We start from the raw sequence: 41,735 nt of genomic DNA, 5'->3' as shown, positions 1-41,735 counted from the left end.
GTGCTCCTCCGCTCCTCCACGCGCTCCGCGCCCTTGGCACCGGTGGCCAGCTCGGCCCCCTCGACGACAGTCGTGATCAGCTTCGATCCGATCTCGTCGCCGTCGGACAGGTACCTCTCCTCGGCGTCCTCCGCAGATATCGCCGGCAGCGAGTAGAGAATCCCCTCGGTCCTCGAAACGGTCACGTAGTAGATTTCCAATTGTCGAATTTCCTTTCTGAATCCACTGACGGCCACCGTCAGCAGGATGGGCGGGTGCCGCAGTCGACCTGCTGCGGCTCACGCCGCTGTTCGGGGTCCATCAAGCAGGAGCTTGGACATGGGCACTGCCCTGCCCTGCGATGCGTGGTCGAAGGTGGGCGGCCCAGCGCGCGTCCGCCTGAGGGGCCGCACAGGGGCCGTGTCTAGCCCGACACGGGCCCGGCCAGCGCGCCGATCGCGGTGACTGCAGCCCCTGTTAGCCCCGCCGGCCGGCCACTGCGGGTCGGACGTCGGAACAAGACACACCGTAGAAGTGGCAGACGGTCGGTCAACCCCAGCACCCGGCAGAGAGACCCCGCGCGGACACGCCGAAGCCAAGGTCGGTCGGACCTCGCACAGCCGCGCCCGCTCCCCGAACAGGCAGGACCGACGGCAACACGGGTCGGAACGCCGGGACTCGACACAGCTGGCGAGCGTGTCAGGAACGGAAGCCGATAGAAGTACCCGAAGCGTGCACAGGACGGCGTACTCACGGCCCCGGGATTTCACAGTGGCAGGGGCAGGTGCAACGGCAGCAGGCGGTGGGGTCTGAACAGGCACCAGGGCAGTGGTGGGCCCCTGAAGCGGCACATGCGCGGAAAAGGGAACGGTGCTGTCCGTATCGGCACTGACGTCCGGTAGTGGCGGGCCACGGCCCGCTACCCAGGGCGGCGGGCCGTGCTGGCAGCGGGCACGGCGACCGGGCTCGCGGCGCGGAGCCCCCTGCGACGGGAAGAAGGCGGCGCAGGGCTGCGCCCCGACCAGCAACAGCGGCAGGGCAGGGCGCAGCACTGTTCGGGCGGTCAGGCCCTGACGGCAATGTCTCAGGCTTCCGGGGGGGTAGAGATCCGGAAAGATCTGTAGGGCTTGGCCGATGAGCCACAGAACTAGACTCAGGTCATCGCGCCGGATTGCTATGTTGTGACTGAATCGGCGAGGAATCGGCTCACCATGGGTCCGGACGATGCCGAAGACGGTGCCGTCAGCAAGGACAGCGACTTGGGCGCGCTGACGGCGTGCGCCGTCGGTCTGCAACTTCCACCATCCGAGCGTGATGGACACGCCTACCGTCAGGCCTTCAGGACCGCCGAGAACATCCAGGCGAGTGGTCCGGGTGTCTGTGGCGAGAGAGCGGGCCCAGACAGTCAGGCTGTCAGGGAAGTCGACACCACCGGGAGGGAAGGGCCCTGGCAGGGGCAGGCTGGTGAGCACAGTGAGGGTGTCATCCGGTTCATTGCCTGACAGGTAGGGCTTCTCCGGGCGGCAGATTCGCATCAGGGCGATCGGGTTCTCGTCCTCCTTCTCGGACTTCTCCAACGGATCGATCAACTGGAGTGCTTCTTCATGCCTGAGGAGGGTAACGCCGATGGAGAAGACTGCGCCCTCGTTGAGCAGGGCGCGGGCGTGGTCGTCGAAAGACCTCATTTTCGGAATTTCTCCTGAGTGGACGGGTCCGTCTTCGCCCTGGTCATGGCAATGGCATTGGCATGACCAGGGGGATTCAAGGCGGACGATTACTCGAGAAGTGCGGGCAGCGTCCGCCCATCCGCCCGCCCGGACGGCAGATCACGCAGTGGATGGTCCGTGGGAGCCTGCGGTGTCCGGATGGGAGACCTCGACCTCCACGGTGGTACCGCTTGTGGCCTGCCGAACCTCCCAGCTTTGGCGATCGAACGCGTTCCGGAGGACTGAAGCAACGAATCGGCGGTCCTGGGGTGCCACCCGCGCCATAGAAAAAACCAGCCCCCTGTCGCTGACATGAAGGTCGACCCGAGCTATCAGGCCGGAGGGCAACGAATCAAACGCAGATGCGATCGGGGCCGCTGCATCCTCTATCACGCGTAGGAGATCCACACTCCCGGCCCCTCGTGCACGGCCTATCTGGGGAGCCATCTTAGTTGGAACGAATTGTTGGCCAGATTCGGACATGTTGATCCCGTCGACAGGTTGGATACGCCAGAAGGAAAGCGTTAGGAATACACGTTCATTGCGCCCCGTCGGACGTCAAAAAAGGAGTCCGCACCCGAACGCAGGCATGTTGGGTCGAAGCAGTCGACCTCAGGTTCGAAGCGGCGGCCCGCGCCGCAATCCCGTTCGCTCAGGCACGCACAATAGTTCGGGCCGGTGGCCGGTCAAGGCCCCATCGCCCAGGGCCTGCTGACACGCCGTACAACTGCGAGCAGCGCGCCAACTCGGCTGCTGCGCCAGAACTCGAACGCCAGTGAGCCGCCGGCTGGTGTGATCGTGGTGACGCGGATGCGGGTTGCATCGTGCCCTCGGCATGCCTTGTCCTCGTAGCACAGTCCCCAGTCGCTGTTCGGCCTCCGGCGGACCGCGCCTGGAAACACCGGACAAGACGGCGAACGCCGGACGGAGGGGCGGCGCCAGTACTCAGGTCGGGGAACGCGCCACGGCCGTACCTGCGCCCCGCCCTAAGGGCTGTCCCGTATAGCGGCTGGACAAGGAGGGACGTCGACTGGTGGTCAGCCGAAGAGCAGGTCCACGTCCTTCTCGATGCAGACCTGCAAGACGACTACGAGTTGGCGGACGTCCTCGATACGACGCTGCCAGATGGGATCGCCCGGGTCGTGCGCCATCGCTGCGATCTCGTTGAGACGGGGGAGGATCGCAGCGCACTGCGCCGGCGTGAGATCGGGGCCGTCACAGTCCGAGTGGTCGAGAAGCGGTGCCAGCGTCGTGGACACGTCACGCCAGGCACGTGTCCCTCCGAAGCCGTGCATCCCGTCGAGGGTGATGCCCTCGATGTCCGCCAGCCACTTCCGGAACATCCCGAAGCCCGTGTAGGACCAGCAAATGTCCGGACTGTCCGTGTTGTCGTCTCCGGGAAACAGAACAAGCCCCACCACGTACTCCTCGTCGGTCGAACGCACAGGATCGGCCACGGGCGGGGAAGGCTGCAACTGAGATGATCAACGCGTGGCTGGTGTGATCACGGCGTCGGAGCCGTCATGGATAGGCCCGTTCACCGGGCTGGGCCCGCACGACTTCCGCAGGCTGATCACGATGCTCCGCCGCGAGGGCGTCGACACGGTGCGCCGGGGCCGCCCGTGGAGCCTTCCGTTGGAGGACCGGGTCCTGCTGGTCGCCGCCTACTGGCGTACGAACCTGACACTGAGGCAGCTCGCGCCGCTGTTCGGGGTGTCGAAGTCGGCGGCCGGCCGGATCATCGACCACGTCGGGCCATTGCTCGCACTCAAGCCCCGGCGCCGGTTCCGCAAGGGCACAGTACTGATTGTCGACGGCACTCTGGTCCCCACCCGGGGAGGAATCCGGCGCGAAGGCCGCCGTCGGCAGGACCACGATCATCGCCGACGGCGTCTTCCCGACGTCATGATGTGGGGCAGGCCTGCGATTCTTGGAGCCAGGAGGGCGTCCGGGGCCGGGATTTGCGGGTTTCGGCGCTCTGGCGGGTAGTGCAGTGGTCGGGCGGATGTTCCTGAACCCCAGCCGGACGCGGGCGGGGGTGAGCCGACCGGGCTCAGCGGGCTTCTCCCAGGGCCGGCGAAGATCTGCGGCGAGAGGACGGGCGAGTCGGAGCTGACTGTGGGCGGCGATGACGATCCAGGTCCAGCGGTCCGCCGCCTCGGGGGTGCGGATCTTGGGCCGGGTCCAACCCAAGGTCTGCTTGAACAGCCGGAAGGTGTGTTCCAGGTCGAATCTGCGCAGGTAGGACCGCCACCAGCGGTCGACGTCGTCGGCGGTGCCGCCGGTGGTCGAAGACCACAACCACACGGGGTCGGGGTTGCGGTCGCCGGGCAGGTGGTCGACCTCCAGACGGAGCAATGTGCCTTCGATGACCGGTAGTTCGCCTTCGTGGTCGAGCCAGCACGTGCGGTGCGTGAGCCGCGGGTGGAGCCGGTCCCAGCTGCGGGCCGTCGCGGTGCCGTAGCGGGTCGTTTCAGTGGTCGTGGTGTGCTCGGGCTCCGGCCAGGTGGCGGGCTTGGCCAAGGCGAACTCGGGACCGTGCTTGGGCGGCCGGCCGTTGGTGCCCGGCAGTCTGGGCGGTGTGGGCAGCCGCAGCACCCGGTCGGAGCGGATCCGGCCGAGCACCTCGACAGGCAGGTCTGCCAGCACAAACGCGAGCCGGGTGACGTCGTAGCCGGCGTCCATCACCACCAGGATGTCCGGATCACCCTCGATCCAGTGCCTGGCCGCGATCAGCCGTTGGACCACGCCGCGGAGCTGGCCGGCGGTCACTGCGGTGGCATCGTCCTCGGGCCCGAGCCGGACCGCGTCCAGCATCCCGGTCCACGACGTGCGCCCGGACTCCAAGGCGGCCACGAAGGAGTACGGCCAGCCTGGAATGAACTGCGAGACGCTCCTCGCCCGCCCGTACACGTGGCAGAACAGCCTGTCCGCACTGGTCGGCGCGTCGGAACGCAGCCACGGGCTGACGTCCACCGCCAGCACGATCCGGCCGTCATCCGTCCGGGGCAGGGGCAGCCCAGCCAGTTCGAAACGCAGCCTACCCGCCTCAATCCGGCCGCTGTTGAGCCCGTCGTAGAGCGCGCCGTGACCACGTCGATGCTCAGCGGTCAGCGTCAGGTCGACCAGCGACTTGACCGGTCCATCGGCGCACAGCAGCGCGTCGGTGAGCTCAAACAGGGCATCCGCCCGGGCGGTCAGGCAGTCATAGAAGTCCGCCCTGAAGCAGGACAACACGGACAGGGAGTCGACGCGGTCGGCATCGTCCAGCAGACTCATCCACACGGCCTTGGTCGGTGATCATGGGTGCTTCGCAACGCACATGATCACGCCAGGGCCGTACCGCTGTCTGGCGAATGTCCGATTCTGTACTCTACCGATACGGTCGGTAGTCCACGCGTCTGCCCCAGCGAGGCCAGAAGGGCAGCGGCAGGCATCCGACCGGCACCTGCCCGTTGTGCTGCTTCTCGCGTGTACCGTTGGCCAAAGTGACGGTCACCTCGGCGCGGCCTGGGGCGAAGACAGCATGGACGCGGCCAGCCGCCAGGCTCTGGACGACCGCTTCCATGAAGTCCAGGTCCTCGGCGGTCGCTTGCAGTTCCCAGCGAACGCCATTCGTGTCCAGCCCGAAAATGACGTCTCCTCGGTAGATCCAGCTGAACCCCAACGCCTCCCGCCGGACGGGAGCGATGGAGACAACCCACCAACCGTCCTCGTCCGATTCCTCGATGGTGAAGCTGCCCTCAAAGGCCTCGGCCAGTCTGTCGAGGATGGCCCACAGCCTTCGAACTGCCTCGGCCTCTGAGAGATCAGTGCTGGTCATGGCAGGACGTTAGCCCATCCGAGCAGCGGTAGCGGCTCCAGACCCGCTCCTACCATCGCCAGACCGCGAGGCCGCCGAGCGTCCTATCGCGAGATCTCGTCAGGGCCCGGCAGGTTAAAGAACAAGTTAAGCCTGCACCACCGGAGCACAGCAGCACCCGACAGCAGCCGATCAGAATCGGAGCATGCCGTCGGACTGCGCGGGTCGGTCTACCCCGGGCAGGAAGGGCGCCCGGGGAAAGGCCGTCCGGTCAGAGTGCTTCTCAGAGCGTGCGGGGTATGTGCTCGCTGCCGAGTGTCCGGCGCGGGCGCGACGGCCGGTCCCAGCCCGAGTGGGGTGTGTGCTGGGCGATGACGCGCCACCCGGCGGCGCGCAGCGAGGCTCCCGTCTCGTCGGCCCGCGTGTAGGTGACCAGGCGGGTGTAGCCGAGTGCCGAGGTCGCACGCCATGCGGCGGCGTACAGCTTGGAGCAGGCGTTGCTGGTTCCGTCAGTGGCCACGCGGGTGACTTCCAGGGCGTGATGTGTGAGGCCTCAGGACATGCTTTACGGTTTGTCATCACGACGTGCTTGACGCGGAGTCCGTGACTCCCGGCTTGGCCATGCCTTGATTCGTGTGACCGGTTTGTCGCTGGTGCGGGCGTGGACGGCAAGCTCCGCTCCGTCGTGAACGATCCGGAAATGGGTGTCCTCGACCACGACGGTCACAATCTCGCCGATGTAGGTGGGGCCGACGCGCATCCGTTGGCGAGCGACCATGACGTGCCCGTCTGGGTTGACATGCCGCTGGACCGTAAGTGGCCCGGTGGCTGCGGACGGAGGCAGAGGGCCTTCGGCGGCCCGGACCCCCTGGAGCCGTGACAGCCGTCCGGGCAGGATCGGCAGCGGCATGGTTTTCACCACGCGGCCGTCGCTGATCACGTGAAGAAGGTGCTCGTCCATGCGCAGGGTGACACGCCCGCCGGCGAGCGTGCGGGACAGCTTCACGTCACGGTCCGCGAGGACGATGATGCCGTCGCGGTTGACCGTGCGTTCGACCTCCACCGCCATCCCGGGCGGCAGCTGGATTCGGCCGCGGTGACGGGGCAGCGCGGGCGCCGCGGGTGGTGGCCCTGCCAGCCGACCTTGGTATTTGACCCACAACCGGTCCAGTTCGTCCAGGGAGGCTCGTGAGGCGATGGTCTTCAGGAGGTAGCCCTCCGAGGTGATGTGGATGCTTCGGTCGTCGGCCCACAAGGTGATGGTCCGGCCGGCGAACGCCGGACCGATCCAGATGTCCTGGCCTCCCGGGAAAAGGGGGAAGTGGCCGCAGGGCGGAACTTCCCGGTCGAACTCGATGGCTCCGGCGGACACCGGGCGCTGGACCGGCTCAGGCAGCGATTCGACCGGCGGTGGGGCGGGCTGCATCGGGAGCTGGGACCTTCAAGGAGGCTGCCGCGTCGGCGCGGGAGGGCCGGAAACGGCTCGCGGGGGTGGCCATGTCGAGCGCCTGGTGCGGACGCGCGTGGTTGTAGCTGTGGACCCAGGCGTCGATCGCCTCCTGGGCCGCCATGACGGAGGGGAACGGGGCGACCTGGTCCAGGAACTCCCGGCGAAGTGTGCCGTGGAAGCGTTCGATCTTCCCGGTGGTGGTCGGAGACCGGGTCTTGGTGAGCCGCTGGACGATGCCGTTCTCCCGGCAGATGCGCTCGAACAGCACCTCCGCGGGGCGCGGTTTGGTGAAGCGGCCGGTGAACTGCTTGCCGTTGTCGGTGAGCATCTCCGTCGGAACCCCGTACCTCTGCATCGCGGCAACGAACGCCGCCGCGACGTGCCGGCCGGTCGGCCGGACCACCACCTCCGCGATCACCAGGAAGCGGGAGTGGTCATCGATGCCGGTGACCAGCTTGCATTCCCTTCCGTCGGCCAGCGGGACGCCGGACACGATGTCCATCTGCCACAGCTGCATCGGGGCATCCCGTTGCCACCTCCGGTACTTGCGCTTGTGCTCCTGCTGCTGGTGGTCGACCAGACCGTTGCGGGAGAGCACCCGGTGCACCGTCGCCCGTGACGGCACGGGCTCGACGTTGCGTCGCCCCAGCTCGAAGACGACCCGCCGGGCACCCCACCGCGGGTGCTGTCGCCGGAGCTCACAGATCAGGGCCTCCACGTCCGCCGGCAGCCTTGCCGGACTGTGGCGGGGACGACGCGACCGGTCCTTCAACCCTTCGACGCCGAGCTCTTGGTACCGCTTCCGCCAGGTGTGCACCGACTGCCGCGACACCCCGTACCTCAACGCGACCTCGACCAACGGCGCCCCGTCGACCACCTCCAGCACGGCACGGTACCTGTGCTCCACCAACTCCTGCGGCTCCATCCCGCCCCTTCTTTTAGGCGGAACAACGAACTGACGACGTCAAGGATGTGGTGAGAACAGAACGTCAAGGATCTCCTGAGCCCTCACACATCAACCGTTGTCGAGGTGGCGTGCGACGGGCCGCCCGACGATCGCGATACCGCGAAGGGCGCTGTCGTGGTCGGCGACGCCTACGGCAAAGATCTGGCCCTGGGGTGGCGGCAGGTGCCGGTGCGATATCACGACAAAGGCACGGACGGCGCGTGAGTGGACCGGTGTGATGTGGAGTATCGCGGTTCCTGTTGGGTGTCGGCGGTCGCCGTGACGGTTGGGGGCGCGACGGTGGTCGCAGTAAACGCTCAGCTGTCGGACGTCCCCGCGCTCCAGCCGTGGGCAGGGGGCGCGGGGCGCGGTAGCCGTGCAGGGGTAGTTTCTCCCCGGTCAGAGCGGCTCGGCCGGGCGGCGGGCGGCTGGGGGCGGGCGCGGCGGCGAGGTCTCGCGGCGTTGTACCGGGTGGGTGGCGCTGCGGATTCGCGGTCAGCGTCACAGAGGTTGCCGGCGCAGGGACCCGCGGTGGGCGATGGCGGGAGGGAATCGCATTGGGGTGTAGACAGTTTCGATCAGGGTGCTCGCCCCTCGTCTCGGTCGGGAGGGGGGCCGACTGGGCCCGTTCGAAGGTGAGGTGTGTGCCGGCTCTGCTGGGCTGTCAGACGCGGGAGGTCGCCGAGCTTCCTGCCAGCGCAACGATGGAGTCCCTGCGCGGTGGATCAATGTGGGTGAAGCCCCTGGGTGCTACGGCGAGGTAGCACTGATGCCCGGAGGGGCTGACGGTGTGCAGGACATCGCCAACGGACACGGAGCGCAGGTCGGCGGGCCACTCCACGCCCTTGTCATCGGTGTCCTGGCGGTTCCCGATGACGAAGGCTCGATCGGCAGCGGACGGAAGGTCCTGGGCGGTGATCGTGAGGATCAGCAGCGGGCTTCCCTCGGTGGGGCTGGCCACCGCCAGTTCGTGGCGGTCCTGGAAACCGTCGAAGTTGACCTGCACGCCACCCGGACCGGCGGCGACGTTCAGAAGGACCGCGACCTGGTACTGGCCGGGCTCGGAAAGGGTGGGGGCGAGGCTGGACGTGGCGGTGAACACTTCCGCGCCGGGTCGGCGGGGCGCTGCCAGGCGCAGCGCCGCCAGGTGGTGCCGGCTGGGGTGGGCCGGCAGGACTGCGCGCAGTCGGCGGGCGAGGTCGTCGAGGAAGGGGGGCATGGAACTCCACTTCGGAGAAGGTGATGCTGCGCCTTGGCGTGGTGTGGCTGCCGGTGTTCCGGGGAGTGGGACGGGCTTCGCACCCGGGCGCGCGGGTCACACCGGTGTCGGCCCCGCGAGGTCGGACGCAGCAGGTCGGTGCGCGCGGTAGGACGGCTCTGGGTTGGACCTCAGGGCCACGGTGCGCACCGTGGGGGTGGTTGAAGGCGGGTCAAGGGCTGCCTGTGGCGGGTTTGACCGGCTACAGGCTGCCGCTACCCGCTCCCCCGGTTGTGCCGGTAGGGAGAGCGGGCAGCGGCTGATCAATCGGTTTCGGCCGTCGGGTGGACGGCCCAGGGGCCGGTGGTGGCGAGGTCCAGGCGAACGCGCAGCGGGTCTTCGCCGGGTTCGGGGTTGCGCAGGGCTAGCTCGACGGCTGCGGGCGGCAGGATCTGTTCCACGGCGAGCACGGGTGCGTTCCGTACGTAGTACCCCGGGTGGCCCGTGTGGCTGGCGCCGATGGGGTCGGCGAACCCGGTGTAGGTGTTCTGGGGTTTGCGCTCGTCCGGTGCGTCGGTGTCCGGGATGAGTTGCTCGGCAGTGGCAGGGGGGTGGTTCTGCAGAACTGTGACGATCCCGGCCACGAGGGGGGCGGGGTCCGTGTCTCCGGTGGTGCGGCTGTCATAAGCGACGGTCAGAACTGTGCCTGCGCGGTCGTGGAGCAGGGCCTGGTAGCCGGTGAGGTGGGCGTCGGATTCGGTCGGCGCCTCGGAGCAGCGGACGGTGAAGTAGGTGCTGCCCGGTGCGGGAACGACGACTTGGTCGTCGGCGGGATTGCCGCTGGAGCACTTGAGTGCGGCTTTGAGGCCGGCTGCGCCGAGGGCGGCAAGCACGGCCGTCAGCTGTGAGTGCGGACGCTTGATATTCATGGATGGTGGTGTCCTTCAATGGCTGAGTGGGTGCGGGCGCACGTACTGTGCGAGGCCGCCTGGGTTCTGGACAGACGGGGTACCGCCAAACCTCGGTGGATGGAGGCTGAGACCTGTTGCCTCTGGCGTCTCGATGCTCGAGCTGTGGTGCGGGGCGTACCGTAGTGGTGTGGAGGAGCCGGTCAAGTCCGGCTGCTGCCCGGTGGTCGAGGGCCGCCGTCGCCACGTTTCGCCTGGGCCTTGGCAGGCCGGTCGGTGGTCTGTGGGGCAGCGCGGTAGGTGGTGGAGGGTGGAACGGCTCGCGCGGCCCGTCTGACGCGGGGCCCAATCCATGTCGTCGTAGTGGCCCGGCGGCCTTACCGGCGCAGTCCGTGTCCGATCGAGGTCGGGTAGGCGGCGAGTGCCTGACGGGCTTCGACCGCACCGGTGTGGTTCGAGATCTTCGCGCCGCCGTAGTGGATGAGTTGGGCTCGTAGGATTCGTCCGCTGCGGGCGCCAACCGTAATCGAGCCGCGCAGGGACTGGGGCCCGGCTTTGGCGTCCAGGCAGACGCGTCACGCACCGCGGTAGGACTGGGAACGTGTCGGGTGCAGGTCAGCTTCGGCGGCCAGGGCGATGACTCGCTCGGTGAAGCGGGTCGCGTGACAGCGGTTGGCAGATGCCCGGCCCGTGCCGTTGCAGTGGCCGCACAGCCCGCGCTGGTCGGGGTGCGTGGCGCGGGCGGTGCTGGCTTCGGCTTCGGCGAGCTGACGCAGCCAGTCGGTCTGTGCAGCTCGATGCAGTGCCGCTCTGCGCTCGCAGTGTTGGTGATTGTCAGCAGTAAGGCACCGGTCGTTGAGTCGGCGTCGGTCGGGCATTCCCGGAACAGCTCGCTCAGGGCGTTGGAGGCCAGGCGTACCCGTTCGGCGGTCGCGTTCATCTGTCTCTCCTTGTGGTGGGCTCATCGCCGTCGGCTTGGTGGGCTTGTCGCATCGGGGCGAGCTCCTCCGGTCCGGGCGCCTGTGGCTCTGAGCGCGGCGGCGGTTGGCACGGTAGGCCGTTCGAGCGGGCGTTCAGGGGGTCGGCGGTCCGGCGGGCGTGGGCCCCTGTGTCGGTGAGTCCCATCGGAATCGGCGGACTGTCGGTGTGAACGGGCCCGGGGCCCGACTCCTGTTGGCATGGCCTGCGGTGGCCGGCGCCCCGCGGTGAACCTGCCCAGGTTGTCAGGGGTTGGTGAGCGTGGTACCGACTTCCTGACAGCTCTTGCATCTTTGATCCTGTTGCCTTGGGTGGCGGCTCGGCGTTCGCATTCGGGGCGTAATGGCGGCTGCCGTGACCGGCTGGTTGCTGTTGCGGGGGCGGCCGCTGCCGCGGGTTCGGGCGTGACGAATGCCTTTGGTCGTCCTGGGTCAGGCGCCGGAACGGGCCAGTTCGGGGATCAGGGCGACGGCAAGATCGAGGCCGGTGGTCACGGTGAGGTGGAGGCGGGCTTCGGGGGTCGCGCGCTGGGGTGCGGGAAGGTGGAGGCGCACGATGGGGGTGTTGTCGGCCAGGTGGCCGAGCTCGGTGGTGTCGTAGAGGTCGGTGTCGTCGGCGGTTCCGCCACGGACTTGGTTTGTGAGGATTTGCAGGCCGGGGTGGGGGTGATGAGGCTCTCTGAATCTGGTTCTGACCGTAATTCCGTGAAAGCCCAGGTCAGAGCGTGAATGCAGGAACGTTCACTCGGGGCAGTCCTCGACTATGGGGGCCTCCTCGATCGAAGACGTGCTGTTTCCCGGGATCGAAGTGCGGTTGGAGGGCATCAGTGTCGCCTCGGCGGTGCTGTTCGTTGATGCCGCGGCGTGCGGACGACCACCGTGTTGCCCAAACTGTCGACGGCGGGGACGCAGAGTGCACTCGACCTACCGCCGAAACCTGTCCGAACGCCCGTTGGCCGGCCAGAAGTTGGTCGTTCGTCTGCGGGTGCGGCGCTTCTTCTGCGACCGGAGGTCGTGCGCCCACAGAACCTTCGTCGAGCAGGTAGACCGGCTGACAGAACGCCACCGCCGCTCCAGCCTCGGGCTGAAGGAGTGGCTGACGACGGTGGCCGTCGAGCTCGGCGGCCGGCCCGGCGAGCGGCTGTGCCGCCAGCTGAACCTGGCTGCGGGCCGGACCCGCCTGGTGGGGCTGCTGGAGGAGCCGCCAGAGCCGGAGCGGGCACCACGGGTCCTCGGGGTCGACGAGTTCGCCTTCCGCCGCGGGCGCCGATACGGCACCATCCTGGTCGATGTCGAGGCAGGTCGGGTGGTCGACGTCCTGCCCGACCGCACCTCGGAGACCTTCGCCGCCTGGCTGACCGCCCACCCCGGAGCGGAGATCATCTGCCGCGACCGAGCCAGCGCCTACACGAAAGCGATCAAGGAAGCCGCGCCGGACACCCTCGAGATCGCGGACCGCTGGCACCTGCTCCAGAACCTCTCCGACGCGGTCGAGAAGACCTGTCATCAGCACCGACCGTGCCTGAAAAAGCACGCGGAACGGGGAGGCGACCGCCTCATCCAGATGCCGCTCGTTGACGCCCTGCCGCCCACGCGAATCGTGCAGCGAGTTCTCCATCACCACGCCGAGGTCACGCGCATGGTCGCGGCCGGCCACCCGCTCAGTGACATCGCACGCCGCCTTGGTCTCGACCGCAAGACGGTCCGCCGCTACCGCGACACCAGCCTCGACCACCTCCTCGACAGCGCCCGCGACCGCCGCCCCGAGAAGTTGGACGCCTTCAAGCCCTTCCTGCAGCAGCAGTACGCCGCAGGCATCACCAACGGCCGCACGCTGTTCCAGCAGATCCGCGAACGCGGATTCCGCGGCGGCTACTCGACACTCACGCCCTACCTGCGAACCCTGAAAGCCGGCACGGCCCCGGCCGCACCAGCGGAAATCCCGAGCCCGCGCCGGATCACCTCCTGGATCATGCGCAACCGTGGGCGCCTCAGTACCCAGGAGGTCGAGCACCTCGACCAGGCCCGCCTCGCCTGCCCGGACATCGCGCGAGCCTGCGACCTTGCCCGAGCCTTCACGGACCTCGTCCGCAACCGCCGAGGCCAACTGCTGCCCGCCTGGATCCGCCAGGCCGAACAGTCCGATGTTGCCCCGGTCGCCAAGTTCGCCGCATTCCTCCGCCAGGACTTCGACGCCGTCACCGCCGGACTCACCCACGAATGGAGCTCCGGCAAGGTCGAGGGGCATGTCAATCGAGTGAAAACGATCAAGAGAGCCATGTATGGACGAGCCGGTTTCCGACTACTGCGAACCCGGATCCTCGCCGGTTCATAGCCGGTCGGTCACGGAGTCCAACCGGCAACCACCCGCTCCGCCACCGAGAAGTCCGTCCCGCAGTCCGGGCAGGCGGCCCGCCCGAACAGGTACGGAATGCCGAGAGCCAGGCTCTCCTGTCCGTCTGCCATCGCTCGCGCGAACAGCCTCCCGGACAGCCCGTCCAAGTCTTGGGTTCGCACCGGTTGGAGGGGCGACTTCTCCACCTCTCGCAACGCGTAGTCATCGCTGCAGCAGAAGTAGTCGTCTGGTCCGATCACGACGAAAATATTGACGCCGCAGTACGGGCAGACGACCTCGTACTCCTCGGTTTGCAGACCGTCCAGGCAGCGATCCCAGATCTCGACGCCCTCGAAGGAGAGCAGGGTCTGCAGCAGGTTCACGTACTCCTCGGCCTCGACCGCCCGGCTCAGGTGGTGATCGGTGAGGCGGCGCAGAACCCCGAGCGGGGCCGAGTAAACCGTCAGAGGGCTGTCGGGATCCGACAGCCCAGGCGAACAGGCAGCTATCGCTCCGGCTGCCAGCAGCACCCAGGTCAGATCCTCCGGGCTGCGGGCGCTCGCGATCTCGGCCAGCCGTGGAAGAGCTGCGTAGCTGGCCGGGAAGGCTGTGTCCAGCTGCGGACATAGATGGTCCATCAGCTCGGACCACACACCGCTCGGATCGGCCTCGAACCGGTCCAGAAGGCCAGGCACGTGTTCCGCAGAACCGCATGCGTCGGTGAGCGTCGACCAATCCGTCATGCGTTCATCCAACCAGGTGGCTCCGGACGGACCGGACCGGGTCGACCGACTCCAAGATCCTTCACGGAATCGCGGTCAGAACCAATTTTGCAGAGCGTCATCAGCCCGACGGGACTGTATACCGACCGGATCTGGCGCCAGGGGCGCCGCCTTGGCGGGCTTAGGAGCAGTGGGAGGATGCGTTCGACCGCTGCCAGGGTCAGCGGCGCGGCGATGCTTACCGCGTGTCCGTCTTCGTTCACGGTGGCCGATGCGACGGCGTGGCGGGAGTGCCGCCAGCGGGCCTGGTCGCCCTGCCAGGTGAAGTCTTCGACGGCGGAATCGGGCACGGCCATGGCGATGGCCTGTTGTGCTCGGATGCGGCGGGTGGTGCGCTCAGCGTCGTTCTCGGAGCGGCCTGTCCGCTTGTCCTGGTCTGGCAGGATGGTGCGCAGGGCTTCGGCCGTGAACCGGCCGGCGGTGGCTTGGCAGTTGGGTATGTAGACGTGGGCCCCGATGGGGAACGGTCCGCCGTGGTGGCCTGCCAGGATGATTGAGTCGCCGTCCTTGCCGACGAGGATTCGTCGGGCGCCGTCAGTCAGGGCAGCGGCGGGCTCGTTGTTGTAGATCTGGTAGGACTCCTTCTCGTGTGTCCATGCTCGAGTTGCGATCGTAGGGAGCTGGGTCGCCATCTGTCGGGCGAGGGAGTCGAGCATGCGGCGTTGTCTCCTCGGTTCGGCAGGTGTTGGGTTCGCTGGTTCGTGTGGCTTGTGGTGATGCCGGGCCGGGAACGGCAGGTCAATGGCGCGTAGGTGCTCCGGGACCGGTGTGCCGCTGGACCATGGCGGCTCGGCTTGCGACAACGGGCACAGTCGGCCGGGGGTGGGCGGCCTGCAGCTGTGGGGCGCTGCTCGTACGGGGCCGTTCGGTGGGCCTTGGCGGTGGGGACGCTAGCCGGGTGGCGCTGGGAGTCCATCCGCTCCGGTGGTGGGTTTCGGCGGTGCCGCCGGGCCTCGTGGTGGGCCCGGCGGCACCGCTCAGGGTCAGCGCAGCCGTTGCGCCTCCGCGTGCAGCAGAGCGAGAACCGGCTGGAGCCAGGCGCCCTCGGCGTCGTAAGGGGTCTGTCCGTCGGCCATGGCGCGGAACAGGGGGATCTGTTCGGCGTAGACGCCCCCCGCTCGGTCCAGGTCCGCAAGCGCCCTGGCCAGGGGCTCCTGGAGGACGAGCGACCACGGTCGGGTCTGGTTCTCCGGCCCGCGACGGTTGTACGTGGGTGCTTCGGGGGTCATGTGGGCGAGCCACACGACGCCAGGGTTCAGCCCGACGAGTCCGGCGATGGCGGTGATCTTGTCGTAGTCGATCACACAGCTCACTCCCTGGGCCCTGCGCCATCCGACGGGGTGGGGGCTGTCGAGGACATTCCAGTAGCTCGACTTGAGGGCGATGCCCGCCATCAGGCGGGTCACGGACAGTCCGGTCTTCGCCTGGTGCTGGTCCATGCGCGTGTGGAGGAGTTCGGCGAGCAGGCGCCGGGGTTCGGGGGCTGCCTGCAGGAGCTTGGAGCGCTCGATGGCCTTGCGGTTCGGTTTGACGACCGGGGTGCGGTCCTTCGGGGCAATGAGCCGCGCTCCTGGGGGGAGGGCGGCTCCTTCCCACGCGGTCGGGTCGGTGAGTTCGAGCACGAGCTTGCCGTTCGCCAGGGTCATGCACAGGCACAGCAGTTTCGCGCCGATCTCCTCGAGCGCCCTCTCGAATCCTGTGCTGCGGTCGGAGTATGTGCTCTGCTCGAAGTATGCCTTGCGGTGCGCGGCCTCGTGAACGAGCGTCGCGATGGTCGCCTGGCGGTCGGTCAGGGTCGCGTGGTGGAGTCCGATGACATCGGTGCCGGAGTCGTAGGTTCCTTCGGTTCGGCAGCCGATGTCTCCACTTTCGCTGTAGACTCGGACCTTTCCTATGCTCTCGCGTCCGAGGGCGGCGCGGTATAGAGCCACGGCGTAGTCGAGATTCTGCAGCTGTGCGGCGGCGAGGGAACGAACAGGAACCCACGCGGTCTTGCTGGCCTGCCTGCGGATTTCCGTCTTGACTGCTGTGCGCCGACGCTCCACGCCAAGCAGCTCCATCAGCGAGCGATGCTGGTACGGCGGCAATTCGGTTTCGACCATGTGAACGCCCTGGTCCATCAGCCAGGCTCCTTCCTCCATTCCGTCGGATCCTTCGACGTTCGCGTTTTCATCGGTGTAGTAAAGGCGGACCCCGGCGGGGAAGGCGCGCCGGGCTGCATCGAGAAATGCGAGCTTGACGTTGTAGTCGCTGACCCTGCCGAAGTACTGTTCCTGCGGTGTGATCGACTTCCGGGCGATTGCCAGGGTGACGAAGTGGTCGATCACCTGGGGGTCGGAGCATCCGGCGAGCGCCTGGGACAGGTAGAGGTCGAGCGCGCGGCCGTCGACGATGGTGCGGTCGCGGTTCTGGTCGCCCTTTGCGAGGCCGAGCGGGAGGTCGTAACTGGCCGAGAGCCGGGGGTCGGTGCTGACCAGGATGCCTCCGATGAAGATCCTTCCGGGAGGACCGCCGAGCATGACTCGGGCCTGCTCCAGGGGCGGGACGTAGCCGGGCTGCGTCAAGTGCAGGACCCGGGCGATAGCGTCGTCGGCGACTCGCTTGGGGCACTGAATGGTGATCTTGGTTCCGATGGTGCGCTCTCCGGGGTACAGCGTGTAGACGAGGGTCGCGGCGGCTTTGTCGCCCCGCATCGGAACAAGCCCGTCCAGAGGGCTGCGGTTCTCGATGCTCGGGGTGAACGTGTATCCCACGGTCTCGAACCAGATCTCCCCGATCTCGAGGTCGCGGGCCAGCACGAGGGCGGCGAGCTTCTTTCCCTCGCCGAACTGGCCGATCTGCTTGCTTGTCTTGCTGGACGCTCCGAGCACGAATGCGTCCTGGGCGATTCCCGGCCCTCGGTCTTCGATGGTCAGGACTCCTTCGACCCAGGAGACAGCGGCCTCCGAATCCTCGTCGAGGGCGTTGGCAATCAGCTCAACGATCGCCCTGGAAGTGGTCCATTTCTTCACATAGTCGGGCGAGATGGGGAAGGGCATCGAGATACCTTCACCACGCGGAGCGGACTTCTGAGTTGCGCTCATGAATTCTGCCTCGTCTTTCACGGCCATTTCCTTTGGCCGTTTCGATGACGCAGAAGATAGGCATTCTCAAGGCGCAGTCAAGTCCCGATTCCCGGCGAACATGTGATTGATTTCGCACACAGACGTATTGGTTGCGAGTGGACTTCTGCTCCAACCGTGGCTGAGCACACATGTCGGCGAAGCGAAGTGGAGGTCGTGGGTCTCCACTCGGGCTTGCGCCAGCAGGATCACGGACAGGGACTCAACGCCACGCCCGGTGCCTCGAGCACGACAGCAGACAGCACGACGGGACGGATACTCAGCGCCGGATTCTTGCCCAGCATGGCCGGCCTCCGGTCGGGTGCGGTCGCGGTGACGTGCTGCCGGTCGGCGCGGTGTCAGGTGGGCGACAGGCCGGTAGTGGGCGGCTCGGGACGTCGGCCGGCGCGCGGACGGCGTTCGGCAGGACGCCCGGTTCGCGCGGGTGCGCCGCGCCCCTGCTGCTGGTGCTGCGTCGCGCGTTCCAGGTCTTCTGCGATCCGCTGGCGCGGGGCGAGGTCAGAGCGGGTGGTCGCCTCGGCGGCGAGCTGTTCCAGGAGCTCCTGGTACTTGGTTGCCCTCGTCCGCAGCCGGACTGCCGCCGATCGGAGGTCGGCTGCCGGGCCTTCGACATCGTGGATGTCGCGTTCGATGGCCCTCTGGCGCAGTTGGCCGGCGGCCGTGGGGTGCCAGAGCCAGCGGGACGGTTGCGGGCCAAGGGTGCGGGCGCGGGTCAGCGCGGCGGTGGCGGCCGTGATCTCGTCGTCGGCGGTGCTCTTTGCGAGCTCGGCCCGGGCCCGTAGCTCGCGGGCGTCGCGGCGCTGCGCCGCCGGAGTCATGCCACGTAGGAGGAGGCGAACGGGACCGGCGTGGGCTCGGCGTTCGGCTTCGTCGGCGGCCTGGTGGAGCGCGAGGGACTGGCGAATGTGGGCGTTGGCGCTCTTGAAGCCGGTGGCGGCTTCTCGTGCCGCCTCGGCATCCGCGTGGTTGGCCCGGGTGCCCTGGCTGAGGGTACGCGCTGTCGGGCCGCGGCCGTGCTCGGCGTCGGCTGTCAGTGCGGCGGCTTCGGCCTCGGCGCTCTCCGCCTGGTCTATGAGGTTCGGTAGGGCCTGCTTCAGCCAGGCGAGCTGCCGCGCTAGTGTCGCGGCGGGCAGATGGCCGTGGGGCCGGGCGGTCCATGGTGGCGTTGTCTGGGCTGCCGGCCGCCGGGACGCGCCGTGCCACACGGCTTCGAGGCCGATGAGAACAGCGTCGGCGGCACCGGGCGATCGTTCGATGCTCGGTGAGTCGAGGATCGGGCCGACTCTGCCGATCTGCAGGTCCTGTTCGAGCCTGGCGAGGATCCGGTGGTCGTCGAGTCGGTCCTGGATCGAGGGCAACGGTGTCGCACGTCGGGCGGCCTTGTCTGCCAGGCCGCGGACGTAGGTTTCCGGGGTGATCGCGCCGGCGTCCAGGGCCTGCTGAAGTTCTCGGTGCTCGGTCTCGTTCCGGGCCTGATCCTGCCGTGCCGCTTCCTCCAGTCGTGCCTGCTCGAGGATGCGCCGCTCCTGGCGCAGCTGCTCGAGTGGCTCGTTGGTGCCGCGCTGCGTCAGGGTGGCGAAGACCCGTTGCACCTGGGGGCCGACGAGGAGCCGCTCGCGCCAGCCGGAGGCCCTGGTCGCGTAAAGGATGTCGCCGATGGCCGTGGAGAGCCAGCTGTAGGTGGTGTCACCGACGTTGGCGCTTCCGGAGGTGGTGGGATCGCTCATACCTGGCCTCCGGCGATCGGGCCCGTCCTGGCGGCACGTGGGCGGTCAGCTGGCAAGCGGTCGCGGGCGCCGTGGGGCGACGGCACCTCCTACAGTCGAACTCCGGGCCCCCGGCCATCAAGGGCCGGCCTGCCGACCTCCCGCACTGCGGAATGCGCCGGACCCGGTTGCCGCCTCACGGGATCGTCAGCTGGTCCGCCAGCTCAGCGGCGCCGCCGGGGCCTGCCCCGCGGAGGAAGCACGAAGGCGAGGATCGCACCCACCACGATCACGGCGATCGGCGCGAAGAGGTTCGGGAAGCTGGCTGCGGGATCGTCGATGTTCACCATCGGCCCGGCCGTGAGGAACCCCACGATGACGAGCAGGTGCGGGAAGTACCGAATGAACCTGAGCGTGAGCAATGCCAACGCACCCATGCACCCCCCTCTCGGTCCGAAGGGCCACGGTAGCGCGAATCACGCCGGCGCGAGGAGGCTTATGCGGCGGCGAACCGCCAGAACGGTGGCGTTGGTCTCGGGGCTTGGGGCGATGGCGGTGAGCATCGCAAGCAGCGACTTCCCGCTGACAAGGGCCTCGTTGTCGGGGACGTCCTTCCATGACGCGGCGGCCTGGCGGGCGCTGGAGCGTGCGGGTCTGCTCGTGGGTCCTGCGGCCTGTGCCCAGCCCTGGGCGATGTAGGTCCACAGGTCGGTGGCGTAACGGTAGTCGCCCGACATCCACGCGAGGTCGGCTCGTACCGCGGCGGTCGTGAGAGTGGCCGGGTCGCGGTCACCGTGAGTGACTGTCAGTTCTGCGAGCAGGCGGTCCGCCTGTGCGGCGGCCCTGGTGAATTCGTGGGCACGGCCGGCCTCGTGCACCGCGTGCAGCTCCTGGTCGTGCTCGGAGGAGCGGCTGCCGTTCTCAGTTTGGGCCGGGGTGGCGACCAGTGGGGTGAGCGGCTCGCCCGGGGCCAGCGGTCGGGTGCTTCCGTCCGGGTTGATCTGCAGTCTGAGGCGCTGCTCGGTTCGGGCGTCGTGGATGGCGGCTGCGATCGGTCCGCCGGAGCCCGCTGAGTCGAGGGCGAGCTGTTGCAGGACGACGTGTGCCGGGTCGACGCCGGGAGGCACGTCAATGGGGTCGCCGTCGATGACTGCGGCGCCGTCGGCGCCGATGCGCACCTGGGTGTCGGTCACATCGTTCCTCCGGGGACGGGAAGGGTGCTGGTTCCGCCGGCTGACGGGAAGGCGGGGGCGGCCCAGCCGCGGTAACGCATGTGCCAGATGCCGTTGGTGACATCCGACCGGGGCCTGATGCCGATGGTGCCGTAGCCGTTGATGTCGGTGCTGGCGATCATGTCTGCCCCGAGGTAGAGGACGACGTGGCCGTAGATGCTGCTTGAGTCGTAGAACAGCAGTGCACCCGGGGGAGGCGAGTTGTCTCCGGGGCGGGCGTCCCCGTTTGCAACCAGGCGTTGCCAGTGCACGGTCGCCGACTCGGATCCGGACGATCCCCAACCGTAGGCCTGCGCGACGAAGTTGTCACAGTGGTTGTGGAAGTCCGAGCGTCCGCTTGCTGCGGCCGCTCGCGCGGCCGCGATGGCCTGGGCGGTGGTTCGCGGGTTCTGGGCGGTGAAGTCCGGGGACGGGTCCGTTCTCGGGCCCGCACCGGGGGCGGGGTCGCAGCCGGCGAAGACGGAGGTGACGGCGGCGGTCCCCCAGGTCGTACTGACGAGGCCGCCGGCGCTCTGCTCCCACTTGGCGTAGGCGTCAGGGATTCCCGAGCGCTGCACGGACTGGGCAACCTGGGTCAGTGGCAGGGTCTGCCAGTCCTTGCTCCGGACGAGGCTGTCGTAGAACTCGTTCGAGGCGTACACCGGGTCTGTGATCTGCGCGGCGGTGCCCCAGCCCTGGCTCGGTCGTTGCTGGAAGAGCCCGAGGCTGTCCCGGTCACCGTGGTCGAGGTTCTCCAGTGTCGACTCCTGCATCGCGGTGGCGACGGCGATGACTGCGGCCCGGGGGCTGAGACCACGGGTGCGCGCGACATTCGTGATCGTGGATGCGTTGCGGACCTGCTGTTCGCTCCAATGGGGGTTCTGCTGGGGGCCCTGGGGGCTGATCGGCACGACGACCGCTGCGCCGTCCTGGGCGGCGGGCGGCTCCCAGCCTGCAGCGGGTGCCGCCGCCCCTGCTCCCTGAGCACCGTTGCCGACGGGGGCGAGGGCGGTGGTGCAGGTGGCGGTGTTGGCGTTGGCTGCTCCGCCACCCCCCAGGATGAGCATCGACAGAACGGTCACGGCGACGATGAGCACGGCAACGAGAATCGGGGCGCTCTTCTTCACCGCTCCACTCTGGCCTGCAAATCCGTGCCAGTCGTAGGCGCTTCTGAGCAGGTTCCCGGGGGCCGGGATTTCCCCCGCACAGTTCCCGCCCTGCGGATTCTGGCGGGCATCTCACGGAGTCTCACTGCCGTCCTGGTTGCCCGGGTGCGTGTAATGGCGGGGCCAGGTGGAGGCTGCGAGCTCCAGGGCCTCAGCCTGGGGCTGGCAGATGGCTAGGTGAATTCTGATCCCGTCGGACCATGGGCGAGTGCTCTCCCTTCCTGGCAGTCGTTCGAGCTTCCGAAGCATGGGACCTAAATGGGATTTCCCGGCACGCGGGAAATAGGGAACAGGGTGGGCACATGGCACTGAAGTACTTCATCCTCGCGGCTGACCCGTCACCGAAGCCGTCGGGTGGAACAGTAGATGGACTGGTCACCGGGCTCGCGCCGGACTGGGGTCCGTTCGCATCCGTCGGCGGGACCGCACGCACCGTCATCCAGGCCATCATGGCGGCGGTTATCCTGATATTGCTGGGCAGGGCTCTGATCGGCGTGATCCACCTGAAGGTCGGGAATTCTCAGCACGACACGGTCCAGGTCAAGCAGGGCCAGAAGGAGCTCGCGGGAAGCCTCGTCGCCGCATTCATCGTGGCGTCCATCGGAACGCTTTTCACTATTGTCTACGGGATGGGCATCTGATGCCCCGGAGGAAGAATTGGACCGGCACACGAGTCCTTCGGGACGATGAGCCGAACAGGAAGCCGTCGAGTCAGCACCGTGGTCCTTTTCTGGTTATCGGCATGGTTCTTCTGGCTCTGATCATCGGTGGAATTTTGATCAGCCGAGGCCCAGATCCAGGCATCGCACCGGACAGTCCGGCGCCTTCTGCGAAGGCGAGCAATGTGGCAGGCGGTTCGAGCCTGACCGGCGCTGCCGCGCCCGGCCAGACGGCCACCTCGAGGCTGGTCGAAGGTGTTCCGGTCGGCTACAGCAAGTCGCGGGAGGGGGCGATCGCCGCTGCGGTCAACTACGAGGTCGCCCGGTCGAGCGCGCGCTACCTCACCGACTCCAATACGCGTGAGCGCATCCTCAAGACGATCATGGCGTCCGATGCCGCAGCTGGCCAGATCAAGGACGACAACGCCGCAGGGGCGCGATTCTACTCAGCACTGGGCCTCACGGCCGACACGGCGGACAAGCTGATCGCGCGGGCATCTCCACTCGGCTCCAAGGTCGTGAGCTACTCCCCCGAGGTTGCGACGGTCAGCGTGTGGATGAGCGGCATCGTCGGCCTGCCGTCACCCAGCGCCCCTGTCCCGGTCTCGGCGTCCTGGACGACCTACACGTTCGTCCTCGTTTGGCGCGACGGCGACTGGAGGACCTCGTCGATCTCGGTCACCCCTGGCCCGACCCCGCTGCAGGCGACGGGCCAACAACCCACCTCCACGGACGTCTTCACCTCGATGGACAAGGAATTCGATGCGCCTCCTTATGTCGGCTGACACCCCGCTGCGCCGGATCATTCTCGCAGTGGTCTGTTGCTGGATCGCGACAATGGCGGTCATCATCCCCCCTCCCTCCCGCGCCAACGGAATCTCCGACGCCCTGTGCGCGGTCCCGTACGCCGACCTGGTGTGCAGCGCCGTCGAGACAGTTAAGGGTGCGAACGAGTTTGTCGATTTCACCAAGGATCCCCTCGGCTACATGGCGCGGTCGATCTCTAATTCCGTCGTCAGTTCCTTGACTTCCCTGACCGAGGAACTCGCACGCTGATGGGAATCACCCAGATCGACTGGAGCAACGCCGGCTTCATCCGGACCTACACCATGGCCTTCGGCGCCTCGGTCGTCCTGACCGTCGTGCTGTGGCTCGTGGCCGTAGCAAAGCGAGCCATCCAGGGCGTCAATCCTGTTCAGGCACTGGGCGAGTCCATCGGCTACCTCCTGCTGTCCGTCATGACGTCCGCCTTCGCTCCCCTGGCCATCGCCTACATCACCCAAGCCTTCGACGGCATCGCGGACGCCATGCTGGCGCCCGCCACTCAGGATCTGCCGAAAATCGGCGCGGTACTCGGAAGCATGCTGGCCCTCCTCATGGTCATACCCGGTGGGCAACCGATTGTCCTGGCCATCGGCTTCTTCCTGCTGATGGCGATTCTCGGTGTCTGGCTCGAGCTCATCGCCCGCAACGCATTGATCTACACAGGCCTCGTCTTCGGCCCCACGGTCTTCGCCGGCCTGGTCGACAAGGACCTCTGGCGTCACACGAAGCACTGGTTCGGAATCATCGCCGGGGTCATCGCTTCAAAATACGTCACCTTCACGACTCTGGCCCTTGCCTCCGCTTTATTGGCTGGGAAGAGCAGCGAGAACGCCAGCGTGGCCCAGGCATTCGGGACCTCTCTGACCGCAGCCGCACTGCTGTTCCTGGCCCTGTACCTCCCGTTCCAGGTCGCCAAGTTCATTCCGATCCTTGGCGACCAGGTCCAGGACGTCTTCAGCTCGCGCAAACAGATGGAGGGAGGCCTCTCCAACATGACCCAGTCCGCCAAGTCCAGCTTCGGCGACATCAAATCGAAGCTCGGCGGCGGCTCCGACGAAGACAACGAGGAGATTGGGGACGGCGACGAGATCGACGCTGCTGCTGGCGCAGGCGGCGAAACGGCCCCGGGTATCGGCCTCGCGAAGGCGGCCCAGGAACGCGGCGAGCAGGAGGTCGACGCCACCGCGAAGCGCGGGGCGGCCGGCGCAACCGCCGCCACGGACCAGGGCAACGGCAGCAGCCCTACGGGCACGCCCGACCAGGGCGACCCCAACCAGACGCAGCACCACGGCACCACCACCGCAGCCAACCCTGCGGACGGGCCGGACCCGGCCGGCGCACCCGACCACAGCACGCCCGACCAGGGCGACCCCAACCAGACGCAGCACCACGGCACCACCACCGCAGCCAACCCTGCGGACGGGCCGGACCCGGCCGGCGCACCCGACCACAGCACGCCCGACCAGGGCGACCCCAACCAGACGCAGCACCACGGCACCACCACCGCAGCCAACCCTGCGGACGGGCCGGACCCGGCCGGAATGCCTCATGCCCCGCATCCGCACCAGGGTGCAACTGAAGGTACCGCCGCCAATGATGCAAGCTCGGGCGGCGGGGTGGCGGCGTCCGTGGAGGGCTCGGCGGCATCGGGTGCGTCCTCATTCGGTTCCGACAGGCATGGCGAGGATGCGACTCCGGTGGCGTCAACGGATTCCGGCCCGTCCGGTTCGGCTGCGGCATCGACCAGCGCTGCGCCCACCGAGTCCTTCTCGGACGGCAGTCCGGTGGAGGAGCCCCCTGACGAGGGCGAATGACACGACGGCGGACAACACCCAGCACTCACCCACCGGCCCTCAGGAGTGACAATGCCTCGCACTTTCCTCTTTCCCCGCCCCCGGCCCCGCGGCCTGCTGGGCCGCCGTCTCGAGATGGACGAGCAGTTGGTACTCGCCTCCGGAGTTCTTGGCGGGCTGCTGGTCCTGTGGGTGGCACCCGGTATCCCGTTCAAGCTGCTCGGGTTCGTGGCTACGGCGGGGGTATGCGGATGGGCAACGCTGGCGCCCTGGCAGAACCGAACCTTCCTGAAGTGGTTCGAGATCCGCCGTGCACACCGCCGCCTGCTACGCGACGGGCAGCTGCTCTACCAGTCGATCGCTCCGAAGGTCGGGCGTCGCGGAGACGGGACACCGGAGAGGGTGGCGCCGCCGCCGGGGATCCCGGACGTGGAGTGGATCAGTGCGCGAACCGCGTACGGGGACCTGGCCATCCTGCTTCAGACCGACGAGGCGATGTTCACCGCAGCAATCGAGGTCGAGGGGCAGAAGAACTTCGGTGGCCTGGACGCGGAGGACAAAGAGGCGCTGGTCGGTGCATGGGAGTTCTTGTTGAAATCGACCGCTGACTCGGGCGGGCGGGTGCGCCGGCTGCAGTGGGTCAGCCGGGTGGTGCCGACCGATCCGAACGCTCACGCCCGGGACGCGGAGGCCCGGCGGGATGCGACCGCCCCGCAGTGGCTGCACGACTCCTACGACCAGTTGCTGCGCACGGTGGCGATCTCGGCGGAGGACCGGCGTCTGCTGATCGTGGTGGGCATCCCCTACGACACGGAGCTGGTCGCGGAGGCCCGCCGGTACCGAACCCTGCACGAAGGGTTCGGGATCGTGCTCGGCAAGGAGCTCGAGGAGTTCATCCGCCGGCTCGGCCTCGCCCAGCTGCGATGGGTGCGCAATCTGGACGAGCCTGCGCTCGCCAGCTGGCTGCACCACAGCTACGACCCGAGCCACTGGATCAACGACACCCGAGGCATGGACCGGGCGAGCGCCTGGCCGGCGGAGGTCGACGCCCGCGACCCGGCAGTAATGCTGTCCCGCAGCTGGGAGGGGTCCGAGCCCTGGCACAGCGTCACCGCATGGTGGAAGCAGCTGCCGGTCCTCCCGGTCGGGGTGAACTTCCTGGCGCCGCTTCTGCTGTACGTCCAGGACATCATCTTCACGGTTGCCGTGACGATGGACCTGGTCACCAGCGACGAGGCGCTGCGAGAGGCAATGGCGGACGTCACCAACGAGATCGGGCAGGCGGACAACAGGGCCGGGAAGGTCAACGACCCGCGCGAGGCCAAGGACCGGCGGACCGCCACCGCGACGATGCACGACATCGCCAACGGCGCTGCGGGGATCCGGCTCGCCGGGTGGGTGACCGTTACGGCACCGACCGCGGAGAGGCTGCGCCAGCACCGGGACCTGCTGCGGGCGCAGGCCACTCGCGCCAACCTCAGCCTGGAGTGGTGCGACCACGAACACTTCCGGGCCCACGCGAACACGCTGCCGCTGGCCGGTGGCCTGCTGAAGGGCTGAGCCGAGATGTTGGAGATGCTCCGGCGCCAGCGGCAGACCCGCCGCCGGGCCCTGCGAACGACCACCGCGCAGGCCTGCGGCCTGTACCCGGCGGTCGGCGCACCGACAGGCGACCCGCGCGGCGTGATCATCGGGCGGGAGATGTACTCCGGAAAGGCGTTCATCTACGACCCGTTCGTCCTGTACGACCCGTCCGCGCGCGAGCGGCTGCCCAGCGGCCACATCCTCATCCTCGGCAAGAGCGGCTTCGGCAAGAGCGCCCTGGAGAAGTGCTACGTCCTGCGCCAACTGCGGTTCCAGGACCGGGCCTTCGCCGTTCTCGACGCGCAGGGCGAGGACGGGGTCGGCGAGTGGGACTCGATCGCCCGCACGCTCGGCATCAAGCCGATCCGCCTCATCTACGGCGGCGCCGGCGAGGATGGTGCGGTGCGGATCAACCCGCTCGACCCCCGCATCCCGTCCGAGCACCAGTTCAAGATCCTCTGCTCCATGATCGAGATCATCGACGGGGAGATGACCGCCGAGACGCGCTTCGCACTCTCCGTCGCCCACCAGGTCGCCGTCACCGGGGCCGGGGCCGCAGGCCGTGTGCCGGTGCTCTCGGACGTACTGAACGCTCTCACCGCCCCGGAGCCCGCCGACCTCGGAAAGAAGGCCGTAACCGCTGCGGAGCTCGGACGCTGGGGGCGCCCGGCGTCCCTCGCGATGGACGAGCTGTGCTCCCCCTCCCGCGACCTGGCCGGCCTGTTCGACGGTCCGACGACCAACGGCATCGACCTCGACGCGCGCCTGATCGTTTTCGACCTCGCCCGGCTGCCTCGCGAGGGCATGGCGATGCCGCTGCTGATGTCGGTGATCGGACCATGGCTTCGATTCGGCTGGATCCGCCCGCACGACCGCGTCAAGCGGACACTGATCGTCGAGGAGGCCTGGCACATCCTCAGCCACCGGCCCGTGGCGCGACTGTTCGAGGAGTTCGTCCGCTACGGCCGCCGCCTGGGCCTGTCCTTCATGGCGGTGATCCACCACCTGAGCGACGTGGACGTAGACGAGTCCCCGGAGGCGATGGCCATCCTCAAGCTCACCGCCACCCGGGTGCTCTACCACCTCGACAAGGCGGACGCCGAGGCGACCGCCGACTACCTTCAGCTACCGGCCTGGGCACGCGAGGCCATCGCCGACGGCGCCAACGTGTGCGCGCCCGGACGCGCCGTCTGGCAGGTCGGCGGCCGAATATCACTGGTGCAGCACATTCGTTCGAATACAGAGGTTCGGCTGACGAATACCAACAACCGCATGAGCGAGCGGGCCGCCAACCGCACCACAGGCTCCGAGGCGCCGCTCATCGCTCTCCACAAGGGGAGTTCCGCGTGAGCATGAACAAGGTCGCCTCGCCGATCGCCGCCACCCGGCTGCGCCTTGGCCGGGACGCCTGGTGGATCGGCCTCATCTTTGCACTCGTCGCCCTATCGGCCCTCATCTGGCTGGCCGCCTTCCTGTCAGGCCTCCCGGCCCACCACCGGCCGGCCGGCATCAACTGGACCCAGGCAGGTGCAGCATCTGCGGGGGTGTTCATCCACTTCGCCGACCCGGCCTCGGCCTTCCCGGCCGGGTCGGGTGTGGGTGGGCCAGTCTCCTTCTGGGGCCTGTTCGCCGGCGAGAGCACTGGTGCCTTCTACCTCGCCAAGGCTCTGTGGCTGCGCTGGCAGCGCCGCCTGGCCGACGGCGCCGGCGGCCTCGCGACGCGCAAACAGCTCGAGAACGCCATGGGCGAGGCCAAGGCACTGTCCCGCGTACCGTCGCTGCGCCCGAGCCTGGCCAAGGCGGCTGCCGGCTCCGTCGACGTGCGGGAAGTCGCCGTATTCTGCGGCACCGCCGACCCGGCGCAGCTGCCCCTGTGGCTGACGATCGAGGAGAGCCTGCTGATCGTGGCCCCGCCGCGCGAGGGGAAGACTCAGCAGCTGATCCTTCCGGCGATCCTGGACTTCGCCGGCACGGTGCTCGCGACGTCCAGCAAGACCGACGTCCTGTTCGCCACGGCGAAGCTGCGCGAGCGCCACGGCAAGGTGATGGCCCTGGATGCCACTGGGCTGTCCGGCTGGCCGTACCAGCTCCAGTGGCCTCTGACCGACGGCTGCGAGGACTTCCAGACCGCCCGGCGACGCGCGGAGACACTCTGCTCCTCCACTAAGAGCGACGAGGGCACCAAGAACGGCGGGTATTTCGTCATGAACGCGAAGATGCTCATCACCTGCTGGCTGCACGCAGCCGCCCTCGACGGTCGCAACGCCCTGGACATCCTGAAGTGGGCGACCTCGCCGGCCGAACGCGAGGCGGTCGACATCCTCGCCCGTCGCGGCAAGGTCGAACTGTCCCGGGCGCTGGCCGCGCAGCACGCGGCCGCACCGGAGGAGCGCAGCGCATCCTGGCGTACCGCGGAGCAGAGCTTCATCGCGCTGTATGACGAGCGGGTCGCCGGGATCTTCGCGCCGCAGGTGAGCAACTTCGACATCGAGGCGTGGCTGCGGGGTGGTGGCACGTTGTTCCTGATCGGGGACGAGGAGGAGGGCAGTGCGCTGGCGCCGATCCTGGCGACGTTCGTGCAGGCGATCCTCGACACGGCAAAGAAGGTCGCGGCCCGGATGCCCAACGGTCGGCTGGATCCGCCACTGGGGTGCTTCCTGGACGAGCTCGCGAACGTGGCGCCACTCCCCCAGATCCCGAGTTTCATGTCCGTCAGCGGATCCCAGAACATCTTCGTCGCGGCCGTTCTCCAGAACTTGGCGCAGGCCGAGGAGCGGTGGGGCCAGACCGGCGTGCGCAAGCTGTTCGGCGCCGCCACGGCGAAGATCATCCTGGGTGGTGTGAGCGACGAGCAGGAGCTCAAGGCCTACTCGGCTCTGGTCGGCGAGTTCGACGAGGACACGGAGTCCGTTTCGGACGACGGCGATCGGGTCTCCTCCTCGCTGTCGGTGCGGCGCCGGGCCGCGTTGGAGCCCAGTGACATCCGGATGCTCGAGGAGCGGATGGGGCTACTGGTTCACCGGCGTACCCCGGCGACCCGGGTACGGTTCGTTCGGGCCTACGAGGGTCCGCGGGGTACCGAGATAGCGGCAGCCGCCAAGGAGGCACTCGCCATGGTCAACCCGGAGGGGGTCCCCGGTGCCTGACGCCTTCGACCCGCTGTTCGACGAGCTCGCCTCGATCAATGCCGAACTGGCCTCCGTCGCGGTCCGACTGGCCGCGTTGGAGGAGCGCCAGGCCGCCGTGGGCGCCGGAACCGGTGAAAGCGGTGATGGCGGCGGGCCGTCCGACCGGGCCGCCGGGGCACCGGTGCTGTGGTGGTCGATGGGCGAGGTGCAGAAGGCTGCGCTGTGGCCGGAGTTCGTGGCCTGGGTGGTCTGGCTCTCGGACGCCTACGAGCTGACGACCGAGCAGCTTCCTCGGCAGTGCTGGTGGCAGCACGCGTCCGTTGTGGAGGAGCTCACCGCCCTGTGGACGTCGCATTCCTCGGCGTACGCCTCGCAGGAGGACGTCGGTGCCTCTCCCTACCTGTGGCAGGACGCCTTGGCGCGGGCCATCGAGCGGGTCAACCGCAACTGGCTGGGCGGATGCGTCAACGGTTTCCACGAGCCGAAGTCGCGCATCCCCTTCGGCACCGATGCGGCCTACCGCAAGGTGCTGCTGGAGGCGGGGCCGCCGGGCGATCTGGAGCCGAAGGAACCCGTCGAGCCGGCTGAGTCGGCGGAGCCGCCGTCAGCCATCGGCTGACTTGGCGTCCGATCATCGGGCCGCTGTTGGTCACCGAGGCTGGCTGCTTTCACGGCCTCTCTCAGATGGCCATTCAGTGGCGAGGCCGGTCCACAGCAGTCCAGCCGGTTCTCCGGATGTCCGTCTTCAGGACCGACCGGATGCTGTCATCACCTGGGTGGATCGGTTTCTGCAACAGGTTCCGAGGCTCGGGCACAGCGGCGCGCGCACTTACGGGTATTTGGCGACGTCGCCGCGCGGACGGTGCTCGAGCAGCCGTGCTTCGGTCGAGCGCCGCTCGCTGGGCGGATCCGTACGGCTCATGGGCTCTCCCCGTCGCTCGCTGACAACGGGCGGGTGAGCACCGACTGACCGTACTGCCGCGTACCGTTCGGCTCCGAAGCTCCGTGATCCGCTCTGCGGCTCTGTTTTGAGGTCGTCGCGTCTCGGAGCTGTCCGACGATGGCCTGATGCGTGCGCCATCACCGCGTGCGGTGCCGCCGCGGTTCTCCGGTCGTAGAGGTGGCAAGCAAGCTCACAGCGTGCCGTGCCGCGCCTCCTCACGGCGGTCACCGAGCGGCGTGCACCGATGGTGCCACGTCTGGATCTGCTGGTGTTCGGCGAGCGGTGCGGAGGAGGGCCGCGGAACCGGCGCCGGGCCGCCGGCTGTGGTGCGACGCTCGAGCTCGGCCGTGCTCTCACGCAACTGTGCGGCTACGACCTCAACCTCCTCCTGTTGCCGCTGCCGCTCGGCCGGGCCGCTGGTACCTTCCGGACGGGCGCCCGTCCGTAGCAGGTCCGCCCGGCGCTGCAGCAGGTCGGCCACCAGCCTGGCACGCTTCTCGCTGAGGTCGCGATTGCCCATTTGTCCCGCCATGGATCTGCTCTGCTCTCTCCCTTGGGCTTTCACGCCGGGCCGCGGCGCCCAGCCGCAGGCGACTGCGGCCGCTGCGGTTGCTGCTGCTGTACGGGCCGCGCACCATGCTTGCCCTGACGCCTGGCGGCTGAGCCGGCTTGGGCGCGCCCGGGCGTGACGCCTGCTGGAGCTGTGCCTTGCAGGGCGGCTTCGGCAAGTTGCCTCATGACCTCGGGGTCGTGGTGCACGGCCGAGGTGTTGGCTGCTGCCTGCAGCGAGGCTAGGACTTCGGGTGCTGCTGCACGGTTCTGGGTGTTGCGGGTGGGTTTGGCTGGCTTGGAGTCCAGCGAGTCGAGAAGGCTCTTCGCGCTCCTGCCCTCAGGGGTGTTCGGTCCCACGCGGCGCAGTTGCTCCTGGGCAAGGGTTCGCAGAGTGGATCGGACCTCGGCGTGTGTCAGGTCGGCGAGCGGTTTCGGGCTGGCAGGCTGCTGCTGGGTAAGCGGCTGGGGCGGGGTGTCCGTGGCGCCGGTGAGCCGCTGGTCGAAGTTCGCTATCTGCTCCGGCCTGACTAGGGTGGGTCGCAGGGATGCGTTGTGCTGGTCGGCGGCGGGGATGGGGCCGACGACGCCGAGGCTGTCGAGGGTCCGCAGGGCGCGTTCGGCGTCACGGTAGCTGATGTCGAGCCGGTCCCGGAGCAGGAGCGGGGACGCGGGTGCGCCCTCGGCGATGATGCGGGCGGCGGCCCGGATGCTCTCCAGGGGAAGAGCGTCCCCATCGGGAAGGGCCTGGGGCCGGCCGGTGATCTCCAGGCGCAGGCCGTGTGCGACGTCCCGGAACAGTTGGGCCTGCTGAGGGTCGGTTCGTCCGAGCTGGCCGGCCCGGGCGTCCAGGTGGCGTGCAAGGTCGGTGCGAGCCGTGATGGGGTCGGGGGTGGGGCGGGCTCCCGCGACCAGCTCCGAGGGTTCCCGGAGGGCGGCGTGGTCCGGCAGTGGCAGTCGGCTCTGCCGGGCGGCGTCAGATGTGCCGCTGACTCGCGCGTGGTCCAGGGCCAGCGTGTCATCACGGTGGACGTTGACGATCCAGCGTTCCTGAAGCGCGAGCCGCTGGTGGGGCGCGAGGTTCGGCTGATGGAGGTCGTGGAGGATCGCGCGCCGCTCGGTGCCAAGCGTCTGGGAGGTGCGGGAGCGGCTCAGGAAGGAGGTGTCGTCGTAGTAGCCATCGGGCCGGAATTGGTCGGTCGGCAGCGTCCCGCGCAGGTGCTCGCGGTGTTCTTCGAGGCGGTGGCGCGCGCCGCGGGCGAGTTCGTCGATGCGGGTGGGCTGCTTGTTGCCGCCGGTCCTTCGGTCGGTGAAGTCGGCGAGGAGGTCGCTGATCGTCTCGACGGCGCGGAGCCAGAGGGTCTTGAACAGTCCGACGGAGCGCAGGTCGGTTGCGAACCTGTCGCCGCTGGCCGTGGCGGCCTGGAGGGCGTCCAGCATGCGGTTCCAGAGGGACATGATCCCGTCCCACACCCGGTTTCCGGCACCGCCGAGCCGTCGATCCAGATCCGTCAGCCAGGTGCCGATTCCTTCGCCGGCGCTCCGCAGCCGGCTGAGCCCGTGGTCGCCCGTCGCCTGGGGAGCGGCCTGGGCCTGAGACGGCGCGTCGGAGACCTTCTGGCTTCGTGAGGCGTACATCTCCTGTGCGAAGGTCTGCAAGTCACCTTCGATCGCGATCTGGGCCTGAGCGTCGTGGGGTGAGGGGCTGCGTCCCAGGACCCGGGCGCGCAGTCCGTCGGCGGCGCGGTAGAGGTTGCGCAGAGCGGTCCAGGCTGCGGAGCCGCTGTGGCCGCGGGCCGTGAGGTCGTTGGCGAGACTGAAGGCGGCGGCGGAGACGCCTTGGGCGCCGAGGGCGGTGACAGCCCGGGCCAGCCGTTCGAGCCGGGCGTCCCCCGGCGCGCGCTGAAGGTGCTCGCTGATCGTCGACCAGGCGTCCAGGGCTGCGGCCTGGACGTGCTGGATCTGTACCCACTGAGGCATGTTCAGGTACCAGGCGGCGGCACGTTCGACGACACCGATGGCCTCGGCCAAGGTGGCGGGGCTCTCCGGGGAAGCGGTTGTCTGGGTGGCCAGGGCGTCCTCCGGGGAGAACACCGGATCGACGTGGTTGCGCAGCGCGGCAACCTCCCGTCGCAGGTTCTCGACCCTCCCTGCGGCACTCTGGGCGCCGCCTGCCGCATGGGTGATCGCGGTGGCTGCGGCGTCGGTGAGCTGGTCCATTGGAGTTTTCGGCGTTGCCTGGCTGTCAGGCGAGCCCGGACCGGTAGTGGTGCTCGTCGTCGGTTTCGCTGGTGAGGGGTCGTTCGCCGCGCTCGGTTTCTGGGCCGGCCCAGCGGCCCCCGCGCGCGTCGGTACCGGGATGACGTCGCGCCCGCGTCCTGCAGGGTCCAGCGGTGTGACGACGCCGGTCTGCTCGAGCAGGTCGAGGAGCTTCTCGGCGTGCGGGTATGCGACCCCCAGCGCAGCCGCGAGCGACAATGGGAAGGCCGGGACCGAGCCGCTCCGCAATGCCTGCGTCGCCCGCTCCACAACCTCCTGCGGCGGGTCGGGGACGGAGGGCGCTCCCGGGCGGCCGGAGGAACGGCCGTTCACCTCCAGGCGGAGTTGGCGCGCTGCGGCACGAAACGCCTCCCCGATTGCGGGATGGATGTCTGCCCGTGCTGCTCGGTCTTCGAGGTGCCGTACGAGGTTCATGCGCTCGCCGACGGGATCCGAGTCGGCGAGGAATCCGGCTACGAGAGGGGCCGGTTCGGGTGCCTCGAATTCGCGGTCGAGGTGTTGACGGCGCCCGGACGGTCCGGGAAGCACCCCGTCGACAGGTTCGCCGTGGCGGGTGCGGTTCTGGTGGTCCTCGCGATAGGCGTTCAGTATCCAACGTTCCTGCAGGTCACGCTTCTCGGGGTGGGTGAGACCCCTCCGTGACAGTGAGCGGGTGAGGTCGTCGAGCGCCTCGTGGGCGACGAGTACCGTGCTTGGAGAGGGCGGAGTCGTATCGGATGTCGGGCGTGCGGGCGGAGCGTCAGGCTGTGCGGGATGGCCGGCCAAAGATGCCTTGCTCAGGTCCTCGTGGGGGTCGCGGCGTGTTCGGCCGCCCGGCGGCGAGAGGTGAGGATCGGTGGTCGCGGTGTCCGCCTGGTCACTCGAATGCCGGTCTTCACCACCGGGGCCCGCTGGGGTCGGTGTAGCGGCGGCCGACGTCGCGTCTGCTCCCCCGGGGTGTGGCCGGTCGTCGCTGGCGTCAGGACCGAGGTCCTGGGACTGCGTACCGGTAGGAGGCGCGGCTGCCGGGGTGGGGTCTGCCGTTGGTGGCGCGAAGTTCCGTGCCGTGTTGGCTGGTGAAGGGTCGTTCGCCGCGCTCGGTTTCTGGGCCGGCCCAGCGGCCCCCGCGCGCGTCGGTACCGGGATGACGTCGCGCCCGCGTCCTGCAGGGTCCAGCGGTGTGACGACGCCGGTCTGCTCGAGCAGGTCGAGGAGCTTCTCGGCGTGCGGGTATGCGACCCCCAGCGCAGCCGCGAGCGACAATGGGAAGGCCGGGACCGAGCCGCTCCGCAATGCCTGCGTCGCCCGCTCCACAACCTCCTGCGGCGGGTCGGGGACGGAGGGCGCTCCCGGGCGGCCGGAGGAACGGCCGTTCACCTCCAGGCGGAGTTGGCGCGCTGCGGCGCGAAACGCCGTCGCGACCCGGGGGTCGAGGTTGTCCTCCGACGCCCGGGTTTCGAGGTGCCCGACGAGCTCGATCCGCTCGATCAGTGGATTGGCCTCAGCAGGGAATCCGGCCACCCGGGGGCCGGGTTCCGGCGCGTCGAAGTCCACGTCGATGTTCGGGCGACGCTCGTCGGTTCCGGGGTAGACGCCTGCGACGGGCGCGCCGTGCAGGAGCTGGCTCGTGTGATCCTCGCCGTAGGCGTTGATGACCCAGATCTCCTGCAGTTCTCGCTTCTGCTGGGGACTGAGGTCTGGCCCTGACAGCGCCTGTGTAGCGCTGGCGAGAGCAGTGCTGTATGTGAGCTCGGGGGAGCTGCCCGCCGGCTCACCGCTCTGTGCCGGGCCTGGGGGTGCGAAATCAGGCCGGATGGACTGTCCAGTCGGAGCGGCCACAGTCGGTTCCTCCTGGGGGTGTCGTTGTCCGTTGTCGCGCGGCTGGGGGAGCTGGGGGCGGGTGGGCCTGTGCGTCGTGGTGTCCGCTTGGTCGCCGACGATCGGATCCTGGTCAGCGGGGCCGGCCGTGGGTTCCGTGTCTCCCGCCGGTGTCGGGCGGGAGGGTTCGGGAGTTCGGTCGTCGTGACTGTTCGGGTTCGCGATGGCCGGGGCGGCGGGGTTGCCTGCTGGATAGGTGGTGCGGGCCGACGAGGGTTGAGGTGCTGCGGTCTTTGGGGTGCTCGCCTGGGCGGTCGGGACGGCCGGTCGGGGTTCTGGCACGGCTGCGGGTCCGTCGTCCTCGCGTGTGCTGGCCTGAATGGTCGGTTGTTCGGCCCGGTCGGCTTCTTGCAGAGTTCGCACGGTGTTTGTCGAAGGGTTGCGGTCGGTGAGGGGGGTGGGTTCGGTGCTTTGCATGGCGGCACGCAGTTCGCGCAGGCAGCTTTCGATCATGGTGGGGTCGGCGAGATGGGAGAGCTGCCGCTCGATCTCCCGGGCCATGGCCACCCGGTCCAGGCCCATCGCGCTCAGGCGCGGGACCTGGCGTGAGACTTGCTGGGGGTCCCCTGACCGAAGGATCAGTTCGGCTACCGTCTCCGGGGCTTTCCATTCACGGGCCGGGTCGCCGGTCAAGGGGGCGAGTTCGGCATCCAGGACGGCGTCGAGAAGGGGCTCTACGTGGGTGAGCATGAGGGTTCGGAGCGTGTCCGCTCCCTCGGTCGCGAAGATGTGGCCGGGGTCGCGCTTGGTGTCGGGGTCGGTGCCTGCGGGCAGGCGGATAGCGAATGTGCGGCCCTGCCATCCGCGAAGTAGTTCCCAGGCGGCCCGCAGTGCGAGGTCGCCGGCTCTGTCGGGATCGAAGACCAGGACGATGTCGCGACGGGGGTCGATGGCCGCGAGCATCGATACGTGCTGTGGGGTGAGTGCTGTCCCGCAGGGCGCGACAGGGATCGGGGCAGGGCGGTCGTCTCGGTGCAGGGCCTCGCCCACGGCTACGAGGTCGAAGGCGCCTTCCGCGATGACGAAGGGACCGGGCTGGGGTGCTGCGACGGCTTGCCGGTGGTGACCGAGGCCGAGAAGGGCTTCGGACTTGGTGTAGAGCTCGGTGTTGCGGGTGTTGAGCCACTTCGGGGCGCGGTCGGATTCTCGTAGGGCGCGGCCGGTGAAGGCGATAACGCGGCCGTCCGGGTCGAGGATGGGGAAGGTCACCCTGTTGCGCAGGGCGTCGTACAGGCCGCGGTCGCCTTCGGAGCTGACGCCGGCGGCCAGGAGCTCGGTATCGCTGTAGCCCTGGGCTCGCAGGGAGTCGGTCAGGTAGGTACCGGGGCTGGCGGAAGCGAAGCCGATGCCCCAATGCGCGGCGACAGGGCTGGCTGCGGGTACGCCCCGTCCGGCGAGGTAGCGGCGAGCTGGCTCCGATCGTGCACCTGTGTTGAGGCTGCTGACAAGGAGGGCCTGCGCGGTGGCCAGGAGTTGGTGGAGGCGCCCGTCGACGGCGGCTTCGGACGGGTCCGGTGGTGCCGGCCGAGCGGAGAGCGTGCTGGCCCGGGGACGCGGATAGACGCCAAGAGGAGTGGTGAGGGCTTCGAGAAGGTCGTTCGGGTCGGCTGCGCGTAGTTCGGTCGCGGTCCAGGAGGGTGCGTCGAGTCCGGGTTCGTGGCCGAGTGAGGCTGTTGCCCTCGCTCCTTCGGACGTGAGTACGACGGCGATGTGCAGGACCTGTTCGCCGATGACCGGGCCGGGTGCGGGGTCCCGTGCCAGGCGTGCCATGCCCGGGTCCAGTTCCAGGATTTCCTGGTACTCCTCGAGCCTGGCGAGCAGGTGGGCCCGAAGGAGGGAGGCCGGGTCCTCGGTCGTCGGGGACGGTTCGGTAGTGGCTGGGCGGGTCGTGACCTCGTCGGAGTCGGAAGCGGGTTCTTCGGCTGCGGCCGGAGCGGGCGACTGTACGACGGGCTCCGGACCGGTCGGGGTGGGCCGTGCGCTCCCCTCTGCAGGCTGCGCTGTGGTGGCACGCGCGATGGAGGTGTTACGGGCCACGGTGTGGCTGGCCGGGGTCCCGTCGATGGTGAGGCCGAGCCGGACCGCGCCAAGGGCGTCCGTGGCGGCGGTGGCGACCTGGGCTACTTGGCGTATCGGGTGGCCGGGGACGGTGAGGGCGATCCAGTCGCCGTCCTTCAGCTCGTCGGCCCAGGTGTGTCCGCCCTGAGGGGCTGCCCGGTCGGGATCGTGCTCGTAGGTGGCCCATTCGCGAACGAAACGGGAATTGGGGCGCTGGTGCTCCCGGTCGAGGCCTGCGCGGGTGGCCAGCAGGAGGAGTTGCAGGGTGGACGAGTGCGCACCAGTACCAGCGAGATGGCGGGCGAGGGCGTCCTCGAAGTGCGGGTCCGCGAAGTCGAGTGGCGGGGTGGCTCCGGCCAGCGGTGGCGTGTGCAGGAGGATCGCCGCCCGGCCTGCGAACTCGATCGCATCGGTCTTGCTGGTGAAGCGTCGCAGGGCCGGGGGAAGCGGGGTGAGTGCGCCGCCGGCCGGCATCAGGTTCCACCCGTTGTCCGCGTGGAAGGCCACGAACAGGCCGTCCACCACGGGGGCGAGCGTCTTGGCCTGGCAGGCGGTGTCCAGGGCGTCGCGTCCTTGGTCGTCCGCGTGTTCGGCTGCGGCGGTCAGCCGTGCACGTGCGGCCTCCGCATCCGTGGGCCGGGTGATGCCCAGGGTGGGCGGGAAGGTGAGGACTCCTTGGCCAGCCTTGTCCCGGGTGATCGAGACATGGACCGGATCCGTCGTGATCACCTCGTAGCGTCCGCTGCCGTGGCTCGGCGGCCGGTAGGCCGGCTCAGCGCCGTGTACGCGGACAGGCCCTGTGGTGTCGACCCAGCCGTCGGGAAGTACGGCTTGGGAGGCTCGCGCCCAGGCCTCGGCGTCCCGGATGCGGCGTGGCAGGCTGACGGCGTCCATCCAGAACGGCGAGGCGAAGACAGGGGTCGTGCGCCAGCCCGGGTGCGTGTGGTCGAGCGCGTCCGCGACGGCACTCGACTGGTCACTGCGCGTGGGGCCTCGGTGCGAGCAGCAGAGGCAGGTGCCGCGGTGCTCGTGCCCGCGGGCCTCGACGCTCGGCCAGTGACTGTCCGGGGCCGCGGAGTCCGGGACAGCGGTGGGGTGCCCCTGGACGATCTGCCAGGGCGCCTGCTCGCTCTCGGAAGGGGCGGACGGCGCCGGGGGTGTGGTCGGCCTGGGCGGTGGAGCGGGTGCGCCGGGCCCGGGCGCAGGAAGAGTGCCTTCGGGGCGATCGGTCGTCGCAGCGACGGCCGGGACGGGGTCGGTGATCCGGTCGGCTCGCGCGGTTGGGGGAGCCTCGCGCCCGGTGTCGGGTGCTTCTCCGGACGTACGCGTGTCGGTCGTGACGAGGCTTGCTTCTGCGGGTGGTTGGAGTGCCGGCTCGGTCGGTGTGGCAGTCCTGGTATGCGTCTGCGGGACGGGGTTCTGCGGGGATGGGGGGACCGGGTCGCGGTGGGCCCGCAGGCGGGCCGCCGTGCGGGCGAAGGTGCCGTCCTCGTCCAGGCCGGGGGTCGCTGCGAGCGTGTGGGCGATCGCCTCGGCCATGTCACGGGCTTCGCGGTCGCGGAAGTCCCTGATGAGTTCGTCCGCCTCGGGTGCGTCCCAGGAGAACGGGCTGCCGTCCGCGTTGGTGATGGACTCCAGTGCGCCGGCGACCATCTGGGCGTGTGTTCGGGTGTTGATCCTGCCGAGGTTGTGGATCTTGGTCAGGAACCACGGCAGCCGAATCTCCCAGCCTGCGTCGTTGCTGCGGTTCGGGCGCCCGCTGATCGGCCTCGCGCCGGCTCGCATGATGACCAGGCGCCCGCCCCCGGAGAGGGAGAAGTTCGCGTCGGCGGACTGACGGATGCGTTCCTCGTGGCGCATCCGGGCGGCGCGCTGGTCGTGCGCGTGGGGAATCGGTTGTTGGCGGTAGTGCTCCCTCAGCTGGTCGGCGTCGTCGAAGAACGGCTGGTCGCCGGCGTCGGCGCGGGCGCTTGTGGTGCTGAGCGCGCGGATCGGTGCCGGCACGGCGGCCCCCAGCGTGCGTAGGGAGGTGGCGATCTGGTCGAGTGCCTGTGCCGCCCGGCGAGGGTCGGTGGTCCGCTCGGGGGTGCCGAGTGCGAGGGCCGCGATCGTGCGGCCCCATTCCCCGGAGGCCGCCCTCCTGAGGACGGTGGTGGGGTCGGCTTCGTCACCGGAGGTGTTGGGGTCGTCGGACGCCTGGTCGGCTGGCAGTGCGACGATGGAGGAGGGATCGACGGTGCGCAGCCGCCCGGTGGCGAGGTCGATGGCCTGCCAGGGACCCGGGCCGGATTCACGGAGACGCGCGATGGTGTAGCTGCCGTCGCTGTTCTGGACGCGCACGTCCTGGTCCTCGCCGAGCGACCCCGGAGCTGCGGAGAACGCCCAGCCTTCGGGGACCTCCACATCGAATCCGGTTGCCCACACCCCCGCGCCGGCGGCCAGCGTGGCGAGCTCGGCTTCGGACGTCGCTTCCAGGCGCCGGACGAAGTGTTCGGCAAGGGTGTGCAGGTTGCGGGCGGCCCTCCGAACTTCGGTGTTCGGATGCCCTGCGTCCTGTCGTGCTGGGATCCGAACTGTGCGGTCCGTGTCGTGCATCGCCTGCTGTGCGGTGTGGCGCTTCGCGTCGTCAGGGTGGCCGGCCAGGGTGCGGGCGGCCGCGATCATGGCCGGTGGTGGGATCAGGTGGGACGCGGTCAGAGCCGTCGGGGGGACCGATCCGAAGGCGGATCCGGCAGCCTTGAGGATACTCTTCGACGCCTCTTCTGCGGTGATCTCGGCCCTTCCGATGAACGCCTCGAGAAGAACGAGCGCCTGCCTCAGGCGGTCGTGGGTCCGGAACAGAGTGACCGCGTCTGTGAGGGGGCCGTTCTCCTCCAGGCTCGGTTCTGTCGGGGGCGCCGGTGCAGCGGTCGGTTCCGCTACGAGTGTGACGGTGGCAGCGGTGGTGACCGAGCCGTCGCGCCGCATGGCATAGACGGAGGCGAGGTTGTGGAATCCGCCGTCGGTGGTGCGCAGAGTGTGGGACTTGACCTCAGCGACGGTGAGCCAGTCGTTGTCGTCGGTCAGGACCTCGTCGCCCGTCCGGAGCCGAGCGGCCCAGAGCGCCGACCGGCGGCCGAATGGCAGGGCCAGGAGCAGCGCTCGCAGCCGACGGCGCTCGGAGGGCGGTAGGTCGGCGGCGGCATTGGGCTCGCCCGTCGTCTGGGGCTCTGCCTTGACTACGGTCTTGATCGCGGGCTCGGTCGGAAGGGCAGGCGCAGGGACGGGAAGCCCCGGTGCCTTGGGCATGACGGCGGCGATGTCGGCGGCCGTGAATTCGATTCTTCGAGCGTGACGGGTGTACCCGGTGTAGCGGTCGCCCACCGGGTCTTCGGTGACGGAGTCGATTGTCACCGTGCTGTAACTGGCGGTGGCGGGCCGGGCCATGCGCGGGGAGTACCGGCCGACCGTGGCCGGCGTGTCGGGCCGGGCGAACGGGCCGTCCAGGTCGATGACCCGCGCCTGGTCCCCGACTGCCAGTTGCGGAGGAATCTGGTCGTGCTTGATCGCGGTCCATCCGGCGGGAGCTGCCTGGCGGGCTGTGGCCCGCTCGTGCGCGTCGGCAGCCAGTTCGAGGCGGGAGCGGCGAAGTTCGGTACGCGGCTCGCCCGCGAACTCGGAGTGCTTAGCCACGGTGCCGCTGACAAATACCTGGTCGCCCGTTGCTACGGGGCTGCCCTCGGGATTCCACAGGACCACGGACTTGCCGGAGGAGATGCGCAGCCGGACGAGGAGGACCGGGCCCTTGGCGCCCTTGACCATGTCGGCCGCAACGACCTCGGCGAGGAGGGGGCCGATTGCCTGGCCGGGCCGGCCGATGTGGTGGGAGCCTTCGGCGTTCACCGGCTTCCCGTCCGGGGGTGAAATGGAGGTCGTGGAGGGTTCGCCGCTGGTGGGATCCGTCGGTGGGGTCGGATCTGTTGTCTCGGCGGCTGGTGTGTCCGCTTCGATGTCTTCGGCAGGCGCCTGGGCCTGAGGGGTGGCCTGGTGCGGGGTCGCCCACGGGTCGGGCTCGCCCGGGCGTGGCAGGGTGACGCGGCGGGTCTCCGCCTCGTGGGCCTGGAGGGGAAGCCACGCGGCGAGGCGCTCGAGGACCTGCTTGCGGCGACGGTTCTCCTTGGTGCTGTCGCCGGTCTCGGCGGCGGCGCTGCGGGCGGCCTCGGCGTAGGCTCGCATCTGGGCAGAGCTGAAGACGTACCGGAGCCACACTCCGGGCCTGAATGTGACCGGTTCGGGAACGTCCTCGCCGTCCTCGGGGAGCCGCAGCATGTCGAGCTCGCGTACCCGGGCAGCCGTGAGGGTGAGCTCCTCCTGGGCTTCGCCGGGAAGGATCGGATGCTTTTCGCTCTTCAGGCCGTCGATGTGGTTATAGGCGGCGGCCTTGGCGGCCCGGAACTGCGGGATGCCTGCGGTGTCGGGCATGGCGTCGTGCCACTGCATGTGGTGGGGGTTGCCGCCTCGTGCGTCCTGTCCCCACCAGTAGCGGCGCCCCGTCGGGCCGGTGCGTGCCCGGATCCAGCCGATCACGTTGCCGTCGGTGTCTGTGACGAGTCCGTGGCCGGCGGCTTCGTCGAGGTGTGAGAGTCGTGCGCCTTCCTTGTTGAGGGTGATGCCTTCGGTGGTGGCGGCCTGCGCCAAGGCGGCGGGCCAGGCCTCGCGGGAGAGCTGGGGTGTAGGGGCCTCGCCCAGACGCCACAGCTCGCCCACCGGCCGCCCGGTGAGTCCGCTGTCC

Annotated in this window: 25 protein-coding genes and 4 pseudogenes (1 of these 29 running past the window's edge); 10 read left to right on the top strand and 19 right to left on the bottom strand. The window is 68.9% G+C overall.

Annotation, left to right across the window (positions count from 1 at the left end; genetic code table 11):
- A pseudogene (locus ACW14Y_RS41835) lies at window positions 1-200 on the bottom strand (hypothetical protein); the annotation flags it as partial.
- 2,522 nt (window positions 201-2,722) lie between these two features.
- Window positions 2,723-3,142 carry a hypothetical protein gene (locus tag ACW14Y_RS41830; RefSeq protein WP_456988767.1) on the bottom strand — a complete coding sequence of 140 codons (420 nt, stop codon included), beginning with the start codon at window positions 3,140-3,142 and terminating at the stop codon, window positions 2,723-2,725.
- Between the two features lie 34 nt (window positions 3,143-3,176).
- On the opposite strand from ACW14Y_RS41830, the pseudogene ACW14Y_RS41825 reads away from it, so the two are divergent.
- A pseudogene (locus ACW14Y_RS41825) lies at window positions 3,177-3,521 on the top strand (helix-turn-helix domain-containing protein); the annotation flags it as partial.
- A 54-nt stretch (window positions 3,522-3,575) separates the two neighbouring features.
- Here ACW14Y_RS41825 and ACW14Y_RS41820 read toward each other — a convergent pair.
- From ACW14Y_RS41820 to ACW14Y_RS41785, 8 genes and pseudogenes are all read right to left on the bottom strand, one after another.
- Window positions 3,576-4,964: pseudogene (locus ACW14Y_RS41820) on the bottom strand (NF041680 family putative transposase); the annotation flags it as partial.
- A 94-nt stretch (window positions 4,965-5,058) separates the two neighbouring features.
- A complete protein-coding gene (locus ACW14Y_RS41815; RefSeq protein ID WP_456988765.1) occupies window positions 5,059-5,508 on the bottom strand; it encodes a hypothetical protein in 450 nt (149 codons plus the stop codon).
- A 262-nt stretch (window positions 5,509-5,770) separates the two neighbouring features.
- Window positions 5,771-6,022: an XF1762 family protein gene (locus ACW14Y_RS41810; protein ID WP_456988782.1), complete on the bottom strand. Its 252-nt coding sequence runs from the start codon at window positions 6,020-6,022 to the stop codon at window positions 5,771-5,773.
- Window positions 6,023-6,052: 30 nt separating this feature from the next.
- Window positions 6,053-7,862: pseudogene (locus ACW14Y_RS41805) on the bottom strand (IS481 family transposase).
- A 90-nt stretch (window positions 7,863-7,952) separates the two neighbouring features.
- Complete coding sequence (locus tag ACW14Y_RS41800; RefSeq protein ID WP_456988780.1) at window positions 7,953-8,123, bottom strand: XF1762 family protein; 171 nt, start codon at window positions 8,121-8,123, stop codon at window positions 7,953-7,955.
- Window positions 8,124-8,547: 424 nt separating this feature from the next.
- Window positions 8,548-9,102 (bottom strand): hypothetical protein, encoded by a 555-nt coding sequence (locus ACW14Y_RS41795; RefSeq protein ID WP_456988763.1) that lies wholly within the window; start codon window positions 9,100-9,102, stop codon window positions 8,548-8,550.
- 302 nt (window positions 9,103-9,404) lie between these two features.
- Complete coding sequence (locus ACW14Y_RS41790; RefSeq protein ID WP_456988761.1) at window positions 9,405-10,010, bottom strand: hypothetical protein; 606 nt, start codon at window positions 10,008-10,010, stop codon at window positions 9,405-9,407.
- 1,388 nt (window positions 10,011-11,398) lie between these two features.
- A complete protein-coding gene (locus ACW14Y_RS41785) occupies window positions 11,399-11,521 on the bottom strand; it encodes a hypothetical protein (protein WP_456988759.1) in 123 nt (40 codons plus the stop codon).
- A gap of 208 nt (window positions 11,522-11,729) precedes the next feature.
- On the opposite strand from ACW14Y_RS41785, the gene ACW14Y_RS41780 reads away from it, so the two are divergent.
- Complete coding sequence (locus ACW14Y_RS41780) at window positions 11,730-13,301, top strand: ISL3 family transposase (protein ID WP_456988757.1); 1,572 nt, start codon at window positions 11,730-11,732, stop codon at window positions 13,299-13,301.
- An 8-nt stretch (window positions 13,302-13,309) separates the two neighbouring features.
- On the opposite strand, the gene ACW14Y_RS41775 is transcribed toward ACW14Y_RS41780, so the two are convergent.
- From ACW14Y_RS41775 to ACW14Y_RS41745, 7 genes are all read right to left on the bottom strand, one after another.
- Entirely contained in the window at window positions 13,310-14,056 is a 747-nt protein-coding gene (locus ACW14Y_RS41775; RefSeq protein WP_456988755.1) for a hypothetical protein, read from the bottom strand.
- A complete protein-coding gene (locus tag ACW14Y_RS41770; RefSeq protein ID WP_456988753.1) occupies window positions 14,041-14,739 on the bottom strand; it encodes a hypothetical protein in 699 nt (232 codons plus the stop codon). The genes ACW14Y_RS41775 and ACW14Y_RS41770 overlap by 16 nt, the downstream gene beginning before the upstream one ends.
- 327 nt (window positions 14,740-15,066) lie before the next feature.
- On the bottom strand, window positions 15,067-17,187 hold the full coding sequence (locus ACW14Y_RS41765) for a hypothetical protein (protein WP_456988751.1): 2,121 nt from the start codon (window positions 17,185-17,187) through the stop codon (window positions 15,067-15,069).
- Window positions 17,188-17,543: 356 nt separating this feature from the next.
- Window positions 17,544-18,932: a hypothetical protein gene (locus tag ACW14Y_RS41760; RefSeq protein WP_456988749.1), complete on the bottom strand. Its 1,389-nt coding sequence runs from the start codon at window positions 18,930-18,932 to the stop codon at window positions 17,544-17,546.
- 203 nt (window positions 18,933-19,135) lie between these two features.
- A complete protein-coding gene (locus tag ACW14Y_RS41755) occupies window positions 19,136-19,348 on the bottom strand; it encodes a hypothetical protein (RefSeq protein ID WP_456988747.1) in 213 nt (70 codons plus the stop codon).
- 39 nt (window positions 19,349-19,387) lie between these two features.
- Window positions 19,388-20,104, bottom strand: coding sequence for a hypothetical protein (locus tag ACW14Y_RS41750; RefSeq protein WP_456988745.1), 717 nt, complete (start codon window positions 20,102-20,104; stop codon window positions 19,388-19,390).
- Window positions 20,101-21,249, bottom strand: coding sequence for a hypothetical protein (locus ACW14Y_RS41745; RefSeq protein WP_456988743.1), 1,149 nt, complete (start codon window positions 21,247-21,249; stop codon window positions 20,101-20,103). Before ACW14Y_RS41745 ends, ACW14Y_RS41750 begins: the two co-directional genes overlap by 4 nt.
- A gap of 341 nt (window positions 21,250-21,590) precedes the next feature.
- Between ACW14Y_RS41745 and ACW14Y_RS41740 the strand changes: the two genes are divergently transcribed.
- From ACW14Y_RS41740 to ACW14Y_RS41705, 8 genes are all read left to right on the top strand, one after another.
- Window positions 21,591-21,929, top strand: coding sequence for a hypothetical protein (locus ACW14Y_RS41740; RefSeq protein ID WP_380301147.1), 339 nt, complete (start codon window positions 21,591-21,593; stop codon window positions 21,927-21,929).
- A 101-nt stretch (window positions 21,930-22,030) separates the two neighbouring features.
- Complete coding sequence (locus ACW14Y_RS41735) at window positions 22,031-22,732, top strand: hypothetical protein (RefSeq protein ID WP_456988741.1); 702 nt, start codon at window positions 22,031-22,033, stop codon at window positions 22,730-22,732.
- Window positions 22,722-23,003, top strand: a complete 282-nt coding sequence (locus ACW14Y_RS41730; protein WP_456988739.1) for a hypothetical protein — start codon at window positions 22,722-22,724, stop codon at window positions 23,001-23,003. The genes ACW14Y_RS41735 and ACW14Y_RS41730 overlap by 11 nt, the downstream gene beginning before the upstream one ends.
- Window positions 23,003-24,586: a hypothetical protein gene (locus ACW14Y_RS41725; protein WP_456988737.1), complete on the top strand. Its 1,584-nt coding sequence runs from the start codon at window positions 23,003-23,005 to the stop codon at window positions 24,584-24,586. Before ACW14Y_RS41730 ends, ACW14Y_RS41725 begins: the two co-directional genes overlap by 1 nt.
- 51 nt (window positions 24,587-24,637) lie before the next feature.
- Window positions 24,638-26,125: an SCO6880 family protein gene (locus tag ACW14Y_RS41720; protein WP_456988735.1), complete on the top strand. Its 1,488-nt coding sequence runs from the start codon at window positions 24,638-24,640 to the stop codon at window positions 26,123-26,125.
- 6 nt (window positions 26,126-26,131) lie between these two features.
- Window positions 26,132-27,499, top strand: coding sequence for an ATP/GTP-binding protein (locus ACW14Y_RS41715; RefSeq protein WP_380301137.1), 1,368 nt, complete (start codon window positions 26,132-26,134; stop codon window positions 27,497-27,499).
- Between the two features lie 2 nt (window positions 27,500-27,501).
- The gene (locus ACW14Y_RS41710) at window positions 27,502-29,295 is read left to right on the top strand and encodes a type IV secretory system conjugative DNA transfer family protein (protein ID WP_380301171.1); all 1,794 of its coding nucleotides are present in this window, start codon (window positions 27,502-27,504) and stop codon (window positions 29,293-29,295) included.
- The gene (locus ACW14Y_RS41705) at window positions 29,288-29,896 is read left to right on the top strand and encodes a hypothetical protein (RefSeq protein WP_456988733.1); all 609 of its coding nucleotides are present in this window, start codon (window positions 29,288-29,290) and stop codon (window positions 29,894-29,896) included. Before ACW14Y_RS41710 ends, ACW14Y_RS41705 begins: the two co-directional genes overlap by 8 nt.
- Before the next feature lie 514 nt (window positions 29,897-30,410).
- Here ACW14Y_RS41705 and ACW14Y_RS41700 read toward each other — a convergent pair.
- Both ACW14Y_RS41700 and ACW14Y_RS41695 read right to left on the bottom strand, forming a co-directional pair.
- Window positions 30,411-30,740: a hypothetical protein gene (locus tag ACW14Y_RS41700; protein ID WP_380301133.1), complete on the bottom strand. Its 330-nt coding sequence runs from the start codon at window positions 30,738-30,740 to the stop codon at window positions 30,411-30,413.
- 41 nt (window positions 30,741-30,781) lie between these two features.
- Window positions 30,782-41,735, bottom strand: partial view of a DUF6349 family protein gene (locus ACW14Y_RS41695; RefSeq protein WP_456988731.1) — the 3' portion only. The gene runs 25,034 nt beyond the window's last position; 10,954 of the gene's 35,988 nt are visible here — the last part of the coding sequence; its start codon lies beyond the right edge, outside the window; it ends in the stop codon at window positions 30,782-30,784.

The sequence above is a fragment of the Kitasatospora sp. cg17-2 genome (assembly GCF_054031055.1).
This window is presented reverse-complemented; position numbering and strand designations above follow the sequence as displayed.

What these genes read in the sequence shown, in the direction of transcription:
- ACW14Y_RS41815 (WP_456988765.1), bottom strand. Translation starts at nt 5,508, where the DNA reads ATGACCAGCACTGATCTCTCAGAGGCCGAGGCAGTTCGAAGGCTGTGG.
- ACW14Y_RS41795 (WP_456988763.1), bottom strand. Translation starts at nt 9,102, where the DNA reads ATGCCCCCCTTCCTCGACGACCTCGCCCGCCGACTGCGCGCAGTCCTG.
- ACW14Y_RS41790 (WP_456988761.1), bottom strand. Translation starts at nt 10,010, where the DNA reads ATGAATATCAAGCGTCCGCACTCACAGCTGACGGCCGTGCTTGCCGCC.
- ACW14Y_RS41780 (WP_456988757.1), top strand. Translation starts at nt 11,730, where the DNA reads ATGGGGGCCTCCTCGATCGAAGACGTGCTGTTTCCCGGGATCGAAGTG.
- ACW14Y_RS41770 (WP_456988753.1), bottom strand. Translation starts at nt 14,739, where the DNA reads ATGCTCGACTCCCTCGCCCGACAGATGGCGACCCAGCTCCCTACGATC.
- ACW14Y_RS41760 (WP_456988749.1), bottom strand. Translation starts at nt 18,932, where the DNA reads ATGAGCGATCCCACCACCTCCGGAAGCGCCAACGTCGGTGACACCACC.
- ACW14Y_RS41755 (WP_456988747.1), bottom strand. Translation starts at nt 19,348, where the DNA reads ATGGGTGCGTTGGCATTGCTCACGCTCAGGTTCATTCGGTACTTCCCG.
- ACW14Y_RS41740 (WP_380301147.1), top strand. Translation starts at nt 21,591, where the DNA reads ATGGCACTGAAGTACTTCATCCTCGCGGCTGACCCGTCACCGAAGCCG.
- ACW14Y_RS41735 (WP_456988741.1), top strand. Translation starts at nt 22,031, where the DNA reads ATGGTTCTTCTGGCTCTGATCATCGGTGGAATTTTGATCAGCCGAGGC.
- ACW14Y_RS41730 (WP_456988739.1), top strand. Translation starts at nt 22,722, where the DNA reads ATGTCGGCTGACACCCCGCTGCGCCGGATCATTCTCGCAGTGGTCTGT.
- ACW14Y_RS41725 (WP_456988737.1), top strand. Translation starts at nt 23,003, where the DNA reads ATGGGAATCACCCAGATCGACTGGAGCAACGCCGGCTTCATCCGGACC.
- ACW14Y_RS41720 (WP_456988735.1), top strand. Translation starts at nt 24,638, where the DNA reads ATGCCTCGCACTTTCCTCTTTCCCCGCCCCCGGCCCCGCGGCCTGCTG.
- ACW14Y_RS41715 (WP_380301137.1), top strand. Translation starts at nt 26,132, where the DNA reads ATGTTGGAGATGCTCCGGCGCCAGCGGCAGACCCGCCGCCGGGCCCTG.
- ACW14Y_RS41710 (WP_380301171.1), top strand. Translation starts at nt 27,502, where the DNA reads ATGAACAAGGTCGCCTCGCCGATCGCCGCCACCCGGCTGCGCCTTGGC.
- ACW14Y_RS41700 (WP_380301133.1), bottom strand. Translation starts at nt 30,740, where the DNA reads ATGGGCAATCGCGACCTCAGCGAGAAGCGTGCCAGGCTGGTGGCCGAC.